The sequence below is a fragment of the Streptomyces sp. NPDC088923 genome (genome assembly GCF_044749745.1).
Taxonomy (GTDB): domain Bacteria; phylum Actinomycetota; class Actinomycetes; order Streptomycetales; family Streptomycetaceae; genus Streptomyces.
The window spans coordinates 56,825-114,495 of the sequence record NZ_JBIVIO010000012.1; the positions used below are offsets into that span (position 1 = coordinate 56,825).

Sequence of the window (57,671 nt, forward strand, 5' to 3'; positions counted from 1 at the left end):
CCCGAGTCGGCAGCGGGAGCGACGGCCCGCCGGCCGCGCCCTCACGCCCGCAATTGCAGACGCTCGGACGCCTCCTCCACCATCGCGAGCCCCAGCCGGGTGACCCGCGCGGAGAAGCCTTCCCCCGCGACACCGAGACCGGTCAGCCCCAGCTCACCGAGCGGCGCACCACGCACCGGCCGCAGCGCGACAGACCCCTCGGGAACATCGGGACGAATGCCCACGAGCCCCGCGATCACGTGCACCCCCGCAGCGGCGGCCACGGCGGCCGGCCGACAGGCGGAGGGGTGCGGCCAGGGCCTGCTCCCCTCTCCCCGCTGCTCACCGGCGAACATCTCCGGCAGCCGGTACTCGAAATGCTCCGCCGCCGCGAGCAGCCCCCGCAGCAGGGCATGGGACTGCTGCTCGTAACCCGCCGCGGCCAGACCTGTCACGGCGATCGCCGTCTCATGGACCCGCACCGCGCCGCCCCGGTGCCCGAAGGGGCTGTAGCCGTACTCCTTCGCACCGAGGCTCCGCAGTCCCCAACCGCTGTCCATCACCGGGGCACCCAGCAGGCGAGCGAGCTGCCCCGTCCGCGCCGAGTCGAGCAATGAAGGGGCCAGTTGCCCTCCCGGGCCCAGTCCTGTGTCGAGCAGGTGAGCCACCGCACTGCCCAATTGCGGCACCGGGCGCCCCGCAGTGTCGAGCGCGGCGGGAGGTCGGCCACCGCCACGGTCGTCGCACCAGAACTCGCCCCGGAAACGATCGACGAACTCCTCTGCCCAGTGGCCCAGTTCATCACCTCCGGGCCGGTTGATCCCGTCCAGGAGCCCCGCTCCGAGGAGGGCAGCACGGTACGCGTGCGCCTGCGCCTCGACGCGCGCCATGCCGCCGGTCTCCCGGTCCCGCACGTAGGCGTGCCGCTCGGTCTCGCGCCGCAGCCATCCGAGGCAGGACTCGGCGATCGGGGCGAGTTCCTCGACCGCGGAGGCGTCGAGCCCCCACCTCCACGCCTCGGCCAGCAGCGCGGGGAAGAGCAGAGTCGCCTCCACGCTCGTGCTTCCCGGCGGCAGGTGGGGTCCAGCATCCCGCAAGGGCCCTGGGATTCGGCCTTGTTCGGGCCCCTCCACTACCTGAGTACGCGCCAGGGCCCGCAGGGTGCCCGCCGCCAGCCGGGTGCCGAGCGGCAGGGCCATGCGGGCGGCGGCCAGGGCCTCGGCGGGAGCGAGGCCGCAACGCCAAGGGGCACCAGCCGCAAGGTGCACCTCCCCCGCTTCGCCCGGCTCCCGTAAGAGCAGCGCGTTGAGGTCCCCGAGCGAGGCCCGCAGGAGGGCGGCAGCCCGTGGATCGTCGCCCGAGGCAGCGGCCTCGGCGAAGACCGGTGTTCCACCACGCGCCACCGGGCGCGTGCCACCAGAAAGCTCCGGCCTCAGCCGGACCTCGATGCACCGCCTGCCCCCCGCCGGGAGCTCCAACTCCCAGCGCAACAGCCCCGATGCCGCTACGACATCGGCAGCGGGCGGCTCGGCGACGAGCGCCACCTTGCCCGCAGGGGACGACCACTGCAGCCCGGCGCCGTGCACGGAGGCCCGCAGGGCGGGGACCCGGCGTCCGGCGGCCACGACCCCGAGGTCCGCGAGATCGCAGCCCAGGGTGAGTTCGACCACGAGTCGCAGCGGGCGCACCGACGTGCTGCGCAAAGTGATGCGCTCGCTGCCTTCGGCGTGGCGCTCGCGCTCCACCAAGAGATCGGGATCGGGCCCGGGTCCGCCGAGCCCCCGCAGTACCCCCGTGAACCGCGTTCGGTCAGCGCCCACGGCGCGTGCCTCCACCGGCAGGGGTTCCCGCCCCGCGACCTGGAGGCGGCACAGCGAGAGCAAACGCTTCCCCGAGTGGTAGAAGCCTTCGAGCCCTTGCCCGGTCAACTGCCCGTGCTCGGCGGAGATCGCCAGGCCCGGCAGGGCGACGGCGGTCAACGTCCGGTGCGTCGCGGGAGGTTCCGCCGGACGGCGGACTCCTTTGCCATGCGGGCCGGCCGCGGGCGCCGGTCTCCCCGGTGCGGAACGGTACTCGCGACCACCGGGCCGTGGTGCGGTCAAGGACATCAGAGGGCTTCTTCCGCGTGCCGATCGAGAGATGGGGGCGAGGCGGTGCGCAGGGTCCCCACAGCTCCGCCACGGAATGAACGCCCGAAGGGGGCGACGGGTCACGGGCGCCGGACCACATGCCCCGACATTCCCCCGGCCGTCCGTCACCGCTCCACCCCCGATCCGCCGGGCCACCGTCCGGTGCCCGGAACCTCTCGCCCTGTCGCGCATGCCCCTCCCCTCACGCCGCAGGAACCCGCCGCTACTCCGCACCGGCCGAAGGGCCCTGGTCACCGCTGGGGTACCGACTGGGCGGCATTACCTCCTGACCGAACTCGCCCCGACTCGCAGGAGCACTTCGGTCGCCCGAATTCCTGCCACCCAAAGGCGCGTCGTCACCGCCACTGCCCGGAACCGTCCCGAAAACCTTCCGGCCCCCTTGCTCCCGACCGGACGCAGAGTCCTTCTGACTCCCCCGTCCCGCACCGGACCCTCGGGTCTCCCGACTCCCGCGCCTCGGACCAGGCGTCTGCCTGTCGTGGCGGCCCTGCCCCGTACCGGGAGCAGGGGCCTCGCGCTCGTCGGCCGCCGAATCATCAGCCGATGTGGCCTCGCCGCGGAACTCCGGGCCGGGTCCGCAGCTCGGCACGGGGGCATCGATCCGGTCCATGGGCTGCGCGCGGTCCGCCTCCTTCTCCCCCTCCCAAGGCCGTACGACGGCGTCCGAAGGCTGCGGGCCGCTGTGCTCTCGCCCGTTCCGCGGCGAGCGGTCGACCGCGGCACGACGATCACCGGCCCCGGACCTCCCGTTTTCCCCTTCCTGCTGCTCCCGCTTCGGCGCGTGCGCACCTTCACATCCGGGAGGCGATACAGCGAGACGTCGCCGGGTCCGCGTGTACGCCTCTTTTCCCCCGCCCTCCCTCCGCTTCACGGCCTTGTCACCGGGACGCCCCGGCGCGGCTCCGCCGGGCCGCCTGCCACCGCGCCCCCGCGTCGCCGGACGGGCAGCGGAGCCCGTCCGTGCGGCAGAGCCCGTCCGTGCGGCAGAGCCCATACGGCGGCGTCCGTCACCCGCCCTTCCATCGGCCGTCTCGCCTCCGAGCCCGCCCCGCGGCGCTTCCTCAACGCTCTGGGGCGCTCCGGATTCCCGCTCGCCCGCATGGACCGATCCCGTGCCATCGGCGCTGGAACCGTTGCATGCCGGCGTCGGCCTGCCGGGCGAACGACGTGCGACGGGACGTCCCGCGCACCCGCGCAACTGCTGCCGGATCTCCTCCGGTTCGACCCCGTTGTCGAACGCCTGGTCCAGGAGCGCCGCGAACACGTAGTGCGGATCGACCGCGAGCGCGAGGTGCAGAGCGAGCCGCGCCTCGCTTTCGTCGCCGAGCGCCCAGGCCGTCCAGCCGACGAGCGAGAGCGGCGCTGCCGCGTGTTCCTTGTACGAGAGCACACACCGACGTGCGAGAGCGCGCCACAGGCGACGCGCGGCATCGGGGAAGGCGAGGAAGCTCGCCGCCTCGTCCCGGGCCTCCCGGTCCTGGAGGCCGATGACGAGCCGCGCGGCTTCCTCGTGGGTGAGCGCCTCGTCGTCCGCGAGGTCGGCTTCGAGCGGGTCCGAGGGAACAGGCACCGTCGCGAAACGTGTCAGAACGTTGTCAAGCAGCCCGATCGTCCCACGTCGGATCTTGAGCACGTTCTCTCGGCTGCTCAGGATCTGCGGGAGGAGGTCGAGGGCGACCAGATCGAGTACGCGCTCCTGTGCTTGCGCGGCAGCGGTGCGCCAGGGCAGCAACCGGCTCTCCAGAACCGCGGCAGGGAGCGGAATGGGCGTTCCCTCGTAGACAGAGGTCGCGGCGAGGACCGAGCTTCCGGCCGGCAGCAGGGTGGCGCCTGCCGGCTCCTGCTCTTCGAGCGGGGTCACGTAGGACCAGGAGCGCCCGGTGGAGACACACAGCGCTTCGATGACCGGGACGTCGAAGCGGCCGCAGGCGACGCGGATGTCCTGGGCGAGGGGACGCAGCCGCTCGCGCACCTCCACGGCACCGGGCGGCGGCACGGCACCGGGCCCGGCTTCTTCCGGCTCCTGGAACAGGAAGGCGACGACACCATCGGGGAGGGAGCCTCCGCGCCGCTTCCGCGAGAAAGTGGCCACTCCCCTTCCGGGACCATTCCCCGGGGAGTCGAGGAGCATCGTGGCCGCCCGCTCGGCGATCTGCGGCCACCGCGCCGGATCATCCGGGATACGCACGGCCGTACGTCGCCCGAGCCGGCCCCGTTCGCCATGCAGCGCGAGCAGGACGACGCTGTTGCCGGGGACGTAGCCCAGGAGGTAGGGGAGGGAGTCGGCGAGCTCCGCGAGGGATTTCAGCGAGATGGCATGCCGTTTCGGGAGCCCTTTCCCGGAGGACTCGGCCTCGGGCGGGGAGGCGGTAGGACCGGTACGGAAAGCCGCGGAGGGGAGGGGCTCGTCCCACTGCCGCGAGGGGTCATCCTCGGGCGAGCGTCGCTGCGCGGGGACCCTGGGGCTCTGGGGAAGCGAGGCCGGAGGGTCCTCGCCCCTGCGCTGTGCGGGGACGACGACGTCCGGCTCCTGCGCGGGAAAGACGCCGTCCGACTCCCGCACAACCTCGGGACGGCCCGGCGGCGGACCGGCGGCATCCGATTCGGCAGTGGAGGCAGGCGACCGGGACTCATCCGAGGCGGAAGACTGCTCCGGGTGGGCAAGGCGGTCTTGGCCCGCGACAGGTGACTGATCCTGGACGGGGCCCGAAGTCCGGTCCTGAGCGGCGTCGAGGGGCTCCGGAGGGGAGGCGTCCCTCGCTTCGAGGCCGGTCGTCGGCTCAGCGGCCGGAATGGAGAGCCGCTCCTCGGGCGGAGTGGCGGACCGTTCGGCGGGAGGTGCGAGGGGCTGCTCAGCGGAGGAGACGACGGGCTGCTCGCCGAAAGAGACAGCGGACTGCTCGGTGGAAGGAATGGCGGACGGGTCGGATGCGTCGTTGCGATGCGTCATGGAGAGCACTGTGCACGGAAAAGCAAAACTCTTCCTCGCCCGCCTGTGGATAACCACTCGTATTGAGTTTTGTCGCACGCATGCTTTATCTGATTTTCCAAATCATCTCGCGCTCGTTCATCCGATGATCTCCCGATGGGGCGGTTACCCACAGCTCACGACGCCCTCGTTCGCCGGTTGCCGGTCCCATCAGGTTGCATGGAGGCATGAACGACGAAGACCTCCGCATCACTGCCGACGCAGTCCTCGCCCAGCTGGTGGGGGACCCCACCGGCCGAGCTCGGCTGCGCGAGGACCAGTGGCAGGCCATCGAAGCGCTGGTCGTGCACCACCGCAGGGCCCTGGTCGTGCAGCGCACGGGCTGGGGCAAGTCCGCCGTGTACTTCGTGGCCACGGCACTCATCAGGCAGCGCGGCGGCGGTCCCACGGTCATCGTCTCCCCGCTGCTCGCCCTCATGCGCAACCAGGTGGGGGCAGCCGCCGCGGCGGGGATCAAGGCACGCACGATCAACTCGGCGAACCGCGAGGAGTGGGACGCGGTCCAGGAGGAGATCCGTGCCGGAGAGGTCGACGTGCTCCTCGTGAGCCCGGAACGCCTCAACCATCCGGTGTTCCGCGACGAGGTCCTTCCGAGCCTCACGGCGGCGACGGGCCTGCTCGTGGTCGACGAGGCGCACTGCATCTCCGACTGGGGGCACGATTTCCGCCCGGACTACCGGCGGCTGCGCACCATGCTCGCCGAGTTGCCCGCGGGGGTTCCCGTGCTCGCCACTACGGCGACGGCGAACGCACGGGTGACCGCCGACGTGGCGGAGCAGCTCGGGACCGGAGGGGGCGGGGACGGTGCTCTCGTACTGCGCGGGCCGCTCGACCGCGAGAGCCTCAGCCTCGGAGTGCTGCGTCTGCCCGACGCCGCTCACCGGCTCGCATGGCTCGCGGATCACCTCGACGAGCTGCCGGGCTCGGGCATCATCTACACCCTGACCGTCGCGACGGCCGATGAAGTGGCCGCGTACCTGCGCCAGCGCGGCCACGAAGTCACCTCGTACACGGGGCGCACGGAGAACGCGGACCGGCTGGAGGCGGAGCAGGCCCTCCTCGCCAACCGTGTGAAGGCGCTGGTGGCGACATCCGCCCTCGGCATGGGCTTCGACAAACCGGACCTCGGCTTCGTGGTCCATCTCGGCGCCCCCTCCTCGCCCATCGCCTACTACCAGCAAGTGGGCCGCGCGGGGCGCGGGGTGGAGCACGCCGAGGTACTGCTGCTGCCGGGCAAGGAGGACGAGGCGATCTGGAAGTACTTCTCCTCCCTGGCCTTCCCGCCTGAGGAACAGGTACGACGGACTCTCGACATCCTTGCCGACTCCTCCCGCCCGATGTCGACCCAGGCTCTCGAACCGCTCGTCGATCTGCGGCGCACCAGGCTGGAGGCCATGCTGAAGGTGCTCGACGTCGACGGGGCGGTCCGGAAGGAGAAGGGCGGCTGGACCGCCACCGGGCAACCGTGGACGTACGACGCGGAGCGGTACGCCTGGGTGGCCGGGCAGCGGGCGATCGAGCAGCAGGCGATGCGGGACTACGTGACGGGCACCGGGTGCCGGATGGAGTTCCTGCGTCGTGCCCTCGACGACGAGGCCGCCGTGCCCTGCGGCCGGTGCGACAACTGCGCGGGCACGCGTTTCGGCACGGAGGTGTCGCCGGTCGCGCTCACCTCCGCACACGGCGAACTGGAGCGCCCCGGGGTCGACGTGGAGCCGCGCCGTATGTGGCCGACCGGGCTGAGCGCCGTCGGCGTGACGCTCAAGGGGCGCATTCCGGCCTCGCAGCGGGCCGAGACGGGTCGGGCGCTGGGCCGGCTCTCGGACATCGGCTGGGGAAACAGGCTCCGACCCCTCCTCGGCCCCGACGCCTCCGACGGGCCGGTGCCCGACGACGTGCTCCAAGCGGTGGTGGCGGTGCTCGCCGACTGGGCCAAGGGGCCAGGCGGGTGGGCCTCGGGTGAGGAGGACGCGCTCACACGCCCGGCCGGGGTGGTCACGCTTCCTTCTCGGACCCACCCCGAATTGGTGGAGTCACTTGGCGAGCGTGTCGCCCGGATCGGTCAACTGCCCTTCCTCGGCGGACTGGTCCTGCGCGAGGAGGACGAGCCACGGCGCGCGCACCGGGGGAACAGCGCGCAGCGACTCCTCTCGCTGCGGGGGGCCCTCGCCGTGCCCACTCCGCTCGCCGAGGCGCTGGCGGAGCACCCCGGCCCGGTCCTCCTCGTGGACGATTTCACGGATACGGGCTGGACGATCGCCGTGGCGGCGGGCCTGCTCAAGGACGCGGGGGCCAAGGAGGTACTGCCACTGGTGCTCGGGGTCCAGGGCTGAGTGCCGGAGGACAAGTTGCCGGAAAGCGCCCGCCAGGAGCCGTCGAGGACTGGATGGCCGGAACAGCTACTTGGCGCCGGCGGTGTACCGCATCGCGGACAGCCGGGAGTTGAGGGGATGGGCAGAGGGGAGGGAAATAGGGAATGCATCGTCAGATATGGGTCCGGCTTGCCGGAAGCTCGTTGCCGCAGCTCTCTCGTCGTACGAGAATTGAAGTCGCTCCCCGTACGGCGATTCCGGCTCCGGTGCTGCCGTTTGGTGGTGCGCTCTCCCACGTCCCGATCCCGCCCGCAGTGCGGGCGCGTAGCCGAAGGGAGGACCGTGACCTTCGGATTCGCTCCGTCCGCCGCGTCGAGGAAGACGCCACCGCCCCCGTCCACAGCCCCCTCGCCCCTGGTGCCGGTGCCGTCCCTGCCTGCCGAACCGACCGGCTCACCACCTCGTGTGGTCGGTGCGCAGGAGTGGGCCGCCGCGAATGTCCCCCTGCTCGGGAATCCGCGGGAGGTCGTGACGGGGCTCTACGAACGCCACCGCCCAGCGGCCGGGACAGTGGTGGTGGGGGTCCTCGACCCGGACGAACGCCTCCGGGCGAGTGCGTCCTTCACTCGCCGCCCGGGCGAGTCCGATGGCTGGGTCTTCCGCAATACGCTGCTGGCGCAGCTGCGTCGGGTCATCCCCCACGACCTGCGCCGCAGAACGCCGGTGCGCACGGCGGTTCTGCTGCACTGCCGCGAAGGCGAGTCCCGTTGGACGGTGGAGGACGGTGCCTGGATGTGGGGTCTGCGCGACGCCTGCACTCTGCACGGCCTGCGTTGCGGAGCGTACGTGACGCTCACGGACGCGGGCTGGCAGGTTCTCGGCGAAGGGCGTGGTGGCCGCCACCCCCAGCTCGGTTCCCGTACCACCCTGTTCGCACCGCGTACGGACAAGGTCTCGCCCCTGCCGGGGCAGTTGGGACCGCTGCCGGAGCAACGCGCCAACCGCGCGGCGCGCTTCGGGGCGGGCACGGAGCTGCCGGGGCAGCGTCCGGGGCGTGTGGAGTCGCTCACGGAGCGGGCCGCGGGGCTGCTGTCCCGGCCGATCGACGCGTCGCGGGAGCCGTGGCCTCGTACCGCCGTGCGCTGACCGCGGCGCCCCTCTTGTCCGTAGGCCGTGCGGGAGAGCTTCGCGGCCGGTCCACCCGTAGCGGTGGCCGGCTCCGCTCCGCCCGGCCGGTGGCGGCCGGGCGGGGGCGGTGTCGGTCAGACGCCCGCGCCCAGCACCGCGTTGACGCGCTGCGGGTCGCCGCAGACGATCAGCAGGGTGTTCGCACGCTCGCGAGCCAGGGACAGGACTGTGGTGACGGCGCTGTCCGTACCGCCGTTGAGGGCCACCACGACGACGGGCCTGGAGGCGAGACGAGCGACGTGCGCGAAGTCGGCGTAGAAGACGTCGTCACCCGCGTCGTGCTGGGCCCAGTAGGCGGCCTCACCGAAGGACAGCTCGTGGGCTGTCCAGGGGTGGGCCTCGCCCGTGGTCACCACCAGCACCTCGCCGGGCACGCGGCCCGAGTCGAGGAGCAGGTCGACGGCCTCTTCGGCGGCGTCGAGCGCGCCGTCGGCGGGGGCGGGGATCAGCTGGATCTGCGTGGCGGCCTGGGCCGGGGGCTTGGGCTGCTGATCGCGCTGGGCCGGAGCCGGGCGCGTGGGCCCCGGACGACCGGGGCGAGGCGGCGCCGCGGGACGCGGGCCGGGTACGGGGCGGGGGGTCTGGGCGCTGCGGCCTGCGGCCGGAGTCGCGCGGGGACCCTGGGCACTCTCGGGAATCTGAGGCTCCTCGGGACTGAGAGGCATGACATGACTGGTGGGTTGCTCGCCGGGGTCCGTCCCGGCGGTGTTGCCCGTACGGGCGGTCGAACGATCAGAAGTCGAAACCGAGCTGTCCTTCGATCGCCGCGGGGTTCCCGTCCGTCCCGGCACGCACCTTCTTCAGATGCCGCCATTGCGGCATCGCGTCGAGGTACGACCAGGAAAGCCGGTGGTACGGGGTCGGACCCCGTTCCGCCAGGGCCGCCTTGTGCGCCGGCGAAGGGTATCCGGCATTGGCGGCGAAGGCGAAGTCTTCGTGCTGAGTCCCGAGTTCGGCCATCAGGCGGTCACGGGCGACCTTGGCGAGTACGGACGCGGCGGCGACCGACACGCAGGACTGGTCCCCCTTGATCACCGTGCGGACCTTCCACGGTGCTCCGAGGTAGTCGTGGTTGCCGTCAAGGATCACCCAGTCGGGACGCACCGGGAGTCCTTCGAGCGCTCGGGTAGCGGCGAGCCGTAGGGCGGCCGTCATACCGAGTTCGTCGATCTCCTCCGGCGAGGCGTGACCGAGGGAGTGAGCGGTGACCCACTGCTCCAGCTCCACGACGATGGCAGCACGTCGTTTGGGAGTGAGGAGTTTGGAGTCGGTCAGCCCCTCGGGGGGTCGCCGCAGCCCGGTGACGGCGGCGCTGACCGAGACGGGCCCGGCCCAGGCCCCGCGCCCCACTTCGTCGATGCCTGCCACGACCTTGGCTCCGGTCGTGGCGCGGAGCGAGCGCTCAACGCTGTGGGTGGGTGCTTCGTACGGCATAGCGGGTGACAGCGTACGCGCCCTTCATCCGGTGCGACACCCCGGCTCCCCTCCGCTGCCGTAATGAGACCTACCGGAGACCTGTCCCCGGTGGGAGAGGTCAGACCGCGGGTGCCTCGTGGGCGAGTTCGGCCCAGGCGGGAAGGGGTTCCGTCCGCCGGCGCCAGGCGTACGGCGGGGCGCCGGCGGGGCTCGCCGCGACGATCCCGCCGACGATGGCACAGGTCGTGTCGATGTCCCCTCCCGCACGGGCGGTCGTCCAGAACGCGCGCTCGAAGTCACCGAGCGAACGGGCGGCGGACCAGATGGCGAAGGGCACCGTGTCCTGGGCCGTCGTGCGGCGTCCGCAGCCCAGGACAGCGGCGACCGTGGTGACGTCCTCGTAGTCGAGCATCGAAGCGGCCCGGCGCAGGCCGATGTGGACGGCGCTGCGCGGTACGAGTGCGAGGACCGCGTCGAGCAGCGCCCCGGGCTCCGGTGGAGTGGCCCCCGCGGCCGCGACGAGGGCTGCCGTCACGGACACTGCCACCGCCCCCGCGATCCCCTCGGGGTGCTGGTGGGTGGGACGCGCCGAGAGAACGGCCTGACGTGCGGCTTCCCTGGGGTCGTCGGCGTACCAGGCCCCGAGCGGGGCGACGCGCATGGCGGCGCCGTTGCCCCAGGACCCTTGGCCCTGGAAGAGCGCTGTGGAGAGTTCCCGCCAGTCTCCGCCTTCGCGTACGAGGCGCAGGAGCCGGTTGGCTCCCGGGCCGTAGCCGCGATCGAAGTCGTGGTGGCGGGCGAAGGAATGCGCCAGAACGTCCTCCTCGATCCGCCCTTCGGCGGCCAGGACGGTCACGACCGAACTGGCCATCTCGGTGTCGTCGGTCCATTGCCAGGGGGCGGGAGGCAGTTCTTCGGCTGTGAGGCGGGGACGGTTTCCGGGAACGAAGAACTGCGAGCCGAGTGCGTCGCCGATTCGGAGGCCGCCGAGGCTGGCGCGGGCTCGGGTGAGACGTGCGGCGGTGGAGGAGGAGTCGGGTGAAGGGTGCTCTTCTGCGGTCATGTCCGCATCACTCTATCCAGCGACGACGCTTAGGCCCAGGGAGGAGAAACGATTCCCCTTTCAGGCATTCCGCGTCCCGTACGGCTTAACTGGTCACGCCGTACGGCTCCGGCTCGCGCCATTTCACGAAGGGGCGGTCGAGGTGATAGCGACCGTCGGGGCCGAGTTCGAGACAGCGGGTCTCACCGTTGTCCGGATTGGAGAGCGATTCGAATTCGGCCACTGTCCAGTGGAACCAGCGCATGCAGAAAAGCCGCATGGTCAGCCCGTGGGTGACCAGGAGCACGTTCGGCGGGTGGTCCGGCGCCTCGAAAGAGCGGAAAAGGCTCTCCAGGAAAGCGCCGACCCGGTCGTACACATCGGCGCCGGACTCGCCCTGCGCGAAGCGGTAGAAGAAGTGCCCGTAGGCATCCCGGTACGCCTTCTGCAAGCGCACGTCGTCGCGGTCCTGCCAGTTGCCCCAGTCCTGCTCCCGCAGCCTCGGTTCCTCGCGGACCCGGACGTTACCGGGGTCGAGGTGAAAGAGCCCGAGTGTTTCGTGGGTCCTGCGGTACGGGGAGACGTAGACGCTGACGCGCTCGTCGCCGAAGAGCGTGCGCAGCCGGTCCCCCGCGGCGAGGGCCTGGGCGCGCCCGGCGGCGGTCAGGCACAGAGCGTGGTCGGGCTCGCGCTCGTACACACTGTCGTCAGCGTTGCCGTCGGACTCACCGTGCCGGACCAGAACGATGCGTCGTGGTCGTGCCATGTCCTCCAGCCTAGGGCGCGCCCCGCGCGGAGGTACGGCGGGGCAGACTCCATCCGGAGCAGCCGTGGTCGCAGGCAGGCGGAAGACGGGCCGGGTCAGACGGTCCAGGAAGGCTCCAGGTCGACCATGGCACCGTCCAGCCCGAGGAGGTCTTCCTCGGCCTCGGCGCGCGTCGAGAGCCGGTGCAGTCCCTCGGGCCGGTACTTGCCTCGTTCGGCGGTGGACCGCCACATGGACAGGACGAGGAACTCGCTGCCGGGGGCCTCGGCGAAGAAACCCCGGACCATCCCGGGCGAGCCGGCCATGGCCGGATTCCAGACGCGGCGCTGGGCGAGGGCGAAGTGCTCGACGCGCTCGGGACGTACGCGGGTGTGCGCGATCCGGACCAGGTCCACGTCGTGGAAGAGCGGCTCGAAACCGGTCTTCACGTCGAAGCGGTGGTCGAAGAGCGTGGTGCGCACCTCCGTACAACTGCCCGCCTGGGTGGCCGCGAGCCGGTCGTGGGTCCGGGCCATGAAGGAGTCGTAGAAGGCCCTGCTCTCCCAGAAGCCGAAGATGTGGGCCTGTGCGGGTCGTTCGCGGCTCCACCCTCCCGCCTGCCCCCTGAATCCCCGTACGTCGGCGAGTTCCACCCACCGCCGCTGACCTCGGTCGAACCGGTTCCGGTCAGCGACCTCGCAGCGAATCCACTTGAACAGCACCGCGCCATCGTACGGCGGTGGGACGGGTACCGGTCATCCTGCGCAAGGGCTCCGACATTCGTTCGGCTCCCGTGCCACCATGGACAATGAATAGGACCGGCAGCTTGCCTGACAAGCAGTCAGGCTTACGGTCGCATAGTCCGTCCCGAGCGAAGGGAAGGCCCGATGGAGAGCTTGAGCAAGGGACTCACAAAGGTCGAGGTCGCCCTCAAATGGGACCCGAGCCCGCACGGCGCGCCCGCGATGGATCTCGATCTCGTCGCGGCGGTGTTCACGCTTCAGGATCCGCACGGCGCACCGGCCTACGTCGTGCACTTCGACCACCGCGCGCCGGACGGCACGATCACTCTCAACCGCGACAGCCGCACGGGCCAGGGTCTGGGCTTCGACGAGGTCATGGTCCTGGAGCTCAACAGGCTCTCCGAGGCGTACGGCAGGGTCGCGGTCGCCGTGGTGATCCAGCAGAACGGCGGACACCGCACCTTCGCGGACGTGCACCAACCCGGCATCCGGCTGCGCGAAGGATACGACGAACTCGGACCGGTGGATTTCACCGACCTGGCAGGCGCCACGGGGGCGGTGGTGGCCGAGTTCGGGCGTGGGGAAGAGGGAGAGTGGGGCTACCGGCCGACGGTGCGGGGATACGACACCGAACTGCCCGACTTCCTGAGGCTGCTGGGTGGCAAGCCCGAGGCCGGCTGACCTCCGGGCCCGCCAGGATCGGGTCAGGGGCAAGTCGCGTCCTCACTGTCGGCATGCCGCCGAGGCTTATGGGAGCGCTCCCGGGCAGAAGAATTGATCAAGGACGCGCCACGCCGAGCTCTGCGTTGCTCCGTCCCCCGCTCTATCACCCTTTCGAAGGAGGATTCGAGCGCAGGACCGTTTCGGCGGATTCCTCACTGGCAGAATTGCTCTCACGAGGCCCGCTGCACCACCGCGGACGTTGAAACCTTCGCCGTGGACATGGCCTCGTACACCCCGGGAGGAGCCGGCCTGCCGACTCTTCTCCTCCCGGGGTCCTTGGTCCCGCTCCGAGGTCGTCCCTTTTCTCGCCAGTGAGCCGACGCTCTCACTCCGGCGGGATCGGTACGGGCACACGGCCGAACTTCTCCTGGCACTCCCGCAGCCACGCGTGCCGGGGATCGGTCACGTACTCCAGGAAAAGCCGCAGCGCGAGCCGGTACGTGCTGATGGTGGAGAGCCCGATGGGACGCTGTGCGGAGCGGAGGTGGGCGGAGAGCAGGTGGTCGAGGAAGGCGTCCGCCTGCCCCGGTTCCCACTCCCAGGGGTAGCGGTCGGTGTAGACCGCGAAGCGATAGACGAGGTCGAGTCGCGACTGGACGGTGTACGACGGCAGGGAGCCCGCCCGTTGCTGGCGTGTCCAGCCGTCCAGCATCGCTTCGAAAACCGGCTGGGCATGCGGGCTGTGGGCTGCAGTTGTCACGACGCGCACAACGCGCGAGAGCGGGCGTGGTTACGCCCGAGAAGAGGAGGGACACGCGAAAGAAGGCACCAGCGGGCGAGGGGCTGACCTGCTGGTACTACAAAGAGGCGGGCAAAAGGGCAGGCGATATGGGGCACGGTGTTTCCCCGTGAAAGCTGCGGGTCGCGGGGACGGCCGTTCTCAGGATGAACGAGGCGGGCACAGGAACGAGGCACGGCACCGGACCTTCCCCGGTGCGGCGTCCCGATCGAGCCGAAGGCCGCGTGGCCGATCCGCCATCGGCCGAACAGCCCCCGGCCGAGCAGCCCTCGGCCCAGGCCACGCCCAGGGGGCACGACTCAGCCTGCGAGCGGGCTCCCCTGCAACCCGTCCTTGGGGCACGCGCCGCCCTGGGACGACTCCCGATCCGCTCCCGAGCGGCCTCGTGCGGTTCAGCGTCGACCGTAAGCGGGCCGTCGGGCAGCGGCGGAAGGGGGAGGTCGGCCGCCACAGCCCGGAGGGGACCGTTCCGGAGGGGCCACAGCCCGGAATGGCCACAACGCGGAGGGGACCGTCCCGCTGGGACGGCCCCCTCCTTCACCCGCGCGTCGTCTCACGCACGGTGCGTCGCGTGCGTCGGCCTCCGCGACGAACCCTCACCGCCGGCAGCCCGTGGCCAGGGTTCTCCGTGGGGTCAGCTGCACCCGCTCGTCGAGCCGCAGCCCTCGCAGATGTAGCAGGAGCCGGCCCGCTGCATCTTCGTACCGCAGGAGAGGCAGAGCGGGGCGTCGGCGCTGATGCCGAGCTGCATCTCGACGAGTTCGGCCGAGGTGTGGGCCTCGCGCGGGGCCGGGGTGGCGGCCTCGTCGGTGCCGGTCACGACCGTCGTCTTCTGAACGGGCGCGGACTGGGCCGGCGTCTCGGTGTCGGACTCCTCTTCCGCCGGTTCGTAGGAACCGGTGTCGAGGTGACGCTGGCGCTCCTCGGCCGAGTGGATACCGAGGGCGGAGCGGGTCTCGAAGGGCAGGAAGTCCAGGGCAAGGCGCCGGAAGATGTAGTCGACGATGGACTGCGCCAGGCGCACGTCCGGGTCGTCGGTCATACCGGCCGGCTCGAAGCGCATGTTGGTGAACTTCGAGACGTACGTCTCCAGCGGCACGCCGTACTGGAGGCCGACCGAGACGGCGATGGAGAAGGCGTCCATCATGCCCGCGAGGGTCGAACCCTGCTTGGACATCTTGAGGAAGACCTCGCCGAGACCGTCGTCGGGGTAGGAGTTGGCGGTCATGTAGCCCTCGGCGCCGCCCACCGTGAAGGAGGTGGTGATGCCGGGCCGGCCCTTGGGCAGGCGCTTGCGCACCGGGCGGTACTCGACGACCTTCTCGACCGCCGCGCGGATGGTCTCCTCGGACTTCTCGGTGATCTCGGCCTTCTTCTCCTCCTTCTTCTTGGCGGAGAGGGGCTGGCCCACCTTGCAGTTGTCGCGGTAGATCGCGAGGGCCTTGATCCCGAGCTTCCACGCCTCGAAGTAGATCTCCTCGACCTCTTCGACGGTGGCCGACTCGGGCATGTTGACCGTCTTGGAGATGGCGCCGGAGATCCACGGCTGGATCGCCGCCATCATCCGCACGTGGCCCATCGGCGAGATGGCGCGGTCGCCCATCGCGCAGTCGAAGACCTCGTAGTGCTCGGCCTTGAGCGCGGGCGCGTCGACGACGTTCCCGTTCTCCGCGATGTGCGCGACGATCGCCTCGATCTGCTCCTCCTGGTAGCCCAGGCGGCGCAGGGCCTGCGGGACGGTGCCGTTGACAATCTGCATGGAGCCGCCGCCGACGAGCTTCTTGAACTTGACCAGGGCGAGGTCGGGCTCGACACCGGTGGTGTCGCAGGACATCGCGAGGCCGATGGTGCCGGTCGGGGCGAGCACGCTCGCCTGCGCGTTGCGGAAACCGTTCTTCTCACCGATGCGGAGGACGTCCTGCCAGGCCTCGGTGGCCGCGGCCCAGACCGGGGAGTCGAGGTCGTCCATGCGGACGGCGACACCGTTGGCGTCGGCATGCTGCTTCATGACGCGCTTGTGGGCCGTGGCGTTGCGGGCGTAGCCCTCGTAGGGGCCGACGGCCGCGGCGAGCTCGGCGGAGCGGCGGTAGGCCGTGCCGGTCATGAGCGAGGTGATGGCTCCGGCGAGAGCGCGACCGCCCTCGGAGTCGTAGGCGTGGCCGGTCGCCATGAGGAGGGCGCCCAGGTTCGCGTAGCCGATGCCCAGCTGGCGGAAGGCGCGGGTGTTCTCGCCGATCTTCTCGGTGGGGAAGTCGGCGAAGCAGATGGAGATGTCCATCGCGGTGATGACCAGCTCGACGAGCTTGGCGAAACGCTCCACCTCGAAGGACTGATTGCCCTTGCCGTCGTCCTTGAGGAACTTCATGAGGTTGAGCGAGGCCAGGTTGCACGAGGTGTTGTCCAGGTGCATGTACTCGCTGCACGGGTTCGAGCCGTTGATGCGGCCGGACTCGGGGCATGTGTGCCAGTTGTTGATGGTGTCGTCGTACTGGATGCCGGGGTCCGCGCAGGCCCAGGCGGCTTCGGCCATCTTCCGGAAGAGGCTCTTCGCCTCGACCTCTTCGATGACCTCGCCGGTGAGGCGGGAGCGCAGGCCGAACTTCCCGGCGGTCTCGACGGCAGTCATGAACTCGTCGTTGACGCGGACGGAGTTGTTGGCGTTCTGGTACTGGACGGAGGTGATGTCGTCGCCGCCCAGGTCCATGTCGAAGCCCGCGTCGCGCAGGGCGCGGATCTTCTCCTCCTCCTTGACCTTGGTCTCGATGAAGTTCTCCACGTCCGGGTGGTCGACGTCGAGGATGACCATCTTGGCCGCGCGGCGGGTGGCGCCGCCGGACTTGATGGTGCCGGCCGAGGCGTCGGCGCCGCGCATGAAGGAGACGGGGCCCGAGGCGTTGCCGCCGGAGGTGAGGAGTTCCTTGGAGGAGCGGATGCGGGAGAGGTTGAGGCCGGCGCCCGAACCGCCCTTGAAGATCATCCCCTCTTCCTTGTACCAGTTCAGGATCGACTCCATGGAGTCGTCCACGGAGAGGATGAAGCAGGCGGAGACCTGCTGCGGCTGCGGGGTGCCGACGTTGAACCAGACCGGGGAGTTGAAGCTGAAGATCTGGTGGAGGAGCGCGTAGGCGAGTTCGTGCTCGAAGATCTCGGCATCCGCCGGGGAGGCGAAGTACTGGTTCTCCTCGCCGGACTTCCGGTAGGTCTTCACGATGCGGTCGATGAGCTGCTTGAGCCCGGTCTCGCGCTGGGGGGTGCCGAGGGCACCGCGGAAGTACTTGCTGGTGACGATGTTGACCGCGTTGACCGACCAGAAGTCGGGGAACTCGACGCCACGCTGTTCGAAGTTGATCGAACCGTCACGCCAGTTGGTCATGACGACGTCACGGAGCTCCCAGCTCACCTCGTCGTAGGGGTGGACCCCCGGGGTGGTGTGGATGCGCTCGACCTTGAGCCCCTTGCCCGCCTTCGCGTTCTTGCGGGTCCCGCGTGCCGGACCACTCGCCGTCTCTGTCATGCCGCCTCCTCGTACCAGGCTTCAACGCCTCGTAGCGCCTCAGACTTCCGTCCTGGCGCGGTTTTCTCCGCATTCCCCGGGGCCTCCCGGGGACCATGGGCCCCATGCCTCGCCCGCCGCCGGGACGAGGTGCATGGGTCCGACCTGGTACGGAGCGCCGGTGAAACGCTCTGTACCGCTCCCGGGCTTCTACGCTCGCCCGGGCCCCCGCTTTCGTGTCTCTCCGCGCGCGGCCCTCCCCTTACAGAGCGGCGGCGCACGCGTGACCACGCCCCGTCACCAAAGGCATGAGTTCATCAGAGATGGTTGCTCAAAGCACTACGTCAACGACGAAGAGTGATCGAACGAGGGTCATAGCGGCTCCTCACGGAGGCGCTACCGCGTCCGAACCCCTCCGGCTCCTCGGCTACGCCGCGGGCGGGCTGCCGCTCACGCGTGCACTCACTCGCGCGCGCCCGCCGGGGTGGGCACCTCGGGACGCACGCGCAGTTCGGCGATGGCCGCCTCGAAGTCCTCCAGCGAGTCGAACGCCCGATACACGGACGCGAACCGCAGGTAGGCCACGAGGTCCAGCTCCTGAAGCGGTCCCAGTATGGCGAGACCGACATCGTGAGTACTCAGCTCGGCGTTCCCCGTCGCCCGCAGCGCTTCTTCGACCCGCTGACCCAGCAGGGCCAGGGCGTCCTCCGTGACGGGGCGACCCTGGCACGCCTTGCGCACCCCGTTGATCACCTTCGTACGGCTGAAGGGCTCCGTGACACCACTCCGCTTGATCACCATCAGTGAGCAGGACTCGACGGTGGTGAAGCGCCGGGAGCAGTCCGGGCACTGTCGGCGACGGCGAATGGCCGCCCCGTCGTCAGTGGTCCGACTGTCCACGACCCGACTGTCCGGATGCCTGCAGAAGGGACAGTGCACGGGAACTCCCCACCCTCCTAGACGACACGACACTCTGTGCTCACCGGGAACTCGCGCCCCTGGAAGCAGCCCCCAGCATAGGTGATGCCGGAACCGGCCAAGCACCCGGACCACAAGTTCTAGGCTGCCCCACACGGCTGACCACTAGATCTTGGGCCTCGGGCGGCCCCACGGCCGAAAAGGGGCGTCCGCGTGTCGCAGGGCGCGCGCAGGCAGAGCGCAGGGGGGCACGACCAATGGACCCGGACGCGAGGCCGAGCGAAACCTCACGGCCCGCACCCTTTGCCGCCCTGGACGCCGCGCGTGCGCGGCTTCCCAAGGCACCACCGGTCGGGGTCGGCCACCCACATCACCACAACACACACGGAGCGTGATGTTCGGGCGAGTGCCGAGCGGTGCGAGCGTACGTCGCGCGCGCCGCGCGAACAGCCCGGGGGTGCCCCGCCCCGCGAGCGAGGGCGGATGACAAACTGGGGGCCGCCATTTTCGCGTACGGGGACTTCGCGTACGAGGAGAGGGCCCCCACCGCCTACGTCAACGCCCCACGCCCCGACTCCGACCTCTCCTCGCACTTCACGCGCTCAGCGCCGCCTCAGGTGTTCGAGTGCCGACCTCGGTGAGAGGCCGGCACCGCAGTGCCGAGTTCGTGCAATTCCCTTTTAACCGCACGAAATAGCCCTGCCTCCATACACCTGTAGCCCCGTTCTCGATAGGTAAGTGCGGTTTTTTCACTCGAACGTGTGTTTGGCGCAACCTTTCGAAAGCCACTACCGTTGTGCAGCCAGGGAGACCATTCGAGAGGGGCCCAATGTGACCACCACAGCCGACAGTGCCACCATCACTGCCCAGGACCGCTCCCAGGGACGATTCCAGCCGGCCCGGGCGCTCGGCAATGAGAGCGCCACGCATCAGGAGGGCGGTAAGCCAGTGCGCTCACTCCCTGGACGACCTCCTGGTATCCGGGCGGACAGCACCGGACTGACCGACCGGCAACGACGGGTCATCGAGGTCATCAGGGATTCGGTGCAGCGACGGGGCTACCCGCCGTCGATGCGTGAGATCGGCCAGGCGGTCGGGCTCTCCAGCACCTCTTCCGTGGCGCACCAGCTCATGGCCCTCGAACGCAAGGGCTTCCTGCGACGCGACCCGCACCGCCCGCGCGCCTACGAGGTACGCGGCTCGGACCAGCCGAGCCCGCAGCCGGCCGACACCACCGGCAAGCCCGCCGCCTCCTACGTTCCCCTGGTCGGCCGGATCGCGGCCGGTGGCCCGATCCTCGCCGAGGAGTCCGTCGAGGACGTCTTTCCGCTCCCCCGGCAACTGGTGGGCGACGGCGAGCTGTTCGTCCTCAAGGTGGTCGGCGACTCCATGATCGAGGCGGCCATCTGCGACGGTGACTGGGTCACCGTCCGGCGCCAGCCCGTGGCTGAGAACGGTGACATCGTGGCAGCGATGCTCGACGGCGAGGCCACGGTGAAGCGGTTCAAGCGCGAGGACGGCCACGTGTGGCTGCTCCCGCACAATGCCGCGTACCAGCCCATCCCCGGCGACGAGGCGACCATCCTCGGCAAGGTCGTCGCCGTCCTCCGGCGGATCTGACCACCTACGGCGGGCATCGCGCACCGCCTCCTTCAGCAGGGCCCTGAGACTCACTGCGCCGGTCTCGGGGCCCGTCGCGCACACGCGGCCGAGAGCCGCAGTTCTCCGCCCCCAGCGCCGGGGGCCCTCGCGCCCGGACCATCAGGCCTGGCGGAGTCGCGACGGGCCCGCGGGCCAGGGTCGCCAGCGGCCGAGGCCACGACATCGGCGCACCGGCAGCACAGGCGCGCGCGACCGGGGCACAGGGCGGCTGAGCCCGGTACGCGACCCCAGCCCCGCCCGTCCCCGTATTGGCGCGGTGCATCCGCGCGCGGTCGCGCCGAACCCGTAGGCGCCTGCCTCAGCCTTCCGCGACGGCGCCCACCTCTTCTCCGGAATCCGGCGCCGGCTCCTCAGCCGTGGCTACCGGCGCCGAAGCACCGGCCGTCGCCGCCTTCGCAGCCGCGTCGATCGCCGCGAGGGAGCGCCGGACCTGGTTGCGGTCGTTCGTGTACCAGAAGTCGGGGAGCGAGGCGCGCAGGTAGCTTCCGTACCTGGCCGTCGCGAGACGCGGGTCGAGCACCGCGACCACTCCCTTGTCCCCCGTGGCCCGCACGAGACGGCCCGCGCCCTGGGCCATCAGCAGAGCCGCGTGCGTGGCGGCGACCGCCATGAAGCCGTTGCCCCCGTTCTGCTCCACCGCCTTCTGCCGCGCGCTCATCAGGGGGTCGTCGGGGCGCGGGAAGGGAATGCGGTCCATCACGACGAGCTGGCAGCTCGGCCCCGGCACGTCCACGCCCTGCCACAGGGACAGCGTGCCGAACAGGCAGGTGCGCGGGTCCTCGGCGAAGGCGCGGATCAGCTCCCCGAGTGTCTCCTCGCCCTGGAGGAGCACCGGGACATCGAGCCGCGAGCGCAGTTCCTCAGCCGCCGCCTGCGCGCCGCGCATCGAGGAGAAGAGCCCCAGCGTGCGACCGCCCGCCGCCTCGACCAGCTCGGCCAGCTCGTCGAACATGTCCGTACGGGTGCCCTCGCGTCCTGGTGGGGACAGGTGGCGTGCCACGTAGAGGATGCCCTGCTTGCGGTACTCGAAGGGCGAGCCGACGTCGATGCCCTTCCAGACCGGCAGTTCGTCCGTCTCCGGGGCCCCCGAGCCCGCCACCCCCTCCGGGGCGAGGCCCAGTGAGGCCCCGACCCCGTTGAAGTCCCCGCCCAGCTTGAGCGTCGCCGAGGTGAGCGTCACCGAACGGTCGGCGAAGAGCTTCTCGCGGAGCAGCCCCGAGACCGAGAGCGGCGCGACCCGCAGCGAGGCGCCGAAGCGGTCGTGCCGCTCGCACCACAGCACGTCGTACTCGGAGAGCCCCGTCATCCGCTCGGCCACGCCGTGGACGGTCTCGACCGAGGCGAGAGCCTGCTTGCGCACCGCGTCCTCGTCCTGCACCGAGCGATCACGGGTGTTGCCGATGGCGGTGATCACCTGCCGGGCCGCGTCGCGGAGCGCGGCGAGCGCGTACCCGAGATCGTCGGGAAGCGCTTCGAGCCGGCCCGGCAGCGCCAGCTCCATGACCCGTTCGAAGCCCTCGGCCCCGGCCTGGAAAGCGTCGGCGACCTTCTCGTCGACGAGCTTCGCGGCACGGCGGGCGGCCCTGTTGACCTGGTTCGGGTTCAGCTCGCCGGTGGCCACGTTCGTGACACGACCGACGAGTTCGTGTGCCTCGTCGACGATGAGGACCTCGTGCGAGGGGAGCACGGGGGCGCCCTCGATGGCGTCGATCGCGAGCAGCGCGTGGTTGGTGACGACGACGTCGGCGAGCTTCGCGCGCTCGCGCGCCGTCTCCGCGAAGCACTCGGCGCCGTAGGCGCAACGGCTCGCCCCGAGGCACTCGCGCGAGGAGACGGAGACCTGCGCCCAGGCGCGGTCGGAGACGCCCGGGCTCAGGCCGTCGCGGTCGCCCGTCTCGGTCTCGTCCGCCCAGTCCCGCAACCGCAGGAGGTCCTGCCCGAGCTTGCTGGACGGCGCCGCCGCCTCGAACTGGTCGAAGAGCGCCTCTTCCTCGTCCTTCGGCATGCCCTCGTGGAGGCGGTGCAGGCAGAGGTAGTTCGAGCGGCCCTTGAGCATCGCGTACTCGGGCCGGCGGCGCAGCACGGGGTGGAGGGCCTCGACCGTACGGGGCAGGTCGCGCTCCACCAGCTGGCGCTGGAGCGCCAGAGTTGCCGTCGCGACCACCACCCGTTCCCCGTGCGCCAGCGCCGGCACCAGGTAGCCGAGCGACTTCCCGGTGCCGGTGCCGGCCTGGACAAGGAGGTGGGAACCGTCGTCGATGGCCGCTTCGACCGCCTCGGCCATGGCCACCTGGCCCGGCCGTTCGGTGCCGCCCACGGCGGCGACAGCGGCGTGCAGGAGCTCGGGGAGTGAGGGCTTCGTCATAGCCAGACCACCCTACGACGCGGCACCGACAGCTCCCGCCGCTCCATCCACAGGCCCAGTCCGATCATGTGACCGCTCCCTTCCGGGCACACCCCCTCCGGACGCACCCCCTCCGGGCACGCCCCCTCCCAGCGCACCATCCCCCACCTCGTCCGCCCCCGCCCCACGCCCCCACCTCGCACGTGGCCGGAAAGCGCCCCCGTGCAGCGGGTTCGCCACCACGCCCTCCACCGCCGCGTGGGGCCGCTCGGCACGGTCCCGGTAGCCGTCGAGGTGGAGGCGGTTGCGGTTGAGGCAGAGCCGCTCGATCTCCGGGCCGAGCAGCTCGAAGAGCTCGTAGCGCTCCTTCAGCTCGGGAAAGCGTGCCTGGTAGGCGAGGATCTCGGCGCGTACGAGGCCCCAGAAGTCCTCGTCGGGGACGCCGAGCTGGGTGCGGCACAGCGGGGCGAGATAGCGGAAGACGCCGACGAAGAGACCGGAATGGATGAACTGCGGGAGGAAGGAGGGATCTTCCGTCAGCAGGATGTCGCGCACCTCCCTGGGCATGTCCTCGTGTTCGGGGAGCGGTCGCGCGCTGAGGTTGACGTCGTCGACGAAGTCCTTGACCGCGAGCCTCGTGGGGACGTCGTGCGCGTCGAAGACGACGATCGCGTTCTCGCCGTGCGGCGAGAAGACCGTGCCGTGGCGGTAAAGGAAGTGCAGAAGCGGCGGCAGCAGGGCGCCGAAGAGGCGTCGCAGCCAGTCGTGCGGGGCGAGGCCCGAGCGCGCGACGAGTTCGGCGACGAAGGCGCGGCCTTCACGGTCCACGTGCAGAAGTGAGGCGAGGGTCCGCGCGCGTTCGTCCTCGTCGAGGAGCGGGGCGAGCGGTTCGCGCCAGATCGCGCCGAGGAGTTCCTTGTACTGGTACGGGACCTCGGGCAGCGCGTCGTAGAACGGGTGCCGCACGGCGACCGACGCGACCTCGCCGAGCAGGACGACGCGGCATTCCTCGCGCAGGTAGGGGTCGCGGTCGCGTACGGACTGCACCCAGGCCGTGACGGCGGGCGCGGCGATCGTGCGCCGGGTCGGCAGTCCGCGCCAGACGAGGGTGTTGAGGACGGAGAGCGGCAGTTTGACCGTGTGCCGCGTGGGGTCGTCCAGGTTGAGGAAGGTGCGGATGGACTGCTGCGGCAGGCGGCGGGCGCCGTCCGAGGGCAGCGGTACGAGGTCGCCGGCGGCGACGCCCGCGGCGTGCAGCGGCAGCACGGTGCTGTCCCACTGCCAGGGGTGCACCGGCAGGTAGAGGTAGTCGGCCGGGTCGAGGCCGCGCTCGGTTAAGGCCGCGTCGAAGGACTCCCGCACGGCGGGAGCCAGTTCGGCGGCATAGAGCTGCTCGGGCGTGTCGAGTCCGGGAACGCCCCGGTAGGTGGCGAGGTGGTCGCGGACCGCGAGCCACGGCAGGCGCGCTTCGGCCCGGCCCTCGGGGGTCCAGCGCGCGGCGTCGGAGGCACCGAAGCCCAAACGGCCTTTGTTGAGGACGATCCAGGGGTGCCCGGTCTGGTGGCCCTCAAGCTGCGCGTATCCGAGTTCGGCGAGGTCCGCGCTGCTCAGGGCGGTGTGGAGGAGTCGCGCGTCGGCGGCGAGCGTCGCGTTCAGCTCGCGCAGCAGGTGGCCGAGCGTCGCGCCGTCGAGGCCGAGGACGTGGCGGGCGCGGACGAGGAAGTCGAGCGGGTCGGTGGCGGGATGAGGGGCGGTGGGGGCGCGGTCGTCACCGGTGCCGTCGGCGCCCAGCGCGTCCGCGACCCCTCTGGTGTCGAGGCGCAGGCTCTCGGGTGCGACCTCCCAGTGGCCGTAGGCGCTGCGGGCGGCCCGGAAGAGAAGCGCGGGTTGCTCCGCGGTCTCTTCCCGGACCGCCGGGGCCTCCCCCGCCGTGCCACCGCGGCCGTCCTTTACCGCTTCGTCCCCTGCCGCCCCTCCCCCGCGCGCCCCAGCGGATGGCGTCTCCCCCGGCCGCCCCAGCGGCAGCCGGTACGCGCGCTGGTGGAAGGGCACGTCGGGCGACTCGGGGTCCTCGGCGAGCGGGGCGAAGAGGCCCTCGTACGAGAATTCCGCGACCATCTTGGCGAGGAGCAGCCTCCCTGCCTCGCGCCACAGCTCGGGAGTCAGCTCGGCGGGGGCGAAGAGGCCGTGCTGCGGGGGGCCTTCGGGGGCGGTGACGGGCGGGAGCGCGGGCTCGTCGGCAGGCTCGTCGGCGGGTGGTGTCCAGGGACGCGGTGCGGGGAGGTTCTGCACGAAGGGCTCCTTCGGTGGCGACCGGTGTGCGGACGTGCGGATACGGCGGGAGGCGTACGCGTACGGGGGAAGGCGGCGGCGCGCGTGGGCCGGGGCCGGGCGCGGGCGGCGCGCCGCGAAAGTACGTACCGCTGCCGGGTACGTACCCGCGCCGCGCGAAGAGGGTCGCGGGCGGACGGCATGGCGCGGAGGAGAAGGGCGCGTGCGCCTCAGGCGGGCGGCGTCGGGGCGCGGTCCCTGATCATCAGGGCGGCGCGTTTGCCGGGCAGGTCCAGCTCGCGGTCCTTGCGGTAGCCGGCGCGCAGGAACGCGGCGACGGAGCGGACGTTGCGCACGTCCGGTTCGGCGAGGACACGGGTGGCGCACGGGCGGTGCGCCAGGATCAGCGACGTGAGGGCGCGCAGCAGTTCCGTGCCGACGCCACGTCCGCGGTCGGTGCCGCCGCCGAGCAGCAGGTGGACACCGATGTCGTGCGCTCGCGCGGGGTAGTACGGGGTGAGGACGTCCTGGTCGGCGCGGTAGACCTCCCAGTAGCTCATCGGCCGCCCGTCGAGCAGGCCGAGGCAGGGCACGCTGCGTCCCTCGCCTTCGATCTGGGGGCGGACGTGCGCCTCGGTCACGCCGGGCGGGCCGGCGAGTTCCCAGAAGGCGGCCACTTCGGGGTCGTTCATCCACTGCGTGAGCAGGGCGAGGTCGTGCGGCAGCGTGACGGGCCGCAGCCGGAAGAGGCCGTGCGGCGTGGGAACGGGTGGCCAGTCGCCGGGCGGGGCAGCGGCGGGCGGCGTCGCGTCTTCGGGGTCCGGGCCGGGGTGTCCGGCCCCGGCTATGCCTGGGCCCGGTGCCTCGTCGTCGGGGAAGCCGGGCGCGGGCGGCGTGGCACCCGCGAGGGGGGTGTCCGCTGTGGGCATGGTGCACTCCTCGGTTCGGGGGCGGTACAGGGACGGGCGCGGCGGTACGGGGGCGGCTGGGCGGGCGGGTCGGTACGGGTTCGACGCGGGGCCAGGGGGTTGGAGCCCGGCCCCGCGCGTGGTCAGGAGTTGTGCAGCGGGTTGCGGAAACGTACGTACACGGACTGGGTGTCGACGGGGCCGACGAGTTCGTCGAGTCCGTGCAGCCGCGTGAGCAGATTGGCCTTGCAGCGCAGGACGGGGCTGTCGAGCAGCAGGGCGGGCAGCCCGGAGCCGAGGGCTTCCGGTCCTTGCGCGGCCTCGGTGAGGAAGCCGCGCAGGGCGGCGAGCAGCAGGTCCTCGTCCGCGAGGCCCTGGGAACCGAGGGCGCCGACGAGGCCGAGGACGTTGTTGATGGCGAGGTAGTACGTGAAGCGCTCGTCCGTCACGTCGTCGGGCACGAACGTGTCGCTCTCCGCGCCGATGCCTGGCAGCCGCCGCTCCAGTGCCTCGCGGTGCGAGTCGCGGAAGTAGTAGCCCTGGTTGTCGCGGTACCTGCCGCCGCTCGGCCAGCCCTCGGTGTCGAGCAGGACGACGGTGTTCTGCTGGTGCGCCTCCAGCGCGACGCCCGCGCGCCCGTCGAGCCACAGGATCGGGCGGACGACGCGCTCCAGGTAGCGCAGGAACCACTCGGTGGCGACCGTGCCCCGTGGCCTGCCGGTGCGCTGGGCGAGCCGGGTGATCAGCTCGCTGAGCCGGGAGCGCATGGGCTGCTGGGCCTGCGAGCCGTGCGCGAGCAACCCGCTCGGCTCGGCGGGGTGGCCGCCGATCGGGGGCAGGGGGCGCGGCGAGACGAGCCCGGCGAGGCAGGCGGCGTCGGTCTGAGGAGTGAAGGGGTTGTGGCGGATCATGACGTCCACGCCGCGCAGCGGTTCGCCGTCCGGGCCGTCGACGGCGATCCACGCCGGGTCGCGCACGATGTCGAAGCCGGGGTGGGCGGCGTGCCATTCGGCGCCGAGTCCGGTACGGAGCAGTCGGTGGACCTCGACGCCGCGGCGGAGTTCCTTGCGGAGGTTCTCGCGGCGCGAGTTGGTGATGCGCAGACCGAGCGAGAGCTTGAGCATCGCCGGGGCCTCGGCCCGGTACACGGTGCGCACCGACGAGGTGGGCGACCACGGTTCCCCGTGCGGACCGAGCGGGGTGAGCAGTCCGGCGTCGGCCAGCGCGTGGACCTCCGGGCGCTGCGCGAGGTCGCGGGCCTGCCAGGGGTGCAGGGGCAGCGCGACGGTGCCGGGCGGGAGGGTGAGTCCCGGGCCTGCGAGGCGCTCGGTGAGTTGTCCTGCCGAGACGGTCCTGCCGCGCTCTGTCCAGGCCGAGTCGGTGGCGAGGACGTCCTGGTGGACGGCCAGCCAGTGCAGGGGGAAGGCGCCGCGCAGTTCGGGCGAGTAGAGCCGGGCCTCCGCCTCGCTGAGTCCCTGCCTGCTCTTGGGCGTGGGGTGGAGCGGGTGGCCGAGGAGGAGCGCCTGCTCGGCGGCGAGGAAGGGGGCGGGCGAGTCCTCCGCGTGGCGGCGGCGGAAGGAGAGGAAGACGGCGGTACGGCGTACCGAGTCCCTGACCCGTGCCACGAGGTCGTCGTCGGCGGCGGACGCGGCCTGCCGGGGGACGGTGGGGGCGGGGTCGCCGGACGGTACGGGGTTCGTCGCGGCGCCGCCGGTGGCGCCCTGGCCCGTACCCTCCGTCAACGTCCCGGCCTGGCCCGTACCGTCCGTCACCGTCCCCGCGTGGACCTCCTTGCTCAGCACCTCGGCGACCGTGGCCGCGTCCAGCGGCGCGGTGAGGCGCGGTGCCCTGCCCTGGCGGACGACGGCGCGGGGCGGGAAGGCGCCGCCGCTGCGGACGGGGGCGGGGCCGTGGTGTTCGAGGCGGGGCAGGCCGAAGCGGTGCAGCCCGGCGGCGGACCAGTACCGCACCGGGACGACGAGCGTCGCCTCCTGGGCCGGCAGGGAGATGCGCAACGGCCCGTGCTCCGCCGCCTCGACACCGGTCTCGCGCACCCAGCAGCGCAGCAGCGACTCCAGCGCGGCGGCCTCCGCGGCGGTCGGCACGTCGGGGTGTTCGAGGAGATCGACCGCGGCACCGTCGAGGTTCTCCGTGGGAGCGGCCGTGTGCTGCCGGGGGACGACACCGTCTTCGGGGCATGCCGAACTCGTACTTCCGGCCTCGGGTGCGAGAGGGTACCGGCCGTCGGGTGCGGTGTTCGGGTTCACGGGCGCTTCCTTGAGGGACGTGATCGTGTGGCCCCGCGGCTGAGGGGAGGGGGCCGGTGGGGGGACTGGCACGCGGAGGGGCGCGCTCAGACGGGTGGGGTGCGCGGCGCCCGTACGCGTGGGTCGCGGTCCACGGCGTCGAGTGCGTCGGCGAAACGGTCCAGGACGGCGGTGGCCTGGTCGTCGGTGAGCGTGAGCGGCGGCAGCAGCCGGACGACGGCGGAGTGGCGGCCGCCCAGCTCCACGATGAGACCGCGGCGCAGGCACTCCCGGCGCACGGCGACGGCGCGCGTGGAGTCGGCGGGTGGCGGTCCCGAGGCGCCCGGCCTGGCACCCTCCGGGTCGACGAGTTCGACGCCGAGCATGAGGCCGCGGCCGCGCGCGTCCCCGATCCAGGCGTGGTGGCTCGCGAGGGAGCGCAGCGCGGAGAGCATGCGGGCACCCAGGACCCTGGCGCGCTCGGCGAGTCCGTTCTCGCGGACGTAGGCGAGGGTCGCGGCGCCCGCGGCCATCGCGAGCTGGTTGCCCCGGAAGGTCCCCGCGTGGGCGCCGGGTTCCCAGACGTCGAGGTCCTCGTGGTAGACGACGACGGCGAGGGGGAGGCTGCCGCCGATCGCCTTGGAGAGGACCATGACGTCCGGCACGACGCCCGCGTGGTCGACGGCCCAGAAGGCGCCGGTGCGGCCGACGCCGGTCTGCACCTCGTCGGCGATGAGGGGGAGTCCGTGCGTGCGGGTGAGGGCGCGCATCCGGCGCAGCCAGGCGTCCGGCGCCGGGTGCACGCCGCCTTCACCCTGGACCGGCTCGACGATCAGCCCCGCCGGTTGCGGCACGCCGGACTTCGGGTCGTCGAGGTAGCTCTCGGCGAGCCTGGCACCGAGCGCGGCCCCGGCCTCGCCGCCCACCCCGAAGGGGCAGCGGTAGTCCTGCGGGTACGGGAGGCGCAGCGTGTCCCGTACCGAGGTGGCGGCCGAGGAGACGTCGAGCGCCCCGGCGGTCATGCCGTGGTAGGCGCCGGTGAAGCCGAGCACGGGCTGCCGGCCCGTGGCGCGCCGCACGAGCTTGAGCGCGGCCTCGACGGCGTCGGTGCCCGCGGGGCCGCAGAACTGGATGCGTCCGTGAGCCGCCAGTTCGCCCGGCAGGGTGCGGAACAGCTCGGTGACGAAGGCGTCCTTGACCGGGGTCGCGAGGTCCAGGACGTGCAACGGGGCCTCGGAGTCGAGGACGTCCCTGATCGCCTGGAGGACCACGGGATGGTTGTGACCGAGGGCGAGGGTGCCCGCCCCGGAGAGACAGTCCAGATACCTGCGGCCGTCCGCGCCCTCGATGGTCAGGCCCCTGGCCCGGACGGGGACGATGGGCAGGGCACGGGCATAGGTCCTCGCGGCCGACTCCCGCAGGGACTGCCTGCGCAGCACCCCTTCCTGCGTGGTCGTCGGTGCGATGGGCACGGACTCGGTCACGGCCAAGGCGGTAGGTCCTCCCGCGGTGCGAACGGCGTGTCGGGGCCGAGGGCGGGCATGCCGACGACCCCCGTACGTACCAACGACGCGGACCGCTCCGGATAACGGGTCATCCGAAGATCCTTGACGGGCCTGGCGAAGTCGGCCGGAAACCGACGGTGCGTCCTGAACGCGACGGCTGGGACGGGGCGTTGGTCGTGAGGTTCGGGACCCGGGCGGGGCTCTCCCACCGTGACCCAACTGTTGCCGCGGCGCGGTAGGGCTGTTGAGGCCCCGTCATAGTGTGGGTTCGGCAGGTCCAGCACTCCCAGGGGGATTGAGCATGCGCACCACACGGGCACGGACGGGGCGGGGGCCGCGCCGCGGCTCCTGGCCGGTGGCGGTCGGGGCCGCCCTGAGCCTCACGCTGACACTGGCCGCCTGCGGTCCCGGCGACGACTCGGCGGGCGGCGACGACGGCGCGAAGCCTGTCGCCTCGGAGTCCTCGGCCTCAGCGGGGGATCACAAGATCCGGATACCCGACGGCGTGCGGGACCGGCTCAAGGAGCACGGCATCGATCTCGGGAAATGGGAGAACGGCGCCTGGCGCGAGTGGGACAAGGACGCCTGGCTGCGCAAGGCCGAGGACTACATCAACCCGATCATCGACGGTCTGTGGGACCCCGACCGGATGCGGCGGGCCGAGGACCCGCAGAAGAAGGTGGACGACAGCGATCTCGGGGACGACCAGGGCGTGACCGACCCGACGCCCGCACCGGTGAAGGCCGCCGCGGTGGCCCCGCCGTACCACGACGCGCTGCCCGAGGCGGGGAAGGTTCTCTTCGACTCCCCGCAGGGCTCGATGGTCTGCTCGGCGACGGTCGTCGCGGACCCGGCCCACCCGGGGAAGTCCAACCTCGTGTGGACGGCGGGCCACTGCGTGCACGCCGGGCAGAAGGGCGGCTGGTACCGCAACATCGCCTTCGTGCCCGCGTACAACAACGCGGGGAAGTCGACCGCCGAGCTGCGGCAGGCGACGCGCGAGGAGATCGCTCCGTACGGGGTGTGGTGGAGCGACTGGGCGCAGACCTCGAAGGAGTGGATCGCGAGCGGCGGTCCCACGGGGGGCGCGGGGGCACCCTACGACTTCGCCGTCCTGCACGTGACGCCGGAGAACGGCGGCGGGAAGTCGCTGGAGGAGACCGTGGGCGGCGCGCTGCCCGTGGACTTCTCCGCACCGTCGGCGGCGAAGACTCCCTCCCTGACCGCTTCCGGTTATCCGGCGGCGCCGCCCTTCGACGGCCAGGCCCTCTACCAGTGCCCCGCGAAGCCCGGCCGTCTCTCGCTCGGCCCCGAGCAGCCGACGATGTACCGCATCGGCTGCACCATGACCGGCGGTGCCTCGGGCGGTGGCTGGGTCGGCAAGAACGCGGACGGGAAGCCGGCGCTGGTCTCGAACACCTCGATCGGCCCGGTGACGGGCGGCTGGCTCGCGGGCCCGCGCCTCGGCAAGGAGGCGGAGGGCGTCTACCGCGCGGTGAGCGAAAAGGCCGACAACCTCTCCTGAGGCGGGCGCGTTCCCGGGGGCCGCCGACCGCTTCTCTGAGCGCGGCCGCCTGACTCGGGAGGGAGTCGGGGGCGGTACGGAGGAGTCGCGACGGTACGGGGGTTCACCGCGTCCCCGCATCCGCGCGCGAGCCGTCGCTCACGAGCTGCCGTATCCACCGGTCCGCGGCGCCTGTGGCGGTACGGGGAGAGGCCCCGCCCGCAGGGCTCAGTGCGAGCCGACCGGGCTGAACCTGTGCAGTTCCGCGGCCAGTTCCTCGTGCACCAGCGCCTTGAGCCGGGTGCCCTCGGGGGTGTGCTCCTCGGAGAGGACCTCGCCCTCGACGTGCGCCCGGGCGATGTACTTGCCCTCGGTGTAGGGGACGAGCACGTCGACCTCGACGGCGGGGCGGGGCAGTTCCTCGTCGATGAGCGCGAGCAGTTCCTCGATCCCCTGCCCGCTGCGGGCGGAGACCGCGATCGAGTGCTTCTCGACCCGCAGCAGCCGCTGGAGGACGACGGGGTCGGCCGCGTCCGCCTTGTTGATCACGACGATCTCGGGCACATCGGTGGCCCCGACCTCCCTGACCACCTCGCGCACGGCGGCGAGCTGCTCCTCGGGAGCCGGGTGCGAGCCGTCGACCACGTGGAGGATCAGGTCGGAATCGCCGACCTCCTCCATCGTGGAGCGGAACGCCTCGACGAGGTGGTGCGGCAGATGCCGCACGAAGCCCACCGTGTCAGCGAGTGTGTAGAGCCGCCCGCTCGGCGTCTCGGCCCGGCGCACCGTCGGGTCGAGGGTCGCGAAGAGGGCGTTCTCAACCAGTACACCGGCACCCGTGAGGCGGTTGAGCAGCGAGGACTTGCCGGCGTTGGTGTAGCCGGCGATGGCCACCGAGGGGACCTTGTTGCGTCGCCGTTCCTGGCGCTTGAGGTCACGCCCGGTCTTCATCTCGGCGATCTCCCGGCGCATCTTCGCCATCTTCTCGCGAATGCGCCGGCGGTCGGTCTCGATCTTGGTCTCACCGGGACCACGGGTCGCCATGCCCCCGCCGGAGGAGCCGGAGCCACCACCACCCATCTGCCGGGAGAGCGACTGCCCCCAGCCACGCAGGCGCGGCAGCATGTACTGCATCTGCGCGAGCGAGACCTGTGCCTTGCCCTCTCGGGACTTGGCGTGCTGGGCGAAGATGTCGAGGATCAGCGCCGTGCGGTCGACGACCTTGACCTTGACGACGTCTTCCAGGTGGATGAGCTGCCCCGGGCTCAGCTCACCGTCGCAGACGACGGTGTCGGCGCCGCTCTCCAGGACCAGGTCCCGCAGTTCGACGGCCTTGCCGGAGCCGATGTAAGTGGCCGGATCGGGCTTGTCCCTGCGCTGGATGACCCCGTCGAGGACGAGGGCGCCCGCGGTCTCGGCGAGCGCGGCCAGCTCCGCGAGGGAGTTCTCCGCGTCGTGGACGGTGCCCGAGGTCCAGACGCCCACGAGGATGACCCGCTCCAGACGGAGCTGGCGGTACTCGACCTCGGTGACGTCCTCCAGCTCCGTGGAGAGCCCGGCGACCCTGCGCAGCGCCGCGCGCTCCTCGCGGTCGTACTGCTCGCCGTCCCGCGCGCCGTCGACCTCTTGGCTCCAGGCGGCGTCCTCTTCCATCAGGGCATCGGCCCGCAGGCCGTGGCTGTGGGACGGCTGCTGTCCCCGCGGGTGCGTCTCGTTCACGGTGTCCTCCGCGCCGAGGGGCGCGTCCTGGTCTCCGGAAGTGTCCTGGGAAAAGGGAGGGGTGTGGGTCATTGGTTCCTTAATGACGAGTGCGGTCGGCGAGCGGACCCGGTCCGCTGATGTGAGCAACGCCCGGGGAGCCCCGGGAATTCCCGGGCCCGTGGGCGCCGCTCGCCCGGAAATGGTCCCACGGCGCCCTCGCGGCGTCACGTGAGTTATCCGGCGGGCCGCCGGGAACCGGCAGGCGCACGGGCCGACGGACCGCCGGGAATGGCAGGCGCACAGGCGGCCGGACCTGCCCGCCCCACGAGCGCGGAGCCGGCCGCTCGCCGGCCCTGGCCCTCACGGATCGCCACCACGCGCGCGCGTGGCACGGGCGCGAACCTCCCCCGTCACCGCGTCCGTGGTGGTGCGGCGAGGCGGTGCGGAGTCGTGCTCCGCGGCTGCTCGGCATCGGGCGCGTCGGCGGTCCAGTCTGGGTGCCCCGGCATCGGCGGTGTCTTCGCCCCGTACAGCCAGGGGCGGAGGAACGCGCCGAGATCGCGCCCCGCGACGTCGGAGGTCAGCCGGACGAAGGCCGCGGTGTCCGCCGTGCCGTCGCGGTGCTCGGCGACCCAGCGGCGCTCGACACGTGTGAAGGCGTCCGCCCCGATCTCCTGGCGCAAGGCGTAGAGCACGAGAGCGCTGCCGTCGTAGACGACGGGACGGAAGATGCTGATCTTGCCGTTGCCCGGGGCCTTGGGGCGGGCCGGTGGTCCGCCCTCCGCACGCCACCCGTCGCTCGCCCCGTACGCCTCGCGCATGCGGCGCTCCAGCGTGGGGCCGCCCCGTTCCTCGGCGTAGAGCGCCTCGTACCACGTGGCGTGGCCCTCGTTGAGCCAGAGGTCCGACCAGGTGCGCGGGCTCACGCTGTCGCCGAACCACTGGTGCGCCAGCTCGTGCACGAGGACGGAGTCGACATACCACTCGGGGTAGCGGCGGTCGGTGAACAGACGCCGCTCGAAGAGCGAGAGCGTCTGGGTCTCCAGCTCGAAGCCCGTGTTCGTGTCGGCGACGAGCACCCCGTACGCCTCGAAGGGGAAAGCCCCCACACGTTCCTCCATCCACCGCAGCTGTCCCGGTGTCCTGCGCAGCCACGGTTCGAGGCGCTCACGGTCGCCCGCCGGGACGACGTCGCGGACCGGGAGGCCGTGCGGTCCTGGCCTGCGCGGCACGACGGAGCGGCCGAGGGAGACCTGGGCCAGTTCGGTGGCCATCGGGTGCAGGGTGCGGTACGTCCAGGTCGTGGCGCCGCCCGCCGCGTCGGCCCGGCCCGCGAGGAGGCCGTTGGCGACCACGGTCACACCGGCCGGCGCGGTGACGCGGAAGGTGAAGTCCGCCTTGTCGGAGGGGTGGTCGTTGCCGGGGAAGACCCGGTGGGCCGCGTCCGCCTGGTTTGCCATGGCCAGGCCGTCCTTCGTCCGGACCCAGCCGCCCTCGCCCTGCCCGGCCGCCGGCGGCCGTGGATCGCTCGTGTGCCGCACCACGATGCGCAGCCTCTCCCCCGGCCGTACCCGCGTCTCCGGCGTGACGACGAGGTCCTGTCCGGCGCTCGCGTGCCGGGCGGTGCGGCCGTTGACGGTGACGGAGTGGACCTTGCCGTGGGAGAAGTCGAGATTGAGGCGGTCCAGGGGCGCCTCGGCTCTGGCGGTGATGCGGGTGACCGCTTCCAGGGGTGTGCGGTTGTCGCCCTTGTAGGTCAGCGAGAGGTCGTAGGCCAGCACGTCGTAGCCGGGATTGCCGAGGACGGGGAAGAGCCGGTCACCGATCCCTTGAGGCCCGGGCGACGGTGCGGCGGCGGCGATGAGCGCGAGGCAGACGGCGAGCACCGGCACGAGCACGCGGGCCGCGCGGCGGGCGCGGCGGCGCGGGCGCGGCGGGGTCTCGCTGCCCGTGTGCTCCGCGCCGCCGCCGGGCCCCGGTCTCGCCAGGGTGTTCGCAGTAATGCGCTCCAGGTTCATGACTCTGAGTTACCGCATCGGATACACACAGCAACCATTCCACGAGCAGAACAACCCGAAGGAGTCAGTTCGTTCTCGCCGTGCTGACGTCTTCGGTACGCGGCTCACGGCACACCGCCGCCGTCCGAGCGCCCCGTTCCCCGTGGCGTCTCGGCGCAGAAACCTCTCTGCTGGACGCGGGCTGCGGTCCGGGCCCTCAAACCCCGGACGCGGGCGCCGAACTCCGTGCCCTGCTCACGTCGTACACGCCCGGCACGTCCCTCATGGCGCGCATGAGCCCCGGCAGGCGCGTGGCGTCGGGCAGGTGGAGCGTGTAGGTGTGGCGTACGCCGTGCTCGCTCGGAGGTTCGACCGTGGCCGAGATGACCGCGACGCCCTCTCCCGCGATCGCTTCCGTGAGGTCGGCGAGCAGGTGCGGCCGCCCGAAGGAGGCGGCACGCAGGGTCACGCGGCAGTCGCCGGTGTCGCCCCAGTCCGCGCCGACCGTGCGCCGGCCGGCCGCGGCCATGCGTACCGCCCGGGGGCACTCGGCGCGGTGCACGGTGACCGCGTTGCCCCGCACCGCGAACGCGGTGACGGCGTCGGGGGGCACCGGGGTGCAGCAGCCCGCGAGGCGCACCGTCGCGCCGGGCTGGTCGACCGTGACGCTCGCGGCGAGGGTGCGCGCGGCGGGGGCGGGCAGGGTGGGACGGGAGAGGGGCTCTTCCCGCCGCGCTTCCTCGGCCGGGGTGTCGGCGGGGTGTGCGGTGAGCCAGCGGCGGATGGCCAGACCGGCGGCGGGGGTACGCACGTGGTCGAGCCAGTCGGGCGAAGGGCCGCCGCCGACCGCGTCCTGGCCCATGAGGAGCTGGACCGTGTCGCCGTCCTCAAGGACGGTGCTCAGCGGCGCGAGGCGGCCGTTGACGACCGCGCCCATACACGCGTGCGCGTCCTCGCCGTACTGCGCGTACGCCGCGTCGACACAGCTCGCGCCCGCGGGCAGCCCGAGCGCGCCGCCCCCTTGGCGGAAGACCGTGATCTCGCGGTTGTGGGCCAGATCCTCGCGCAGCACCGACCAGAACAGCTCCGAATCGGGCACCGCGCTCTGCCATTGCAGGAGGCGGGAGAGCCAACCGGGACGGGTCGGATCGGCCCGCTCGGCATCGGCGGCCTCCGGGGTCTCCGGGGTCGCCGCCATCTCCACGGTCGCCGCGGGCGCCGCGGTCGCCGCTGCCGCCGCGGGCGCCTCGGCGAGCCGGGCTTCGGCGGCGAGCGCGGTTTCGGCGGCTGCCCCGTCGAGAGGTGCCAGGTCCAGCACGCCCTGCGGGCGCCGGGCGCCTGCCCCGCCACTCGCGGCGCCCCGCCCCGTACCCCCGCGCCCCTGATCGCCGCCCGCCGCGTACGGATTGCCCAGCGCGACGACGCCCGCCTCGGCGACACGGTGCATCTGTCGCGTACGGATGAGGACTTCAGCGATGCCGCCCTCCGACGTCGCGAGAGCGGTGTGCAGGGACTGGTACAGGTTGAACTTCGGGACCGCGATGAAGTCCTTGAACTCGGCGACCACCGGGGTCAGGCAGGTATGCAGCTCGCCGAGCACCGCGTAGCAGTCGGCGGTCTCGCCGACCAGGACCAGCAGGCGCCCGAAGTCGGTGTCGCCGAGCCGGCCGCGCTTGCGGTGGACGCGGTGGACGGAGACGAAGTGACGGGGCCGCAGCTGCACATCCGCGGTCAGGTCCGCCTCGCGCAGCACCTCGCGCACCCGTTCCGCGACGGCGGCGAGGGGGTCGGGCGACGCGAAGTGGTCGACGATGAGGCGGCGCGTCTCCTCGTACTCCTCGGGATGGAGGATGGCGAAGACCCGGTCCTCCAGCTCGGTCTTGAGCGTCTGCACGCCCAGCCGTTCCGCGAGCGGGATGAGCACGTCGCGCGTGACCTTCGCGATCCGGACCTGTTTCTCGCGTCGCATCACGCCGAGGGTGCGGACGTTGTGGAGGCGGTCGGCGAGCTTGATCGACATGACGCGTACGTCGTTGCCGGTCGCGAGGAGCATCTTGCGGAAGGTCTCGGGTTCGGCGGCCGCGCCGTAGTCGACCTTCTCCAGCTTCGTGACCCCGTCGACGAGGTAACCGACCTCGCTGCCGAACTCGGCGCGGACCTGGTCGAGGGTGACGTCGGTGTCCTCGACCGTGTCGTGCAGGAGCGCCGCTGTCAGGGTCGTGGTCTCCGCGCCGAGTTCCGCGAGGATCAGTGTCACCGCGAGGGGATGCGTGATGTACGGCTCGCCGCTCTTGCGCATCTGGCCGCGGTGCGAGGACTCGGCGAGGACGTAGGCGCGGCGCAGCGTGTCGACATCGGCGTCGGGATGGTGGGCGCGGTGGGCGTCGACGACGTGCGCGATGGCGTCGGGAGCGCGGTCGCGCCCGGTGTGGCCGAGGAGTGCCGCCCGGCCGAGGCGGCGCAGGTCGATGCGGTGCCGGGCGCGCTTGCGGGGCTGCGGGGCGCCGGCTGCCTGGAGGGCTTCGGGAGGCCCTCCGGGCGTCACAGGATTCATTGCCTCCGCACTCATGGGCACCTCCGGCTGCGTCGACCGGTCGACGGGGTGCCCGGAGCGCGGGGCCCCGGGCCAACGGGCGGTGTCCCCGTCCGGGCCGGTGCTTGATGCTATCGAGCCCACCACGCGCCGCCGACCGCCTCTCGCCGAGCGTGAAAGGGATCACCCATTCGAGCGAAGTCGGCGGGCGACACGAGCGTGGGGAGTGACCTTTACGACGCTCGCGCGTTGCTCCGGATACGCGTCGGGCGCGCGCCGGGGGGTGCGGCGCCCGCGCGGCAAACCTCTTGCGAGAGCTCCGGTCGGTCGTGGAGGGCAGGCGACGGTCGGCGTGGAGGGCTCGTACCGGTCGCCTCGGAGGGCCGGGGCGAGGTCGCCCCGGCCATCGGAGCCCCTCCCGGTCGGGAACGACCGGGCATTCTCGGGACCGATCGAGGATTCCTGGCGGCGCGCAGTCGCTCAGGCGGTCAGCTCCGCCAGCCAGTCCTGGTCGATCGTGCCCTCGGCGACGAGGACCGCCGGCCCGGTCATCTCGACGACTCCGTCGGCGCGTTCGGTGATGGTGAGCCGGCCACCGGGCAGATCGACGGTGTAGGTGGCGGGGTGCCCCGTACGCGCGGGGTCGAGGCCGTCCCTGCGCGCGGCGGCCACGGCGACGGCGCAGGCGCCCGTACCGCACGAGCGTGTCTCGCCGGAGCCGCGTTCGTGCACGCGCATCGCGAGCGCCCCGGGAGCCAGGTCAACGACAAACTCGACATTGACACCGTGCGGGTAGGCGCTCGCGGGGGCCACCTCGGGGGCGGTGCGCAGCTCACCGGCCTCGGCGAGGTCGGTCACGAAGGTGACGGCGTGCGGATTGCCCATGTCGACATGCGTGGCGGGGCGCGTTCCGGAGCCGATCCGGACCTCGACCTCACCCTCGGGCAGCCGCGCGACGCCCATCTCCACGGTGATCTCACCGGGAACACCGGGCGTCTCCTCCTTGGCCAGGTGGGCGCGCTTGATCCCGGCTCGCGTCGCGACCGCCAGTTCCCCGGCGTCCACGTGCCCGGCGCGCTGAAGGTACCGGGCGAAGACCCGGACGCCGTTCCCGCACATCTCGGCGACGGAGCCGTCCGCGTTGCGGTAGTCCATGAACCACTCAGCCTCGTCGGCGTACGCACGACCCTCCGGGTGCGCGGCGGAGCGCACGACGTGCAGCAACCCGTCGCCGCCGATCCCGGCGCGCCGGTCGCAGAGCGCGGCGACCACGGCGGGCCCCAGGTCGAGGGCGTTCTCCGGGTCGGGAATGATCACGAAGTCGTTCTGCGTGCCGTGGCCCTTGAGGAAGCCGATCGCGGTGCTCATGCTTCGATCGTACGGGGCGGGGGGCGGGGTCCGCGCGGCCGTACGGGACGGCGGGGCAACGTTCGCCCGCAGGGCGGCCGGGGTCGTTCTGCGGGCGTACAGGCCTCGGGTTCACGGACGCGACCCGGGGTTCGCGGGCCCAGGTTTGAGGGCCCAGGCTTTGCGGGCCCCAGGCGGCCTACGGGGCGGGAGGAGCTACCCCCCGGGCCGGGGGCCTCAGCGCAGTCGCGCGACGCGCCAGACCGCGAGGCCCGCGACGACGAGGACGACGCCCACGTAGAGGCCGATGGCGCGCCACCGCCGCTTTCCATCGCCCTGGGCGAGTCCCGGCCAGTCGTAGCCGACGCGGCGGGCCGCCATCACGGCGCCGCCTGCCGCTGACGAGCTGAGCAGGAGACCGAGCATCGCGACGACGGCGCCGCCGTCACCGGCCTCGAAAGCGAGCGGGAAGGCGAACATCAGCGAGCCGATCGCGGCCAGCACGACGATGGGCGCCAGTTGCCAGAGGCGCAGTCTGCGCTGCGGTCTGAGCTCGACCTCCACGGCGGCGTCCTCGACGACCGTTTCGTCCGCCGCTACGCCGTCCCGGCCCGGGGGGAGCACACCCAGGGCCACCGCGTCACTGTCCGCCAGCGTCCCGTCGGCGACCGTCGGAGGGTCGTCCGCTGGGCCGTCCTGGACGAGTTGCTCCCGCTCTTCGCGTCCGGTGTCACGAGGGCCGGCCTCCATCGCCACTGTGCCCTCCCACTCGGACTCCGCCAGTCGATCGCAGCTTGATGATGGCACGGCGTCGGCGGCCCGTAGGACGCCCGGAGCGTCCCGATGCCATCACGTGATCAGGCTGTAACCGCCCGTTCGACCAACGCCAGAGCGCGTCCGGAAAGTTCCGCTCGTCCCGAGAGTCCCCCGTCGAGCCAGTGGATACGTGGGTCGCGCCGGAACCACGTGTCCTGACGGCGCGCGAAGCGCTTGGTGGCGCGTACGGTCTCCGCGCGTGCCTCCTCCTCACCGCACTCCCCGGCGAGCGCCGCGAGGACCTGCTGGTAGCCGAGCGCGCGCGAGGCGGTGCGGCCCTCTCGCAGTCCCGCCTCCTCCAGCGCGCGGACCTCCGCGACGAGGCCGCGTTCCCACATCACGTCGACGCGGCGGGCGATGCGCGCGTCGAGTTCGGGCCGGGCGACGTCGACCCCGATCTGGAGTGTCTCGTAGTACGCCTCGCGCCCGGGCAGGTTCGCGGTGAAAGGCTTGCCGGTGATCTCGATGACCTCCAGGGCGCGCACGATGCGACGTCCATTGCTGGAGAGGATCGCGGCCGCGGCCTCGGGGTCGGCGCGCGCGAGCCGCGCGTGCAGCACGGCGGGGCCCTCCTCTGCCAGTTCGGCCTCCAGGCGCGCGCGGACGGCCGGGTCGGTGCCGGGGAACTCCATCCGGTCGACGACGCCTCGCACGTAGAGTCCCGAGCCGCCCACGAGCACGGGGACTCGCCCCTCGGCGAGCAGCCGATCGATCTCGGCGCGCGCGAGCGCCTGGTACTCGGCGACGCTCGCTGTGCGGGTGACGTCCCAGATGTCGAGGAGGTGGTGCGGGACTCCCTCGCGCTCGGCGAGCGTCAATTTCGCGGTCCCGATATCCATCCCACGGTAGAGCTGCATGGAATCGGCGTTGACGACTTCGCCGCCGAGTCGCCGGGCGAGGAAGACGCCGAGATCGGACTTGCCCGCGGCGGTAGGCCCGACGACGGCGATGACCCGTGGGATGGGGGGTGCGGTACTCACTGCCCCAGTGTCCCAAACCAGGAGGAGCGCCTCGAACGAGTTACGTGACGCGACGCGGGCCGCCTCGTTTGCCGTTGCGAGGTCCCGACCGTCGGTCGCGGGCCGCCGGGGCCGTGGCCGCGCGCAGTCTCTGCGCCGCCCCCGCCCGTGTCCACCTGTCATCACCTGTCCCTTGGAGCACGCAATGGGCCTCTTCTCTTTCCTCCGCCGCAAGCCGAAGGCGACCGATCCCGCGTCAACCCCGCAGGAAGAGGCCGCTCCGGCGGCCGAGGAAACCAGCGGGGACGACAAGGAGGCCCCTGGAGCGGCGGCCGGTGCGGAAGGTGCCGGTACGGATGCCGCCGGTGCGGAGGCTGCCGGTACGGATGCCTCCGGTGCGGAGGCTGCCGGTGCGGACGCCTCCGGGGCCGGGGCTGTCGTGGCCGGAGACGGGGCGGGGACGGCCGAACCGAAGGCGGAGGGCACGGCCGCGGCCGAGGCCGCCGCTGAGGCCGAAGGCGTTGGCAAGGAGGCGGTCGGCGCGGAGGCAAAGGGCGCCGAGGCGAAGGATGCGGCGTCTGCCCCGGCCGGTGCGGCGCCTGCTGCGGAAGGTGCCGACGAGGTGGCCGCCGTGGCGACGGAGGCGGGCGGAACCGCCGATGGCGCGGGCGATGGCGAGACCGCCGAGGGCGGCATCCCCAAGCAGCAGTCGGTCGACGAGGCCGCCGAACGCGAGGCCGCCGACCACGTACGTCGCTGAGCGCGCGAGCGGCACTCGCGCGCGCCTGCCGAGCCCTCCGGGACGGGCCAGCTGCCCCGGGGGCCCGACAGGCGCGCGCGGCCGATCCGTAGTAAGCCAGCAGTAGGCGCCCCGCGCGGAGCGCCGTCTTCCCGGTTCCCGGCGAGGAGGGACCCCATGGGTTTCATCGACAACATGCGGGCACGACTGTCCCCGGCGAAGGACAAGGTGGCCGATCTCGCCCAGCAGCACGGCGACAAGATCGGCGACGGCCTCGACAAGGCGGCGAAAACCGTCGACGAGCGCACGAAGGGCAAGTACTCCGACCGCATCCAGTCGGGCACGGACAAGGCCAAGGACGCCGTCGAACGGATGGGCAAGAAGGACGGCGAGGCCGGCGGCGAGGGCGGGAGCGGAGGATCGCAGCAGCCCCCGAACACCTCGGGAGGCTGAGGGGTCCGCGCGACGTCTTACGGGCCCGACGGCTCGTACGGGCCGCTGAGGGCGTACGGGCAGACCGATGGCACGCCAGTGCGGTGCACGGGCCGGTACCGCCCTGTCGGCCGCCCGGTGGCCGGAGCTCTGCGGCGTACGGACGCGGTCCGTCCGTGCCGTACGCCGTCTGCCATCGGTCTGCCCGCACGGATGAAGCTGTCATCGGCCGCCCAGACGAACCAGGCTCAGGACCACGCGGCGACGAAGTAGCCGACTCCGTAGGGCGCCTGCTCGTACAGCAGGCTGCCCGTGAGGTCGGTGCCGCGCGCGGCACCGGCGAGCACCTGCCAGGGGGCCCGCCCGGCGCAGCCGAGCGCGCGGGCGATGACAGGGTCGAGTCCGGCGAGGGCCCCGGTGTCCGCGTCGGCGAGTGCCTTCGCGACGGTGCCGTCCCAGGGAGCGGCCCGCTCGTCCAGGTATCCGGGGCCTTTGACCGTACGCGTTGTGCTCCCGTCGCCTAGTGCCAGCACCGCGAGGCGCTCGTCGGGGACGCGAAGTGACGCGCCGAGGGCCAGGCACTCCTGGGTCCCGCTCTCCTCGCCGACCGCGAGCCCGGAGACCGGTGCCGCCGCCCAGGCGGCGTTCTCCAGCATCCAGGCGCCCACGGCAAGCGAAACGGGCAAGGCGGGCCCCTCATACGCCATACGCGCCGGCTCCGCCTTCCCCGCCCGCATGAGCCGTACGGTCACGGGCACCCCGAACCCGTGGAAGCCACCTCGCGCGCCTTCACCGTGGCGCACAGCCCCGATACCCGCCACCGGCCCGAGGACGAGCAGCCGGTCGGGCCGCGACGCGGCGAGCACGGAGAGCGCGTCGGCACACGCGCCCCGCAAAGCGTCGAGTTCCCCCGCGGCCCCCGCCGCGATCCGGGGAACCAGCAACGGCGGACACGGGCAGACGGCTGCGGCGACAAGCATGATCGGCAGCGTAACTCGTGGGGAGGGCCGGGGGCGGGGGTAGCGATGCGGGGGCGGAGTCGGCGGGCTCGGGCGGTGCGGGTCCGCAGGCGCGGGTCGGCTGATGCGGGTCGGCAGGTGCGGCGGCGCGAGGACATCGGCCGGCGCTGGGCACGGCGGGGCTGCCTCCGCACGTGCGACCTCGCGAGGACGCCGCCTGGCACGGCGGGGGGCTTCGGTGGGTGTGGCGGAGAGGGCGTCGCGGAGTGTCCGCGTCCCCGCGCGGAAGTCCGGACCGGCCGCCGGTCACGTGCGTGATCGTCGGTGTCCGCGTCGGCGCGTGGAAGTCCGATCCCGACGCTCGTCACGTGCGGGTCGTCGAAGGTGTCCGCGTGTGTGCGGAAGTCCGTGCATCGCGGGGCCGCGCCGGGCGAGTCCGTCCGGCGGAGGGCGTGCCCCCCTCGCCGTACGACTGTGCGTTCCGGCGGTCGGACAGCCGCCAGGCCGTCGCCCGCTATGAACCCGCGCGGCGTGCCGCATGCGGGCTCGCTCCCGCCGCGCGGGCTCCGCCTGCGCACCGGGGTGCGGCCGCCATGCGTGGTGGCCCGCTCGCGCGGGCTCGGCCCCATGCGCGGGCTCGACCCCATGCGCGGGCTCGACCCCGTACGCGAGCTCGGCCCGTACGCAGGCTCGGGCATGCGAACGAGGACATCGCCCGCTCCGCCCCCGCGCTCCCGGCCCCGTGCGCGCTCCCGGCCCGTGCGGGCCCGGATACCCCTCCCCCGCGTTCCGCGAAGGCCCCCTCAGAGGTCAGTCGCAGCCGCAGCCCTGCGTGACGGCGGCGGCCGGCTGGGGGGCCGGGGCGCCAATCGTCGGGAGCCCCAGCATGACGCCGGCCGGCTTGGTGGTCTCGGCGGTCGTGCGCTTTTCCCAGGCGTCGCCCGCGCGGGTGCGCCGGACCCCACGGGGGGTGCCCTCGGCGAGAAGGTGGTGAGGAGCCGCGTAGGTGATGTCGACGGTCACGACGTCCCCTGGTCGCACCGGCTCCTGTGGCTTGGTGAAGTGGACGAGGCGGTTGTCGGGGGCGCGCCCCGAGAGACGGTGGGTCGCGCCGTCCTTGCGCCCTTCGCCTTCGGCGACCATGACGTCCAGGGTGCGGCCGACCTGCTTCTTGTTCTCCTCCCAGGAGATCTCCTCCTGAAGTGCGACGAGCCGCTCGTAGCGCTTCTGGACAACCTCCTTGGGAATCTGGTTCTCCATCTCGGCGGCCGGTGTGCCGGGGCGCTTCGAATACTGGAAGGTGAACGCCGCGGAGAAGCGAGCCTCGCGCACGACGTGCAGCGTCTGCTCGAAGTCCTCCTCGGTCTCGCCCGGGAAGCCCACGATGATGTCCGTGCTGATCGCGGCGTCGGGGATCGCGGCGCGGACCTTCTCGATGATGCCGAGGTAGCGGTCCTGGCGGTAGGAGCGCCTCATCGCGCGGAGCACGGTGTCCGAACCGGACTGGAGCGGCATGTGCAGCTGAGGCATCACATTGGGGGTCTCGGCCATGGCGGCGATGACGTCATCGGTGAAGTCGCGCGGGTGCGGGGAGGTGAAGCGGACGCGCTCCAGGCCCTCGATGCCGCCGCAGGCGCGGAGGAGCTTGCTGAAGGCCTCGCGGTCGCCGATGTCGCTGCCGTAGGCGTTGACGTTCTGGCCGAGGAGGGTGATCTCGCTGACGCCCTCGGCGACGAGCGCCTCGACCTCGGCCAGGATGTCGCCCGGCCTGCGGTCCTTCTCCTTGCCGCGCAGGGCGGGGACGATACAGAACGTGCAGGTGTTGTTGCAGCCCACGGAGACGGAGACCCAGGCGGCGTAGGCCGACTCGCGGCGGGTCGGCAGCGTGGAGGGGAAGGCCTCCAGGGACTCGGCGATCTCGACCTGGGCCTCCTCCTGAACGCGGGCGCGTTCGAGGAGGACGGGGAGCTTGCCGATGTTGTGGGTGCCGAAGACGACATCGACCCAGGGGGCGCGGTCGACGATGGTCTGCCGGTCCTTCTGCGCCAGGCAGCCGCCGACCGCGATCTGCATGCCGGGGCGCTCGGTCTTCTTCGGGGCGAGGCGGCCGAGATTGCCGTAGAGGCGGTTGTCGGCGTTCTCGCGCACCGCACAGGTGTTGAAGACGACGACGTCCGCGCCGTCGTCTTCTGCGCCCTCGGGGGCGCGCACGTATCCGGCACCCTCCAGGAGGCCGGCGAGCCGTTCCGAGTCGTGCACGTTCATCTGACATCCGTAGGTGCGGATCTCGTATGTCCGGGCCTGTGTCCCGGCCTGCTGAACGTCCCCCACGGGGCTCCGGTCGCTGCTGCTCATGCGGACAAGGGTAGGCGAGCGGGGAGAGGCGGCCGACCGCCGGTGGGGCGGGCGGCTCGGGCAACCCTGAGGACCGGGGAGGCGGGCCTCGGGGCGCGTGGGCCCGGTGGAAGCCTTGGGAACACTGAGGAGCGGCCGTGGGTGTCGGCTACGACCCCGAGTTCGGGCGGGGCCGAACCCTGAGAGGGGCGGCGCGCGAGCTCAGGGTTGTTCCAGGGATGTCCCTGAGCGGTCTTCCAGGGGCGTCCCCGAGGAGGGCCCAGGGTGAACCCTGAAGCATCCCTGATCTCTGCCGCAATCTCTGGTGTTCACCCTGTGTGACTGGCAGGATCGTCGCCATGACCACGTTTTTCTCCCGGTTCGGCCGGGGCACGGTGCTCGGCGGCGCGGCGGTGTGCGCCGTCGTGATCGGGCTGCTGCTGTGGTGGCTGCTGCCCCTCGGGAACGCGCAGCCGCGCGGGACCGTGGTGTTCAGCACGGGCGTGCGGTCGGGCGTCTACGAGAAGTACGGCGAACTCCTCAAGCGCGCGGTGGACCGGGATCTGCCGGGCGTGCGGATGGAGTTGCGCGCGAGCGAGGGCTCGCAGGAGAACGTCGCCCGGGTGGCGACCGGGAAAGCGGACTTCACCATCGCGGCAGCCGACGCGGTGGAGAAGTACCGGGAGGACAGGGGCAAGGGGGCGGGGAGTCTGCGGGGCTGTGCTCGGCTCTACGACGACTACCTGCAACTCGTCGTCGCCGAGTCCTCCGGCATCCACAAGGTCGACGATCTCCGGGGCAAGCGGGTCGCGGTGGGGCAGGTCGGGTCCGGAGTGCGGTTGATAGCGGACCGCTTGCTCAAGAAAGCGGGCCTCGATCCGGAGCACGACATCACCCCCGTGGGCATCGGGATCGACAAGATGAACGAGCAGCTGAAGCGCGGGGAGATCGACGCCTTCTTCTGGTCCGGCGGTCTGCCGACGGTCTCGGTACGCGAGCTGTCCGAGACGTTCCCCGTACGGTTCGTGCCGCTCGGGGACCTCGTGGACGCCCTGCGGCACGCGGGCGGGGAGGGGCGCTTCTACCGGACGGCGGTCATGCCGCGCGACGCCTACCCCGCCGCGCACAACGACGGCACCGTGATGACACTCGCGGTCGCGAACCTGCTGGTCACCCGGGGTTCCCTGGACCCGGGCCTGACGGAGGGAGTCACGCGGACCGTCATTGCCAGCCGCGACGGCATAGGCCAGCAGGTGCACGCTGCGCAGAAGGTCGATCTGCGCACCGCCATCTACACGGACCCACTCGACCTGCACGAAGGCGCGCAGCAGTACTACCGGTCGGTGAAGCCATGACCGCGTGAGGGGCGGGACGGAGTGGAGGCGTGGCCGTGGGGCGCTCGACGGGTACGCCGCCAGACCATGGGAGGTGGTGCGGTTACCGCTGGCGGTGCCTCTTGGCGGCGTGCCGGCCCGGCGGCGAGGGCAGGCCACGGCCCGTAACCTTGCGACACCGTGAGACGCGAACGAGCTTCACACGCGGCGGCCCGCTCCGTCTTTCGCCCCCTCGCGTCCTCTCCCCCGCCGCTGTACTCGTCCTACTCCCCGGTCAACGGCGCTGTGCTCGCCGGGCGGTTGCGGGGGATGACGAGATCGGCGCTGAGGCCGTGGGGGCTGTGGTGGCGGTACTCAAGGGCTCCGCCGCCGGCTTCGAGGAGGGCGCGGGTGATGGAGAGGCCCAGGCCGGAGCCGTGGATGTTCTGGTGGCGGTTGCTGCGCCAGAACCGGTCGCCGATGCGGCCGAGTTCCTCCTCGGTGAGCCCGGGTCCCTCGTCGGTGACGGTGATGACGACCTCGCCCGGTCTGGCCTCCACCACGAGTTCGACGGCGGCACCGGCGGGGGTGAACTTGAGGGCGTTGTCGAGCACGGCGTCGAGGGCGCTGGAGAGCGCGATGGGGTCGGCCCACCCGGTGACCGCGGGACAGGTGCCGGTGAGCCGGACGCCCTTCTCCTCGGCGAGGGGCCGCCAGGAGGAGAGGCGTTCCTGGGCGAGGGCGCCGATGTCGGTGAGCGTGAGGTCCGCCTCGGAGTGCTCGGCGAGGGCGAGGCCGAGGAGGTCGTCGAGCACCCGGGCGAGGCGTTGGCCCTCGGTGCGGACGGAGGCGACCTCCTCGTTGTCCTCGGGGAGTTCGAGGGCGAGGAGTTCGATACGGAGCAGGAGAGCGGAGAGGGGGTTGCGGAGTTGGTGCGAGGCATCGGCGACGAAGGCACGTTGCTGTTCGAGGACGCTTTCGACGTTGTCGGCCATCTCGTTGAAGGAGGTGGCGAGGCGGCGGAGTTCGGGCGGGCCGCCGGTGGGGGCGACGCGGGACTTGAGCCTGCCGGTGGCGATGTCGTGAGTCGTGGCGTCCAGGACCCGTACGGGACGCAGCACCCACCCCGTCAGGCGCAGGGCCGCGCCGAGCGCGAGGAGCATGGCGGCGCCCTCACCGACGGCGACGAGGAGCCACTTCTGCAGCGTGCGGGAGCGCAGGGCGCCGGTCGGGGAGTCGGTGACGACGACCGCGATGACGTCGCCGTCCCGTATCACCGGCGAGGCCACGACGAGACGGCGGCTCGTCTGCCAGGGCCACACCTGCTCGGGGTCGGGACTGCGCCGGCCATTGAGGGCCTCGTCGTAGGCGGAGCGTGCCTCCTCGCCCGCGTCCTGGAACGGCTGCGCGCGGCTGTGCACGGAGCCGGTGGGCTCCGGAAGGGCCGAAGCGCCGTGGGTCTGGGAAAGGGTGGTCCCGGGAAGGGAGGCATCCGCCTCCGGCGGTGGCAGTTGCCAGCTGTGCGGAGCGGACGCGAAGGGTTCGCCGAGGCGGTCGAAGACGCCGACGTGGATGCCGTAGAGGCGGTAGTAGCGCCCGAGTTCGGTGTCGAGCGTGGCGCTGCGTTCGGTGTCCTCGACGGTCGCGCCCGCGCCGCCGCCGTCCGTGTTGACGAACTGGGCGAGCGAGGCGAAGCGCGCCGAGTCGTCGATGCGGTCGACGATCACCTTCTGCTGCTCCCCCGCGGCCATGCTGATGGCGAGCGGGAAGCCGAGGGCGAGCAGGACTCCGGCGAGCAGGACGATGAGCAGGGGGAGAAGCCGAGTGCGCACCAGGACCCACTAGGCGCCGGGGACGACGAGCTTGTACCCCACGCCGCGGACGGTCTCGATGAGGGTGGGTACCCCGATCTTGGCGCGCAGCGAGGCGATGTGGACCTCCAGGGTGCGCCCCGTGCCCTCCCAGCTCGTGCGCCAGACCTCGCTGATGATCTGTTCGCGGCGGTAGACGACGCCGGGGCGCAGGGCGAGGAGCGCGAGGAGGTCGAACTCCTTGCGGGTGAGCTGGACGGGCACGCCATGGACGCTCACCTCGCGGGTCTCCGGTGTGAGGCGGACCGGCCCGAGCGCGGTCGTCCCGGGCTCGGACGCGCTGGAGTGGGTCCGCCTGGCGACGGCGTGGATGCGGGCGAGGAGTTCCCTCGTGTCGTACGGCTTGACGACGTAGTCGTCGGCGCCGAGGTTGAGTCCGTGTATGCGGGAGCGAACGTCGGCGCGCGCGGTGACCATGATGACGGGTACGGCGGAGCGCGTACGGATCTTCCCGCAGACCTCGTAGCCGTCCTGGTCCGGGAGTCCCAGGTCGAGGAGGACGACGGCGTACGGCTCCTCCTGATCCCGGCCGGGGAGCAGGGCGCGCAGTGCGTCCTCGCCGTTGCGGGCGTGCGTCACCCGCAGGCCGTGACGGGCCAGTACGGCGGAGAGCGCGGCGGCGACATGGTTGTCGTCCTCCACGAGCAGCAGTCTCACCGTCCGTCACCTCCGTCGGCGGGGTTGTCCCGGGCCCCACCGGGTCCGGGTGTGCTGGTACGTACGCGATCCGTGCCGCGGACGGTTCCCTCGGGCGCGAGGCACGCGGGCGGTACGGGCGGGAGCGCGCGGGGCGCTTTGGCATGTACTCCGATCCGCCCGGCATGCGTCAAGAGGGTTCGGGGTTCGGACGGGTTCCGTTATCCAGCCGGTACGAGGGGGTGGTGCGACAGGCACGCGACGTGCGCGGATGATCCCGGATCGTGATGCTCAATTTCCGCTCAGATGTGCTGACGGTGCTCGCACCTGCTCACTAGGGTCCACCCAACCGAGGAGGACGGAGTTGTGAGCCGATGACCGCAGTATCGGTGTCGAAGGACGCCGCGCCCACGAGCGAGGACCTGGTGGTCCTGAGCAAGGTGAACAAGCACTTCGGCGCACTCCATGTGCTTCAGGACATCGATCTGACGATCGGGCGCGGCGAGGTCGTCGTGGTGATCGGTCCCTCGGGGTCCGGGAAGTCCACGCTGTGCCGCACCATCAACCGCCTGGAGACGATCGACGACGGTGCCATCACCATCGATGGCCTGCCGCTGCCGCAGGAGGGCAAGGAACTCGCCAGGCTGCGCGCCGATGTGGGCATGGTCTTCCAGTCGTTCAACCTGTTCGCCCACAAGACCGTGCTCCAGAACGTGATGCTCGGCCAGGTGAAGGTGCGCAAGGCCGAGAAGGGGGCCGCCGAGGAGAAGGCGCGGCAGCTGCTCGACCGGGTGGGCGTCGGCTCGCAGGCCGACAAGTACCCCGCGCAGCTCTCCGGTGGCCAGCAGCAGCGCGTCGCGATCGCGCGGGCGCTGGCGATGGACCCCAAGGTCATGCTCTTCGACGAGCCGACCTCCGCGCTCGACCCGGAGATGATCAACGAGGTCCTTGAGGTCATGCAGCAACTGGCCCAGGAGGGCATGACGATGGTGGTCGTCACGCACGAGATGGGCTTCGCCCGCTCCGCGGCGAACCGTGTGGTCTTCATGGCCGACGGGCGCATCGTGGAGGAGGCGACCCCGGACAAGTTCTTCAGCGCCCCGCGCAGCGACCGCGCCAAGGACTTCCTGTCGAAGATCCTCCAGCACTGAGCGACGCACGGCGCTGAGCAACCCGCAGCACTGAGCGTCCTTGGCGCCGAGCACACGCCGGCCCGCAGGCAGCACACGTCGCCCACCGGCAGCACAAGCCCCGGCAGCGCAGCCGCCGCCGAACGCAAGAAACGCCGAACGCAAGAGGCGCCGACCACCACAGCTCGCCGCCCCCACCGGCCGCCGGACACCCACCCCGGACAACCGGTGCCTCCCCCAAAGGCACCAGCGCACCACCGCACGGTCCCGCTGTCCACCGGCGGGCACCGCGCAGGTCGGCGGGCGTCCCCAGGCCCGTACCCGCCACCGCCGTTCCACCGATTCCGATCCGCCGTCGATCACGATCGACCGTTATCGAAGGACTCACCATGAAGTTCCGTAAGGTTTCCGCCGCCGTCGCCGTGGTTCTCACCGTCGGCCTCGCCGCGAGCGCCTGTGGCAAGAACGACGACGACAAGGGTTCGGGCGGCTCCGGCGGTGGCAAGAAGATCACCATCGGGATCAAGGTCGACCAGCCGGGGCTCGGCCAGAAGCTGCCGAGCGGCGAGTACGCCGGCTTCGACGTCGATGTCGCCCGGTACGTCGCCAAGGCCCTCGGCTACAAGACGAACCAGATCGTGTGGAAGGAAGCGAAGAGCGCCGACCGCGAGACGATGCTGGAGCGCGGTGACGTGGACTTCATCGCCGCCTCGTACTCGATCACGGACGAGCGTGAGGCGAAGGTCGACTTCGCTGGCCCCTACCTCCTCGCCCACCAGGACATCCTGGTCCGTGCCGACGAGAGCGACATCAAGGACCCGAAGGACCTGAACAGCAAGAAGCTCTGTTCGGTCACCGGCTCCACCTCCGCCCAGAACATCAAGAAGGAGCTGGCCCCCAAGGCGGATCTCCAGGAGTACGGCGGCTATTCCGAGTGCCTCACCGGCCTGGAGAACAAGGCCGTCGACGCGCTGACCACGGACGACTCCATCCTCGCGGGCTACGCGGCGCAGAAGGAGTTCCAGGGCAAGTTCAAGCTCGCCGGCTTCAAGATGACCAACGAGAACTACGGCATCGGCGTCAAGAAGGGCAGCGACCTCAAGGACAAGATCAACGACGCCCTGAAGAAGATGGTCGAGGACAAGTCCTGGGACAAGGCCGTCCAGGACAACTTCGGTCCGGCGAACTACAAGAACGAGCCCGCCCCGGCGATCGGCGACGTCAAGAAGTAAGCGACGGCGCTCAGCAGATGACAGCTCGCGTGCGCTTCCCCGCCCGCTTCCGCACGGCGGCGGGCGGGGACCGCGCGGGACAGTAGTCGGGGTGCGGTCGGTGCGCGGACGGTGACGTGCGCGCACCGGGCCCATCCCCCGCGTGGAAGCACGGGAGATCGTGTTCGACTTTCTTGAAGGTTACGACCTGCTCGGGGCGTTCTGGATGACGGTGAAGCTCACCGCTCTGGCCGCCGTGGGCTCCCTGATCTGGGGCACCGTGCTCGCCGCCATGCGGGTCGGCCCTGTCCCCCTGATGCGTGGCTTCGCCACCGGTTACATCAACATCGTGCGGAACATCCCGCTCACGGTGATCATCGTCTTCACCTCGCTCGGCCTGTTCCAGACGCTCGGCATCGACCTGGGTGCGAGCGACTTCAAAGCGATCAACTTCCGCCTGGCGGTGCTCGGACTCATCCTCTACACGTCCACTTTCGTGTGCGAGGCGATCCGTTCAGGCATCAACACGGTTCCGATGGGACAAGCCGAGGCCGCCCGCGCGCTCGGCCTGAACTTCCGTCAGGTCCTCACGCTGATCATCCTTCCGCAGGCGTTCCGCTCAGTCGTCAACCCGCTGGCGAACGTCCTCATCGCCCTCACCAAGAACACGACGATCGCCGCGGCGATCGGCGTGGGCGAGGCCGCGGTGCTGATGAAGGAGATGATCGAGAACGAAGCCGAACTCTTCTTGATCGGACTCGTCTTCGCCTTCGGCTTCATCGTGCTCACACTTCCCACGGGGCTCATCCTCGGCTGGGTCAGCAAGAAGGTGGCGATCAAGCGATGACCTCGGTGCTCTTCGACGCCCCCGGCCCCCGGGCCAAGGGACGCAACATCCTCTACTCCGTCCTCTTCGTCATCGTCGCCGCCTTCGTCGTGTGGTGGATCGTCGTGAAGCTGGACGACAAGCACCAGCTCGACTGGGCGAAGTGGAAGCCGTTCTTCACGGACAGCCAGGCATGGACCACATACCTGCTGCCCGGACTCGGGCAGACACTCCTCGCGGCGGCGATATCCATGGTCATCGCGCTGCCGCTCGGCGCGGCGTTCGGCATCGCGCGGCTCTCGGACCACGCCTGGGTACGGGTCCCCGCGGCGACCATCGTCGAGTTCTTCCGCTCGATCCCGGTACTGATCATGATGCTCATCGCCTTCGAGGTGTACGCCCAGTACACCTCGGTGTCGACCGACGACCGGCCGCTCTATGCCGTCGTCACCGGCCTCGTGCTGTACAACGCCTCGGTGCTCGCCGAGATCGTCCGCGCCGGCATTCTCTCGCTCCCCAAGGGACAGACCGAGGCCGCGCACGCGATCGGGCTGCGCAAGGGACAGACCATGCGGTCGATCCTGCTGCCGCAGTCGATCACCGCGATGCTGCCCGCGATCGTCAGCCAGCTCGTCGTCATCGTGAAGGACACCGCGATCGGCGGCTCACTGGTCAACTTCTCCGAGCTGATCAACTCGGTGAGGCCGCTCTCCGCCGCCTACGGCGCCAACACCATCGCGTGCTTCACCGTTGTCGCGGTGATCTACATCATCGTCAACTTCTCGCTGACGAGTTTCGCGACGTGGCTGGAGAAGCGGCTGCGCGCGGGCAAGAAGTCCACCGGAGCGGTCCTGAGCGCCGCCTCCGTCGACACCGGCGGCACCGGCACGACCGGCGTGCAGCCGGTGAAGGCCGACGCCTGACCGCCTGCCACAGACTCCCGGTACACCCGGGTCTCGCGGCCCGCGAGCGGGAGGCCCCAGGGTCTCCCGCGCCGGGTGCCCCGTCGGCGGCGGGGCACGCGACGCGGACGCGCACAAGAGGGCGGGACGAGAGCCTTGGGGGGCTTTCGTCCCGCCTTTGCGCGTGCGGCGCCCCGCCCCTGGTGCACCCGCCGCCCGCCCCTGGCGCACCCCGCGCCCCGCCCCTGACGCGCACCCCGCCCCGCCCTCGCGCACCCCATATCCCGCCCCCGCCCGCGCTGCCTCCCGCCTCCGCCCGCCATCCCCCTACCCTCGCCCGCGCCGCGTCGCGGCGTACGCGCCCTGCCGCGCCGAGGACGCGCCGGTTCCCTGTACGTGCTCCCCCGCGCCCCCTCGCCTCGCCGGCCCCGCGTCCGGCGGAGCCGCCGACGGGTCCGTGCCCCGCGCGCCCGGGGGTGCTTCGCTTGACGCGGGCACCCGCAGTAGGTTGCATACGGTCTGTGATCACGCACCGGTTTCCACTCGCACGCATCACCGAAGCCTCCTCCTGCCGGGACCGCACCGGAGCGCTGCCGTGGAACCGGTGATCGTGGTGGGCGCCGGCCCCGTCGGTCTCGCGCTCGCGCTGACCCTGACCCGGCACGACATCCCGTGCGTCGTCCTCGACGAAGGCTCGTGGAAGGACGAGGAGCGACTCGCGCGTACAGCGGTGCTCCGCGCCGACACGGCGAGCTGGCTCGAACGGCTGACCGGCGCCGCGCTCTCCGCCCCGACGGGCGCCCCCGGCCCCGCGCCCGCGCGGGCCGAGCCGGGCGGCAGGGCCTCGGCCGCCGTCGCGCGCGCCGCGCTCCCCGCCGCGTCGCCGGTCACGCAGGGCGACACCCGGGCGGCCGGGCTCCGCTGGTCGGGCTGGCGCCTGATGCGTCGTAAGCAGACGGTGCGGCACATCGTCTTCGGCGAGGACGACGTCGCGGCGGGCGGTGCCAGGTCGCGTACGGGAGAACCGTTCGCCGCGCCGCTGCACATCCCGCAGCACGGCCTCGTCGTCGCATTGCGCCGGGCGCTCATCGGTTCGCCGCTCGTGACGCTCGTCGCCGACAGCCGCGTCGTGGCGCTGGAGCAGGAAGCGGACGGCGTGACGGTGCGCACCCGTGGCGCGGGGGGCAACTGGTGGCGCGGCAGTCACGTCGTGGGCTGCGACGGGCCGCGCTCCACGGTGCGCAAGCTCATCGGTGTGCGCTTCCCGGGGCGTTCGGGTCTCGAACGGCACGCGGTCGCGGCGCTGCGCGCGGAACTGCCGCATCCCGGCGAGGCGCTGCTGCACCGTTCGCCGCCGTGGCGCGGCGCGAGCCCGGAGATCGCGGCGCGTCCGCTGCCGGACGGCGCGTGGCGCCTCGACTGGCTGCTGCCCGCCGAGGGCGATCTCGTCACCCCCGACGCCCTCGTGGCGCGGGTACGGGAGACCCTGGCCGGCTGGTGCGGGGGCGAGACGCCTCCGTACGAACTCCTCGACACCGGCGTGTACACGGTGCACCACCGGCTCGCGCGGAGCTGGCGCGTCGACCGCGCGTTCCTCGCGGGGGACGCCGCGCACCTGGTCGGTGCGGTCGGCACGCAGGGGCTCGACGAGGGGCTGCGCGACGTGCGCAATCTCGCCTGGAAGCTCGCCGCTGCCGTGCGCGGCGAGGCGGGTCCCGGACTCCTCGACAGCTACCAGGCCGAGCGACTCGGCGCGGTCGCGGCCCGGCTGCGCGCCGCCGACCAGTCGCTGCCGATACTGCGCGGCGGGGGCCTGCTGCGCGAACTGGTGCCCGGCACGGCGCGTGGACACGAGTCGCTGCTGAGCGACGCGCACCTCGGCGACGGCCCGCTCGGCGCCCCGCCCTCGTACGCGCGCTCGCCGCTCGCGCCCCGCGTGGCCGACACCTCGGTCGCGGTGGGCACCGCGCCGGGCGCCCCGGTCGCCGACGTGCTCGCGATGGGTGAGGACGGCGCCTCCGCGCCGCTCTCCGCGCGCCTCGGCCGCGGCGCCTTCCTCGTCCTGCTCATCGCTCCGGGCACGGGGGTGTGGGACGCGCGGCACTGGCGCACGGCGGGCATCATGCCGCGTCTCGCCGCCGCCGTGGACGCCCTGCCGTGCCGTGCGGTACTCCTCGTCGCCGAGGGCTACCCGGGCGCCGCCGCGCACACGGTCCTGCTCGTACGACCCGACGGCCACCTCGTCACGGCGCTCCACGGCGTCCAGCCCGCGGCGCTGTACGGGGCGGCCGACGCGGCGAACGGCGGCGCGGGCGCCCCCGGGGACGACGCGAACGGCCCGGACGGCGCGGCGGACGGCCGAGCAGCGGCGGAGGACGACGCCTACGGAGACGACCCGGACGGCGCGTACGGCGCGGAGCCCGGCGGGGCGTACCAGGACGAGGCGGAACCGGGCAACGGCCACCGAAAAGACGCGGAGCCCCGCGGGAGATACGGCGACGAGGGTGGCGATGTCCCGCACGGCGGTCGTCACGAGGACGCGCCGTCGCGCGACGTACAGTCCGCCCCGGCGCTCGGCCCCGCGCCGCACGACCAACCGCCCGCGCCCCGTCGCGGGGAGTCCTCCGCGCGCGAGGGCGCCGCTTCCGGAACGCGCCGGGACACGGAGACCCGGCGGCTCACCATCCGTCCCGGGAGTGAGTGAGCAGCGGCGGACGCGGGGGCTTTCGCGAGGGCCTGGAGGCGGCGGGGCGCGCGACGCGCGGCTGGTGCGCGCCGGGTGGGCGCGGGGGCGCGTGAAGCCTCCCGCCCCGCTCCCGCGCGCCATCAGCCGCCGGGTACGGGCGAATTGACGGCCCTCCGCCACCGTGGTCTACTCCGGATCATGACCGACACCGATGTGCGCCTGTGGCGACGGGTCCATATGGACCTGCTGCGCTACGCGGGCTGCGTGTGTCGCCGTTCTCGCTGAACTTCCCCTTCCGGCACCTCTCGTGCCCTCCCTCGCGCACGCGCCGTGGCCTGTCGTGGCCCCCCTCGCGCCGCGCGCCCTCAGCGAACCCAGGACGGTTCACATGTCTGTCACCGCGCCCGAAACCCCCATCCCCGCACCCGGCACCGAAACTCCCCCGGCCGGCCCGTCGGCCCCCGCCGCCGCAGGACCGACCCCCGCCGAACTCCTCGACTTCGTCCGCGCCACGGCCGCCGACGCCGATCTCGTCGCCACCCTCCCCCTCGATCCCGAGAACCGCACCTGGGTGCGGCTGGTGGGCCCCGGCGGCAGCGAGGCGTGGCTGATCGGCTGGCCGCCCGGGACCGGCACGGGCTGGCACGATCACGGGGGCTCGCAGGGGGCCTTCGCGACCGCCGCCGGGACGCTGCGCGAGGACTCGCTCGCCGTGCGGCTGCCCACCGAGGGCTGGCGCACCCTGGAGCTGGAGGACGGCGTCGACCGCTACCGCGCCCTCTCCCCCGGCGAGGGCCGTGCCTTCGGCCGCCACCACGTCCACCAGGTACGCAACGAATCCGGCGCCGAGCACGCCGTCTCCGTGCACGCCTACTATCCGCCGCTGCCGCTCATGCGCCGCTACAGCCGAACGGGGCCGTTGCTCCGCCTCGAAGAGGTCGAGCGTCCGGAGGACTGGCAGTGACCACTCAGCGGCCCGGGCCCACCGGGATAGACACGCTCGTCGACCGGATACGGGCCGGGCTCGACCGGCTCAACGCGCACCAGGCCAGGGAGGCCGCCGACGGCGGCGCTCTCCTCGTCGACATCCGCTATGCGGCGCTGCGTGAGCGCGACGGGGTGATTCCAGGCGCGCTGATCGTGGAGCGCAACGAGCTGGAGTGGCGCCTCGATCCCTCGGGCAGTCACCGCGTCCGCGAGGCGAGCGGCCACGACCTGCGGATCGTGGTGATCTGCGACGAGGGCTACGCCTCCAGCCTCGCGGCGGAGTCCCTGCGCCGTCTCGGCCTGCACCGTGCCACCGACCTGGACGGCGGTTTCCAGGCGTGGCGCGCGGCCGGCCTGCCGGTGGAACCGGGCCCGGGCACAACCGCCCGGCCCGCTGACGGCTGAGGTCGGCGGGGGCCTGGTGCCCCCACGCGCGGAAGCATGCGTGGGGGGACCGGCGAGGTCAGTGCGGGGAACGCCGTAGCCCTCCGCCGGAAGACCGGCCTGCCGAACGCCCGCCCACCGCCCACCGCGCCCCGCGCCCCGCACCCCGCACCCGCGCACCCGCGACGACCCCCACCCCGGCCATCCTCCCGGGGACATCGCCGCAGACCTCACCGCCCAAGCCCCTTCCGCCACGCTGAGCCGACCACCGGGCATGCCCCACCCCCATGCCACCGCCACGGGACGGCCCCCACCTCGTAGCACCGCCGGGACCCGCGCCCCGGCGATCCCGACAGCCCGCCCGCCACCAGCGGGCCGACGCCTCCGCGCGACCGCCCTTCCCTCCGGCGGCACCTCCCGCCGCGTGACACCCGCGCCCCCGTCCGCTACACCCCGTCCGGGAACTCCTCCAGTTCCTCCCCCTCCGCCTCCAGCGCCTGCCGCACGACCCGCAGGGCCAGGCCCTCGGGGTAACCCTTGCGGGCGAGCATCCCCGCGAGCCGGCGCAGGCGCTTGTCACGGTCGAGCCCCCGCGTCGCCCGCAGCTTCCGCTCGACGAGTTCGCGGGCGGTCGCCTCCTCCCGCTCGGAGTCGAGCTGCCCCACCGCCTCGTCGATGAGGCTGCTCTCGACACCCTTGGTCCGCAGCTCCCGCGCCAGGGCGCGGCGGGCGAGCCCTCGGCTGTGGTGCCGGGACTCGACCCACGCCCCGGCGAAGGCGGCGTCGTCGATGAGACCGACCTCCTCGAAGCGCGAGAGCACCTCCTCGGCGGCCTCCTCGGGGATCTCCCGCTTGCGCAGTGCCTCGGCGAGCTGTTTACGCGTGCGCGCCGTCCCGGTGAGGAGACGCAGGCAGATCGCCCTGGCCTTCTCCACCGGGTCCTGGGGCTGCTCCTCCCGACGCCTGCCCCGGGCGGAGGGGAGCCCCGCTGGTGGTGGCTCCCCTCCCTCCGTACCGTCGCCGTGCCCGTC

General features: G+C 72.1%; 42 protein-coding genes (1 of these 42 cut by a window edge). 16 read left to right on the plus strand and 26 right to left on the minus strand.

Features of this window, described 5'->3' with window-relative positions; genetic code table 11:
• Positions 1-41: 41 nt before the first annotated feature.
• Entirely contained in the window at positions 42-1,958 is a 1,917-nt protein-coding gene (locus tag ACIP4O_RS29520) for a glycogen debranching N-terminal domain-containing protein (RefSeq protein ID WP_401579128.1), read from the minus strand.
• Between the two features lie 373 nt (positions 1,959-2,331).
• Entirely contained in the window at positions 2,332-4,692 is a 2,361-nt protein-coding gene (locus ACIP4O_RS29525) for a DUF4192 family protein (protein ID WP_401579130.1), read from the minus strand.
• Positions 4,693-5,285: 593 nt separating this feature from the next.
• Between ACIP4O_RS29525 and ACIP4O_RS29530 the strand changes: the two genes are divergently transcribed.
• Together ACIP4O_RS29530 and ACIP4O_RS29535 are read left to right on the plus strand one after the other, a co-directional pair.
• Positions 5,286-7,451, plus strand: coding sequence for a RecQ family ATP-dependent DNA helicase (locus ACIP4O_RS29530; RefSeq protein ID WP_401579132.1), 2,166 nt, complete (start codon positions 5,286-5,288; stop codon positions 7,449-7,451).
• Between the two features lie 321 nt (positions 7,452-7,772).
• Entirely contained in the window at positions 7,773-8,576 is an 804-nt protein-coding gene (locus ACIP4O_RS29535) for a hypothetical protein (RefSeq protein WP_401579133.1), read from the plus strand.
• A 116-nt stretch (positions 8,577-8,692) separates the two neighbouring features.
• On the opposite strand, the gene ACIP4O_RS29540 is transcribed toward ACIP4O_RS29535, so the two are convergent.
• The 5 genes from ACIP4O_RS29540 to ACIP4O_RS29560 form a co-directional block, all read right to left on the minus strand.
• Positions 8,693-9,283: a hypothetical protein gene (locus ACIP4O_RS29540; RefSeq protein ID WP_401579135.1), complete on the minus strand. Its 591-nt coding sequence runs from the start codon at positions 9,281-9,283 to the stop codon at positions 8,693-8,695.
• A 67-nt stretch (positions 9,284-9,350) separates the two neighbouring features.
• On the minus strand, positions 9,351-10,052 hold the full coding sequence (locus ACIP4O_RS29545; RefSeq protein ID WP_401579137.1) for a ribonuclease HII: 702 nt from the start codon (positions 10,050-10,052) through the stop codon (positions 9,351-9,353).
• Positions 10,053-10,152: 100 nt separating this feature from the next.
• On the minus strand, positions 10,153-11,097 hold the full coding sequence (locus ACIP4O_RS29550) for an ADP-ribosylglycohydrolase family protein (RefSeq protein ID WP_401579139.1): 945 nt from the start codon (positions 11,095-11,097) through the stop codon (positions 10,153-10,155).
• A gap of 85 nt (positions 11,098-11,182) precedes the next feature.
• Entirely contained in the window at positions 11,183-11,842 is a 660-nt protein-coding gene (locus tag ACIP4O_RS29555; RefSeq protein ID WP_401579141.1) for a histidine phosphatase family protein, read from the minus strand.
• Positions 11,843-11,937: 95 nt separating this feature from the next.
• Complete coding sequence (locus ACIP4O_RS29560; protein ID WP_401579143.1) at positions 11,938-12,543, minus strand: YdbC family protein; 606 nt, start codon at positions 12,541-12,543, stop codon at positions 11,938-11,940.
• A gap of 165 nt (positions 12,544-12,708) precedes the next feature.
• On the opposite strand from ACIP4O_RS29560, the gene ACIP4O_RS29565 reads away from it, so the two are divergent.
• Complete coding sequence (locus ACIP4O_RS29565; protein ID WP_401579144.1) at positions 12,709-13,245, plus strand: TerD family protein; 537 nt, start codon at positions 12,709-12,711, stop codon at positions 13,243-13,245.
• Between the two features lie 367 nt (positions 13,246-13,612).
• On the opposite strand, the gene ACIP4O_RS29570 is transcribed toward ACIP4O_RS29565, so the two are convergent.
• The 3 genes from ACIP4O_RS29570 to nrdR form a co-directional block, all read right to left on the minus strand.
• Positions 13,613-13,987, minus strand: coding sequence for an integrase (locus ACIP4O_RS29570; RefSeq protein ID WP_343244685.1), 375 nt, complete (start codon positions 13,985-13,987; stop codon positions 13,613-13,615).
• 673 nt (positions 13,988-14,660) lie between these two features.
• The gene (locus ACIP4O_RS29575) at positions 14,661-17,540 is read right to left on the minus strand and encodes a vitamin B12-dependent ribonucleotide reductase (RefSeq protein WP_401579146.1); all 2,880 of its coding nucleotides are present in this window, start codon (positions 17,538-17,540) and stop codon (positions 14,661-14,663) included.
• Between the two features lie 441 nt (positions 17,541-17,981).
• Complete coding sequence (gene nrdR / locus ACIP4O_RS29580) at positions 17,982-18,458, minus strand: transcriptional regulator NrdR (protein ID WP_401579148.1); 477 nt, start codon at positions 18,456-18,458, stop codon at positions 17,982-17,984.
• Between the two features lie 810 nt (positions 18,459-19,268).
• On the opposite strand from nrdR, the gene lexA reads away from it, so the two are divergent.
• On the plus strand, positions 19,269-20,057 hold the full coding sequence (gene lexA, locus ACIP4O_RS29585) for a transcriptional repressor LexA (protein WP_164290370.1): 789 nt from the start codon (positions 19,269-19,271) through the stop codon (positions 20,055-20,057).
• Positions 20,058-20,397: 340 nt separating this feature from the next.
• Here lexA and ACIP4O_RS29590 read toward each other — a convergent pair whose 3' ends face one another.
• The 5 genes from ACIP4O_RS29590 to ACIP4O_RS29610 all read right to left on the minus strand — a co-directional run bounded on the left by ACIP4O_RS29590 (position 20,398) and on the right by ACIP4O_RS29610 (position 29,358).
• Complete coding sequence (locus tag ACIP4O_RS29590) at positions 20,398-22,464, minus strand: ATP-dependent DNA helicase (protein WP_401579150.1); 2,067 nt, start codon at positions 22,462-22,464, stop codon at positions 20,398-20,400.
• Between the two features lie 12 nt (positions 22,465-22,476).
• Positions 22,477-24,735, minus strand: coding sequence for an IucA/IucC family protein (locus ACIP4O_RS29595; protein ID WP_401579151.1), 2,259 nt, complete (start codon positions 24,733-24,735; stop codon positions 22,477-22,479).
• Between the two features lie 209 nt (positions 24,736-24,944).
• Entirely contained in the window at positions 24,945-25,643 is a 699-nt protein-coding gene (locus ACIP4O_RS29600; protein WP_401579153.1) for a GNAT family N-acetyltransferase, read from the minus strand.
• Between the two features lie 122 nt (positions 25,644-25,765).
• Positions 25,766-27,889 carry an IucA/IucC family protein gene (locus ACIP4O_RS29605; protein ID WP_401579155.1) on the minus strand — a complete coding sequence of 708 codons (2,124 nt, stop codon included), beginning with the start codon at positions 27,887-27,889 and terminating at the stop codon, positions 25,766-25,768.
• Between the two features lie 86 nt (positions 27,890-27,975).
• Entirely contained in the window at positions 27,976-29,358 is a 1,383-nt protein-coding gene (locus tag ACIP4O_RS29610) for a diaminobutyrate--2-oxoglutarate transaminase family protein (protein WP_401579156.1), read from the minus strand.
• Between the two features lie 316 nt (positions 29,359-29,674).
• Here ACIP4O_RS29610 and ACIP4O_RS29615 point away from each other — a divergent pair, with 316 nt between their 5' ends.
• A complete protein-coding gene (locus ACIP4O_RS29615; RefSeq protein ID WP_401579158.1) occupies positions 29,675-30,898 on the plus strand; it encodes a trypsin-like serine peptidase in 1,224 nt (407 codons plus the stop codon).
• 207 nt (positions 30,899-31,105) lie between these two features.
• Here the strand turns inward: ACIP4O_RS29615 and hflX are convergent, their stop codons facing one another.
• The 6 genes from hflX to miaA all read right to left on the minus strand — a co-directional run bounded on the left by hflX (position 31,106) and on the right by miaA (position 40,251).
• On the minus strand, positions 31,106-32,668 hold the full coding sequence (gene hflX / locus ACIP4O_RS29620; RefSeq protein WP_401579160.1) for a GTPase HflX: 1,563 nt from the start codon (positions 32,666-32,668) through the stop codon (positions 31,106-31,108).
• 320 nt (positions 32,669-32,988) lie between these two features.
• A complete protein-coding gene (locus tag ACIP4O_RS29625; protein WP_401579162.1) occupies positions 32,989-34,596 on the minus strand; it encodes a M1 family metallopeptidase in 1,608 nt (535 codons plus the stop codon).
• Positions 34,597-34,792: 196 nt separating this feature from the next.
• Entirely contained in the window at positions 34,793-37,144 is a 2,352-nt protein-coding gene (locus ACIP4O_RS29630; protein WP_401579163.1) for a RelA/SpoT family protein, read from the minus strand.
• A gap of 444 nt (positions 37,145-37,588) precedes the next feature.
• Entirely contained in the window at positions 37,589-38,476 is an 888-nt protein-coding gene (gene dapF / locus ACIP4O_RS29635; protein WP_401579164.1) for a diaminopimelate epimerase, read from the minus strand.
• Positions 38,477-38,692: 216 nt separating this feature from the next.
• Positions 38,693-39,205: a hypothetical protein gene (locus tag ACIP4O_RS29640; protein ID WP_401579225.1), complete on the minus strand. Its 513-nt coding sequence runs from the start codon at positions 39,203-39,205 to the stop codon at positions 38,693-38,695.
• A 107-nt stretch (positions 39,206-39,312) separates the two neighbouring features.
• The gene (miaA, locus tag ACIP4O_RS29645; protein ID WP_361330654.1) at positions 39,313-40,251 is read right to left on the minus strand and encodes a tRNA (adenosine(37)-N6)-dimethylallyltransferase MiaA; all 939 of its coding nucleotides are present in this window, start codon (positions 40,249-40,251) and stop codon (positions 39,313-39,315) included.
• A 184-nt stretch (positions 40,252-40,435) separates the two neighbouring features.
• On the opposite strand from miaA, the gene ACIP4O_RS29650 reads away from it, so the two are divergent.
• On the plus strand, positions 40,436-40,990 hold the full coding sequence (locus ACIP4O_RS29650; protein ID WP_401579165.1) for a hypothetical protein: 555 nt from the start codon (positions 40,436-40,438) through the stop codon (positions 40,988-40,990).
• A gap of 156 nt (positions 40,991-41,146) precedes the next feature.
• Complete coding sequence (locus ACIP4O_RS29655; RefSeq protein ID WP_401579167.1) at positions 41,147-41,422, plus strand: antitoxin; 276 nt, start codon at positions 41,147-41,149, stop codon at positions 41,420-41,422.
• Positions 41,423-41,649: 227 nt separating this feature from the next.
• Here the strand turns inward: ACIP4O_RS29655 and ACIP4O_RS29660 are convergent, their stop codons facing one another.
• Both ACIP4O_RS29660 and miaB read right to left on the minus strand, forming a co-directional pair.
• Positions 41,650-42,381, minus strand: a complete 732-nt coding sequence (locus tag ACIP4O_RS29660; RefSeq protein ID WP_401579168.1) for a class III extradiol dioxygenase subunit B-like domain-containing protein — start codon at positions 42,379-42,381, stop codon at positions 41,650-41,652.
• A gap of 789 nt (positions 42,382-43,170) precedes the next feature.
• Positions 43,171-44,715, minus strand: a complete 1,545-nt coding sequence (gene miaB / locus ACIP4O_RS29665) for a tRNA (N6-isopentenyl adenosine(37)-C2)-methylthiotransferase MiaB (protein ID WP_401579170.1) — start codon at positions 44,713-44,715, stop codon at positions 43,171-43,173.
• Positions 44,716-45,053: 338 nt separating this feature from the next.
• Between miaB and ACIP4O_RS29670 the strand changes: the two genes are divergently transcribed.
• A complete protein-coding gene (locus ACIP4O_RS29670; RefSeq protein WP_401579172.1) occupies positions 45,054-46,049 on the plus strand; it encodes a TAXI family TRAP transporter solute-binding subunit in 996 nt (331 codons plus the stop codon).
• A gap of 242 nt (positions 46,050-46,291) precedes the next feature.
• On the opposite strand, the gene ACIP4O_RS29675 is transcribed toward ACIP4O_RS29670, so the two are convergent.
• Positions 46,292-47,839 carry a sensor histidine kinase gene (locus tag ACIP4O_RS29675; protein ID WP_401579173.1) on the minus strand — a complete coding sequence of 516 codons (1,548 nt, stop codon included), beginning with the start codon at positions 47,837-47,839 and terminating at the stop codon, positions 46,292-46,294.
• 9 nt (positions 47,840-47,848) lie between these two features.
• Positions 47,849-48,535, minus strand: a complete 687-nt coding sequence (locus ACIP4O_RS29680; RefSeq protein ID WP_401579175.1) for a response regulator transcription factor — start codon at positions 48,533-48,535, stop codon at positions 47,849-47,851.
• 353 nt (positions 48,536-48,888) lie between these two features.
• Here ACIP4O_RS29680 and ACIP4O_RS29685 point away from each other — a divergent pair, with 353 nt between their 5' ends.
• From ACIP4O_RS29685 to ACIP4O_RS29720, 8 genes are all read left to right on the plus strand, one after another.
• Entirely contained in the window at positions 48,889-49,665 is a 777-nt protein-coding gene (locus ACIP4O_RS29685; protein WP_009069016.1) for an amino acid ABC transporter ATP-binding protein, read from the plus strand.
• Positions 49,666-50,033: 368 nt separating this feature from the next.
• Entirely contained in the window at positions 50,034-50,876 is an 843-nt protein-coding gene (locus tag ACIP4O_RS29690; RefSeq protein WP_401579178.1) for a glutamate ABC transporter substrate-binding protein, read from the plus strand.
• A 160-nt stretch (positions 50,877-51,036) separates the two neighbouring features.
• Positions 51,037-51,702: an amino acid ABC transporter permease gene (locus ACIP4O_RS29695; protein WP_361330684.1), complete on the plus strand. Its 666-nt coding sequence runs from the start codon at positions 51,037-51,039 to the stop codon at positions 51,700-51,702.
• Positions 51,699-52,604: an amino acid ABC transporter permease gene (locus ACIP4O_RS29700; RefSeq protein WP_401579180.1), complete on the plus strand. Its 906-nt coding sequence runs from the start codon at positions 51,699-51,701 to the stop codon at positions 52,602-52,604. The genes ACIP4O_RS29695 and ACIP4O_RS29700 overlap by 4 nt, the downstream gene beginning before the upstream one ends.
• A 574-nt stretch (positions 52,605-53,178) precedes the next feature.
• On the plus strand, positions 53,179-55,287 hold the full coding sequence (locus ACIP4O_RS29705) for an FAD-dependent monooxygenase (protein WP_401579182.1): 2,109 nt from the start codon (positions 53,179-53,181) through the stop codon (positions 55,285-55,287).
• A gap of 180 nt (positions 55,288-55,467) precedes the next feature.
• Positions 55,468-55,554, plus strand: a complete 87-nt coding sequence (locus tag ACIP4O_RS29710) for a putative leader peptide (protein ID WP_324603596.1) — start codon at positions 55,468-55,470, stop codon at positions 55,552-55,554.
• A gap of 103 nt (positions 55,555-55,657) precedes the next feature.
• The gene (locus ACIP4O_RS29715) at positions 55,658-56,233 is read left to right on the plus strand and encodes a cysteine dioxygenase (RefSeq protein ID WP_401579184.1); all 576 of its coding nucleotides are present in this window, start codon (positions 55,658-55,660) and stop codon (positions 56,231-56,233) included.
• On the plus strand, positions 56,230-56,661 hold the full coding sequence (locus tag ACIP4O_RS29720) for a rhodanese-like domain-containing protein (protein WP_401579186.1): 432 nt from the start codon (positions 56,230-56,232) through the stop codon (positions 56,659-56,661). Before ACIP4O_RS29715 ends, ACIP4O_RS29720 begins: the two co-directional genes overlap by 4 nt.
• Positions 56,662-57,086: 425 nt before the next feature.
• On the opposite strand, the gene recX is transcribed toward ACIP4O_RS29720, so the two are convergent.
• Positions 57,087-57,671: the 3' portion of a recombination regulator RecX gene (gene recX, locus ACIP4O_RS29725; RefSeq protein WP_401579188.1), read on the minus strand. Its footprint extends 39 nt past the window's final position; only the last 585 of its 624 coding nucleotides appear in the window; its start codon lies beyond the right edge, outside the window; the stop codon is at positions 57,087-57,089.

What these genes read in the sequence shown, in the direction of transcription:
- ACIP4O_RS29650 (WP_401579165.1), top strand. Translation starts at nt 40,436, where the DNA reads ATGGGCCTCTTCTCTTTCCTCCGCCGCAAGCCGAAGGCGACCGATCCC.
- ACIP4O_RS29555 (WP_401579141.1), bottom strand. Translation starts at nt 11,842, where the DNA reads ATGGCACGACCACGACGCATCGTTCTGGTCCGGCACGGTGAGTCCGAC.
- ACIP4O_RS29640 (WP_401579225.1), bottom strand. Translation starts at nt 39,205, where the DNA reads ATGGAGGCCGGCCCTCGTGACACCGGACGCGAAGAGCGGGAGCAACTC.
- ACIP4O_RS29625 (WP_401579162.1), bottom strand. Translation starts at nt 34,596, where the DNA reads ATGAACCTGGAGCGCATTACTGCGAACACCCTGGCGAGACCGGGGCCC.
- ACIP4O_RS29600 (WP_401579153.1), bottom strand. Translation starts at nt 25,643, where the DNA reads ATGCCCACAGCGGACACCCCCCTCGCGGGTGCCACGCCGCCCGCGCCC.
- ACIP4O_RS29575 (WP_401579146.1), bottom strand. Translation starts at nt 17,540, where the DNA reads ATGACAGAGACGGCGAGTGGTCCGGCACGCGGGACCCGCAAGAACGCG.
- ACIP4O_RS29550 (WP_401579139.1), bottom strand. Translation starts at nt 11,097, where the DNA reads ATGACCGCAGAAGAGCACCCTTCACCCGACTCCTCCTCCACCGCCGCA.
- ACIP4O_RS29630 (WP_401579163.1), bottom strand. Translation starts at nt 37,144, where the DNA reads ATGAGTGCGGAGGCAATGAATCCTGTGACGCCCGGAGGGCCTCCCGAA.
- ACIP4O_RS29700 (WP_401579180.1), top strand. Translation starts at nt 51,699, where the DNA reads ATGACCTCGGTGCTCTTCGACGCCCCCGGCCCCCGGGCCAAGGGACGC.
- ACIP4O_RS29615 (WP_401579158.1), top strand. Translation starts at nt 29,675, where the DNA reads ATGCGCACCACACGGGCACGGACGGGGCGGGGGCCGCGCCGCGGCTCC.
- dapF (WP_401579164.1), bottom strand. Translation starts at nt 38,476, where the DNA reads ATGAGCACCGCGATCGGCTTCCTCAAGGGCCACGGCACGCAGAACGAC.
- ACIP4O_RS29545 (WP_401579137.1), bottom strand. Translation starts at nt 10,052, where the DNA reads ATGCCGTACGAAGCACCCACCCACAGCGTTGAGCGCTCGCTCCGCGCC.
- miaB (WP_401579170.1), bottom strand. Translation starts at nt 44,715, where the DNA reads ATGAGCAGCAGCGACCGGAGCCCCGTGGGGGACGTTCAGCAGGCCGGG.
- ACIP4O_RS29710 (WP_324603596.1), top strand. Translation starts at nt 55,468, where the DNA reads ATGACCGACACCGATGTGCGCCTGTGGCGACGGGTCCATATGGACCTG.
- ACIP4O_RS29670 (WP_401579172.1), top strand. Translation starts at nt 45,054, where the DNA reads ATGACCACGTTTTTCTCCCGGTTCGGCCGGGGCACGGTGCTCGGCGGC.
- ACIP4O_RS29655 (WP_401579167.1), top strand. Translation starts at nt 41,147, where the DNA reads ATGGGTTTCATCGACAACATGCGGGCACGACTGTCCCCGGCGAAGGAC.
- ACIP4O_RS29660 (WP_401579168.1), bottom strand. Translation starts at nt 42,381, where the DNA reads ATGCTTGTCGCCGCAGCCGTCTGCCCGTGTCCGCCGTTGCTGGTTCCC.
- ACIP4O_RS29565 (WP_401579144.1), top strand. Translation starts at nt 12,709, where the DNA reads ATGGAGAGCTTGAGCAAGGGACTCACAAAGGTCGAGGTCGCCCTCAAA.
- ACIP4O_RS29690 (WP_401579178.1), top strand. Translation starts at nt 50,034, where the DNA reads ATGAAGTTCCGTAAGGTTTCCGCCGCCGTCGCCGTGGTTCTCACCGTC.
- hflX (WP_401579160.1), bottom strand. Translation starts at nt 32,668, where the DNA reads ATGACCCACACCCCTCCCTTTTCCCAGGACACTTCCGGAGACCAGGAC.
- ACIP4O_RS29590 (WP_401579150.1), bottom strand. Translation starts at nt 22,464, where the DNA reads ATGACGAAGCCCTCACTCCCCGAGCTCCTGCACGCCGCTGTCGCCGCC.
- ACIP4O_RS29540 (WP_401579135.1), bottom strand. Translation starts at nt 9,283, where the DNA reads ATGCCTCTCAGTCCCGAGGAGCCTCAGATTCCCGAGAGTGCCCAGGGT.
- ACIP4O_RS29715 (WP_401579184.1), top strand. Translation starts at nt 55,658, where the DNA reads ATGTCTGTCACCGCGCCCGAAACCCCCATCCCCGCACCCGGCACCGAA.
- ACIP4O_RS29685 (WP_009069016.1), top strand. Translation starts at nt 48,889, where the DNA reads ATGACCGCAGTATCGGTGTCGAAGGACGCCGCGCCCACGAGCGAGGAC.
- ACIP4O_RS29530 (WP_401579132.1), top strand. Translation starts at nt 5,286, where the DNA reads ATGAACGACGAAGACCTCCGCATCACTGCCGACGCAGTCCTCGCCCAG.